56 protein-coding genes (2 of these 56 cut by a window edge) are annotated in these 56,504 nt (G+C 71.0%); 34 read left to right on the top strand and 22 right to left on the bottom strand.

What is annotated here, in order from left to right; all coding sequences use genetic code 11:
• A protein-coding gene (locus ACYVK7_RS10350) for an Ig-like domain-containing protein (RefSeq protein ID WP_460887603.1) crosses the window boundary here: on the top strand, positions 1-600 show its end. It extends 3,144 nt beyond the left edge of the window; only the last 600 of its 3,744 coding nucleotides appear in the window; its start codon lies off the left edge, out of view; its stop codon occupies positions 598-600.
• A gap of 82 nt (positions 601-682) precedes the next feature.
• On the opposite strand, the gene ACYVK7_RS10345 is transcribed toward ACYVK7_RS10350, so the two are convergent.
• The gene (locus ACYVK7_RS10345; RefSeq protein WP_460887602.1) at positions 683-1,381 is read right to left on the bottom strand and encodes a tyrosine-protein phosphatase; all 699 of its coding nucleotides are present in this window, start codon (positions 1,379-1,381) and stop codon (positions 683-685) included.
• A gap of 9 nt (positions 1,382-1,390) precedes the next feature.
• Positions 1,391-3,160: a cation:proton antiporter gene (locus ACYVK7_RS10340; protein ID WP_460887601.1), complete on the bottom strand. Its 1,770-nt coding sequence runs from the start codon at positions 3,158-3,160 to the stop codon at positions 1,391-1,393.
• 258 nt (positions 3,161-3,418) lie between these two features.
• Here ACYVK7_RS10340 and ACYVK7_RS10335 point away from each other — a divergent pair, with 258 nt between their 5' ends.
• The 8 genes from ACYVK7_RS10335 to pdxS all read left to right on the top strand — a co-directional run bounded on the left by ACYVK7_RS10335 (position 3,419) and on the right by pdxS (position 11,025).
• A complete protein-coding gene (locus ACYVK7_RS10335; RefSeq protein WP_460887600.1) occupies positions 3,419-3,874 on the top strand; it encodes a hypothetical protein in 456 nt (151 codons plus the stop codon).
• 82 nt (positions 3,875-3,956) lie between these two features.
• Positions 3,957-5,999 carry a threonine--tRNA ligase gene (thrS, locus tag ACYVK7_RS10330; protein ID WP_460887599.1) on the top strand — a complete coding sequence of 681 codons (2,043 nt, stop codon included), beginning with the start codon at positions 3,957-3,959 and terminating at the stop codon, positions 5,997-5,999.
• A 24-nt stretch (positions 6,000-6,023) separates the two neighbouring features.
• Positions 6,024-6,596, top strand: coding sequence for an HIT family protein (locus ACYVK7_RS10325; RefSeq protein WP_460887598.1), 573 nt, complete (start codon positions 6,024-6,026; stop codon positions 6,594-6,596).
• Positions 6,596-7,228: a phosphatidylinositol phosphate synthase gene (pgsA, locus tag ACYVK7_RS10320; protein ID WP_460887597.1), complete on the top strand. Its 633-nt coding sequence runs from the start codon at positions 6,596-6,598 to the stop codon at positions 7,226-7,228. Before ACYVK7_RS10325 ends, pgsA begins: the two co-directional genes overlap by 1 nt.
• Positions 7,228-8,181: a phosphatidylinositol mannoside acyltransferase gene (locus ACYVK7_RS10315; protein WP_460887596.1), complete on the top strand. Its 954-nt coding sequence runs from the start codon at positions 7,228-7,230 to the stop codon at positions 8,179-8,181. Before pgsA ends, ACYVK7_RS10315 begins: the two co-directional genes overlap by 1 nt.
• A 29-nt stretch (positions 8,182-8,210) precedes the next feature.
• Positions 8,211-9,407, top strand: coding sequence for a glycosyltransferase family 4 protein (locus tag ACYVK7_RS10310; RefSeq protein WP_460887921.1), 1,197 nt, complete (start codon positions 8,211-8,213; stop codon positions 9,405-9,407).
• Positions 9,404-9,991, top strand: coding sequence for a hypothetical protein (locus ACYVK7_RS10305; RefSeq protein WP_460887595.1), 588 nt, complete (start codon positions 9,404-9,406; stop codon positions 9,989-9,991). The genes ACYVK7_RS10310 and ACYVK7_RS10305 overlap by 4 nt, the downstream gene beginning before the upstream one ends.
• A gap of 119 nt (positions 9,992-10,110) precedes the next feature.
• Positions 10,111-11,025 carry a pyridoxal 5'-phosphate synthase lyase subunit PdxS gene (gene pdxS / locus ACYVK7_RS10300; RefSeq protein ID WP_460887594.1) on the top strand — a complete coding sequence of 305 codons (915 nt, stop codon included), beginning with the start codon at positions 10,111-10,113 and terminating at the stop codon, positions 11,023-11,025.
• Between the two features lie 229 nt (positions 11,026-11,254).
• Here pdxS and ACYVK7_RS10295 read toward each other — a convergent pair whose 3' ends face one another.
• From ACYVK7_RS10295 to ACYVK7_RS10280, 4 genes are all read right to left on the bottom strand, one after another.
• Entirely contained in the window at positions 11,255-12,754 is a 1,500-nt protein-coding gene (locus tag ACYVK7_RS10295; protein WP_460887593.1) for an SDR family NAD(P)-dependent oxidoreductase, read from the bottom strand.
• 62 nt (positions 12,755-12,816) lie between these two features.
• On the bottom strand, positions 12,817-13,416 hold the full coding sequence (locus tag ACYVK7_RS10290; RefSeq protein ID WP_460887592.1) for an LURP-one-related/scramblase family protein: 600 nt from the start codon (positions 13,414-13,416) through the stop codon (positions 12,817-12,819).
• Positions 13,413-14,198: a hypothetical protein gene (locus tag ACYVK7_RS10285; protein WP_460887591.1), complete on the bottom strand. Its 786-nt coding sequence runs from the start codon at positions 14,196-14,198 to the stop codon at positions 13,413-13,415. The genes ACYVK7_RS10290 and ACYVK7_RS10285 overlap by 4 nt, the downstream gene beginning before the upstream one ends.
• Positions 14,195-14,905, bottom strand: a complete 711-nt coding sequence (locus ACYVK7_RS10280; protein WP_460887590.1) for an ABC transporter ATP-binding protein — start codon at positions 14,903-14,905, stop codon at positions 14,195-14,197. Before ACYVK7_RS10280 ends, ACYVK7_RS10285 begins: the two co-directional genes overlap by 4 nt.
• Positions 14,906-15,067: 162 nt before the next feature.
• Between ACYVK7_RS10280 and ACYVK7_RS10275 the strand changes: the two genes are divergently transcribed.
• Positions 15,068-16,216 (top strand): sensor histidine kinase, encoded by a 1,149-nt coding sequence (locus tag ACYVK7_RS10275; RefSeq protein ID WP_460887589.1) that lies wholly within the window; start codon positions 15,068-15,070, stop codon positions 16,214-16,216.
• On the top strand, positions 16,198-16,866 hold the full coding sequence (locus tag ACYVK7_RS10270; RefSeq protein ID WP_460887588.1) for a response regulator transcription factor: 669 nt from the start codon (positions 16,198-16,200) through the stop codon (positions 16,864-16,866). The genes ACYVK7_RS10275 and ACYVK7_RS10270 overlap by 19 nt, the downstream gene beginning before the upstream one ends.
• 23 nt (positions 16,867-16,889) lie before the next feature.
• Here the strand turns inward: ACYVK7_RS10270 and ACYVK7_RS10265 are convergent, their stop codons facing one another.
• Complete coding sequence (locus ACYVK7_RS10265; protein WP_460887587.1) at positions 16,890-17,588, bottom strand: hypothetical protein; 699 nt, start codon at positions 17,586-17,588, stop codon at positions 16,890-16,892.
• A complete protein-coding gene (locus tag ACYVK7_RS10260) occupies positions 17,585-18,448 on the bottom strand; it encodes a hypothetical protein (protein WP_460887586.1) in 864 nt (287 codons plus the stop codon). Before ACYVK7_RS10260 ends, ACYVK7_RS10265 begins: the two co-directional genes overlap by 4 nt.
• Before the next feature lie 46 nt (positions 18,449-18,494).
• On the opposite strand from ACYVK7_RS10260, the gene hrpB reads away from it, so the two are divergent.
• From hrpB to ACYVK7_RS10200, 12 genes are all read left to right on the top strand, one after another.
• On the top strand, positions 18,495-21,014 hold the full coding sequence (gene hrpB / locus ACYVK7_RS10255) for an ATP-dependent helicase HrpB (protein WP_460887585.1): 2,520 nt from the start codon (positions 18,495-18,497) through the stop codon (positions 21,012-21,014).
• 214 nt (positions 21,015-21,228) lie between these two features.
• Positions 21,229-21,870: an NUDIX hydrolase gene (locus ACYVK7_RS10250; protein WP_460887584.1), complete on the top strand. Its 642-nt coding sequence runs from the start codon at positions 21,229-21,231 to the stop codon at positions 21,868-21,870.
• A 16-nt stretch (positions 21,871-21,886) separates the two neighbouring features.
• A complete protein-coding gene (gene pdxT / locus ACYVK7_RS10245) occupies positions 21,887-22,552 on the top strand; it encodes a pyridoxal 5'-phosphate synthase glutaminase subunit PdxT (protein ID WP_460887583.1) in 666 nt (221 codons plus the stop codon).
• A 68-nt stretch (positions 22,553-22,620) separates the two neighbouring features.
• Positions 22,621-23,379: a YebC/PmpR family DNA-binding transcriptional regulator gene (locus ACYVK7_RS10240; RefSeq protein WP_460887582.1), complete on the top strand. Its 759-nt coding sequence runs from the start codon at positions 22,621-22,623 to the stop codon at positions 23,377-23,379.
• A gap of 75 nt (positions 23,380-23,454) precedes the next feature.
• Positions 23,455-24,021, top strand: a complete 567-nt coding sequence (gene ruvC, locus ACYVK7_RS10235) for a crossover junction endodeoxyribonuclease RuvC (RefSeq protein ID WP_460887581.1) — start codon at positions 23,455-23,457, stop codon at positions 24,019-24,021.
• Positions 24,022-24,225: 204 nt separating this feature from the next.
• A complete protein-coding gene (gene ruvA, locus ACYVK7_RS10230) occupies positions 24,226-24,855 on the top strand; it encodes a Holliday junction branch migration protein RuvA (RefSeq protein WP_460887580.1) in 630 nt (209 codons plus the stop codon).
• Entirely contained in the window at positions 24,848-25,939 is a 1,092-nt protein-coding gene (ruvB, locus tag ACYVK7_RS10225; protein ID WP_460887579.1) for a Holliday junction branch migration DNA helicase RuvB, read from the top strand. The genes ruvA and ruvB overlap by 8 nt, the downstream gene beginning before the upstream one ends.
• A 140-nt stretch (positions 25,940-26,079) precedes the next feature.
• Positions 26,080-26,523: a preprotein translocase subunit YajC gene (yajC, locus tag ACYVK7_RS10220; protein WP_460887578.1), complete on the top strand. Its 444-nt coding sequence runs from the start codon at positions 26,080-26,082 to the stop codon at positions 26,521-26,523.
• Positions 26,524-26,604: 81 nt separating this feature from the next.
• Positions 26,605-28,503, top strand: coding sequence for a protein translocase subunit SecD (secD, locus tag ACYVK7_RS10215; protein WP_460887577.1), 1,899 nt, complete (start codon positions 26,605-26,607; stop codon positions 28,501-28,503).
• The gene (gene secF, locus ACYVK7_RS10210) at positions 28,503-29,594 is read left to right on the top strand and encodes a protein translocase subunit SecF (protein WP_460887576.1); all 1,092 of its coding nucleotides are present in this window, start codon (positions 28,503-28,505) and stop codon (positions 29,592-29,594) included. Before secD ends, secF begins: the two co-directional genes overlap by 1 nt.
• A gap of 22 nt (positions 29,595-29,616) precedes the next feature.
• Positions 29,617-30,189, top strand: a complete 573-nt coding sequence (locus ACYVK7_RS10205) for an adenine phosphoribosyltransferase (protein ID WP_460887920.1) — start codon at positions 29,617-29,619, stop codon at positions 30,187-30,189.
• Positions 30,190-30,264: 75 nt separating this feature from the next.
• A complete protein-coding gene (locus ACYVK7_RS10200; protein WP_460887575.1) occupies positions 30,265-32,604 on the top strand; it encodes a RelA/SpoT family protein in 2,340 nt (779 codons plus the stop codon).
• A 64-nt stretch (positions 32,605-32,668) separates the two neighbouring features.
• Here the strand turns inward: ACYVK7_RS10200 and ACYVK7_RS10195 are convergent, their stop codons facing one another.
• Positions 32,669-33,829: an ATP-dependent DNA ligase gene (locus tag ACYVK7_RS10195; RefSeq protein WP_460887574.1), complete on the bottom strand. Its 1,161-nt coding sequence runs from the start codon at positions 33,827-33,829 to the stop codon at positions 32,669-32,671.
• A gap of 15 nt (positions 33,830-33,844) precedes the next feature.
• Positions 33,845-34,408 carry a dihydrofolate reductase family protein gene (locus ACYVK7_RS10190; protein ID WP_460887573.1) on the bottom strand — a complete coding sequence of 188 codons (564 nt, stop codon included), beginning with the start codon at positions 34,406-34,408 and terminating at the stop codon, positions 33,845-33,847.
• 129 nt (positions 34,409-34,537) lie between these two features.
• Between ACYVK7_RS10190 and ACYVK7_RS10185 the strand changes: the two genes are divergently transcribed.
• Positions 34,538-34,807 (top strand): DUF7218 family protein, encoded by a 270-nt coding sequence (locus tag ACYVK7_RS10185; RefSeq protein WP_460887572.1) that lies wholly within the window; start codon positions 34,538-34,540, stop codon positions 34,805-34,807.
• Between the two features lie 130 nt (positions 34,808-34,937).
• Here the strand turns inward: ACYVK7_RS10185 and ACYVK7_RS10180 are convergent, their stop codons facing one another.
• The 4 genes from ACYVK7_RS10180 to ACYVK7_RS10165 form a co-directional block, all read right to left on the bottom strand.
• Complete coding sequence (locus ACYVK7_RS10180; RefSeq protein ID WP_460887571.1) at positions 34,938-36,038, bottom strand: DNA polymerase domain-containing protein; 1,101 nt, start codon at positions 36,036-36,038, stop codon at positions 34,938-34,940.
• 10 nt (positions 36,039-36,048) lie between these two features.
• Positions 36,049-36,663, bottom strand: a complete 615-nt coding sequence (locus ACYVK7_RS10175; protein ID WP_460887570.1) for a hypothetical protein — start codon at positions 36,661-36,663, stop codon at positions 36,049-36,051.
• A gap of 71 nt (positions 36,664-36,734) precedes the next feature.
• Positions 36,735-38,699 (bottom strand): DUF349 domain-containing protein, encoded by a 1,965-nt coding sequence (locus ACYVK7_RS10170; protein WP_460887569.1) that lies wholly within the window; start codon positions 38,697-38,699, stop codon positions 36,735-36,737.
• Positions 38,696-39,478: a peptidylprolyl isomerase gene (locus tag ACYVK7_RS10165; RefSeq protein WP_460887568.1), complete on the bottom strand. Its 783-nt coding sequence runs from the start codon at positions 39,476-39,478 to the stop codon at positions 38,696-38,698. Before ACYVK7_RS10165 ends, ACYVK7_RS10170 begins: the two co-directional genes overlap by 4 nt.
• A 203-nt stretch (positions 39,479-39,681) precedes the next feature.
• Here ACYVK7_RS10165 and ACYVK7_RS10160 point away from each other — a divergent pair, with 203 nt between their 5' ends.
• The 3 genes from ACYVK7_RS10160 (at position 39,682) to ACYVK7_RS10150 (ending at position 42,815) form a co-directional block, all read left to right on the top strand.
• A complete protein-coding gene (locus ACYVK7_RS10160) occupies positions 39,682-40,344 on the top strand; it encodes an MBL fold metallo-hydrolase (RefSeq protein ID WP_460887567.1) in 663 nt (220 codons plus the stop codon).
• A 77-nt stretch (positions 40,345-40,421) separates the two neighbouring features.
• Positions 40,422-41,792 carry a histidine--tRNA ligase gene (gene hisS / locus ACYVK7_RS10155; protein WP_460887566.1) on the top strand — a complete coding sequence of 457 codons (1,371 nt, stop codon included), beginning with the start codon at positions 40,422-40,424 and terminating at the stop codon, positions 41,790-41,792.
• Positions 41,793-42,041: 249 nt separating this feature from the next.
• A complete protein-coding gene (locus ACYVK7_RS10150; RefSeq protein ID WP_460887565.1) occupies positions 42,042-42,815 on the top strand; it encodes an SDR family NAD(P)-dependent oxidoreductase in 774 nt (257 codons plus the stop codon).
• Between the two features lie 82 nt (positions 42,816-42,897).
• Here the strand turns inward: ACYVK7_RS10150 and ACYVK7_RS10145 are convergent, their stop codons facing one another.
• Complete coding sequence (locus ACYVK7_RS10145; protein WP_460887564.1) at positions 42,898-43,623, bottom strand: helix-turn-helix domain-containing protein; 726 nt, start codon at positions 43,621-43,623, stop codon at positions 42,898-42,900.
• A gap of 328 nt (positions 43,624-43,951) precedes the next feature.
• On the opposite strand from ACYVK7_RS10145, the gene ACYVK7_RS10140 reads away from it, so the two are divergent.
• Positions 43,952-45,745, top strand: coding sequence for an alpha/beta fold hydrolase (locus tag ACYVK7_RS10140; protein WP_460887563.1), 1,794 nt, complete (start codon positions 43,952-43,954; stop codon positions 45,743-45,745).
• 159 nt (positions 45,746-45,904) lie between these two features.
• Here the strand turns inward: ACYVK7_RS10140 and ACYVK7_RS10135 are convergent, their stop codons facing one another.
• The gene (locus tag ACYVK7_RS10135; RefSeq protein ID WP_460887562.1) at positions 45,905-46,978 is read right to left on the bottom strand and encodes a lysostaphin resistance A-like protein; all 1,074 of its coding nucleotides are present in this window, start codon (positions 46,976-46,978) and stop codon (positions 45,905-45,907) included.
• 142 nt (positions 46,979-47,120) lie between these two features.
• On the opposite strand from ACYVK7_RS10135, the gene ACYVK7_RS10130 reads away from it, so the two are divergent.
• From ACYVK7_RS10130 to ACYVK7_RS10115, 4 genes are all read left to right on the top strand, one after another.
• Positions 47,121-47,702, top strand: a complete 582-nt coding sequence (locus tag ACYVK7_RS10130) for a TetR/AcrR family transcriptional regulator (RefSeq protein WP_460887561.1) — start codon at positions 47,121-47,123, stop codon at positions 47,700-47,702.
• A 333-nt stretch (positions 47,703-48,035) separates the two neighbouring features.
• Entirely contained in the window at positions 48,036-48,776 is a 741-nt protein-coding gene (locus ACYVK7_RS10125) for a GOLPH3/VPS74 family protein (RefSeq protein ID WP_460887560.1), read from the top strand.
• Between the two features lie 53 nt (positions 48,777-48,829).
• On the top strand, positions 48,830-49,129 hold the full coding sequence (locus tag ACYVK7_RS10120; protein WP_460887559.1) for a DUF1330 domain-containing protein: 300 nt from the start codon (positions 48,830-48,832) through the stop codon (positions 49,127-49,129).
• Positions 49,130-49,203: 74 nt separating this feature from the next.
• Positions 49,204-49,599 carry a DUF4260 family protein gene (locus tag ACYVK7_RS10115; protein ID WP_460887558.1) on the top strand — a complete coding sequence of 132 codons (396 nt, stop codon included), beginning with the start codon at positions 49,204-49,206 and terminating at the stop codon, positions 49,597-49,599.
• Positions 49,600-49,675: 76 nt separating this feature from the next.
• On the opposite strand, the gene ACYVK7_RS10110 is transcribed toward ACYVK7_RS10115, so the two are convergent.
• Positions 49,676-51,046 carry a DUF2252 domain-containing protein gene (locus ACYVK7_RS10110; RefSeq protein WP_460887557.1) on the bottom strand — a complete coding sequence of 457 codons (1,371 nt, stop codon included), beginning with the start codon at positions 51,044-51,046 and terminating at the stop codon, positions 49,676-49,678.
• A gap of 351 nt (positions 51,047-51,397) precedes the next feature.
• On the opposite strand from ACYVK7_RS10110, the gene ACYVK7_RS10105 reads away from it, so the two are divergent.
• Complete coding sequence (locus tag ACYVK7_RS10105; protein ID WP_460887556.1) at positions 51,398-52,405, top strand: zinc-dependent alcohol dehydrogenase family protein; 1,008 nt, start codon at positions 51,398-51,400, stop codon at positions 52,403-52,405.
• 27 nt (positions 52,406-52,432) lie between these two features.
• On the opposite strand, the gene ACYVK7_RS10100 is transcribed toward ACYVK7_RS10105, so the two are convergent.
• The 5 genes from ACYVK7_RS10100 to ACYVK7_RS10080 form a co-directional block, all read right to left on the bottom strand.
• The gene (locus ACYVK7_RS10100) at positions 52,433-53,380 is read right to left on the bottom strand and encodes a GlxA family transcriptional regulator (RefSeq protein WP_460887555.1); all 948 of its coding nucleotides are present in this window, start codon (positions 53,378-53,380) and stop codon (positions 52,433-52,435) included.
• A gap of 149 nt (positions 53,381-53,529) precedes the next feature.
• Complete coding sequence (locus ACYVK7_RS10095; protein WP_460887554.1) at positions 53,530-54,735, bottom strand: cation:proton antiporter; 1,206 nt, start codon at positions 54,733-54,735, stop codon at positions 53,530-53,532.
• A gap of 3 nt (positions 54,736-54,738) precedes the next feature.
• The gene (locus tag ACYVK7_RS10090) at positions 54,739-55,224 is read right to left on the bottom strand and encodes a cation:proton antiporter regulatory subunit (protein ID WP_460887553.1); all 486 of its coding nucleotides are present in this window, start codon (positions 55,222-55,224) and stop codon (positions 54,739-54,741) included.
• A gap of 103 nt (positions 55,225-55,327) precedes the next feature.
• On the bottom strand, positions 55,328-55,660 hold the full coding sequence (locus ACYVK7_RS10085; RefSeq protein WP_460887552.1) for a GNAT family N-acetyltransferase: 333 nt from the start codon (positions 55,658-55,660) through the stop codon (positions 55,328-55,330).
• Complete coding sequence (locus ACYVK7_RS10080; protein ID WP_460887551.1) at positions 55,657-56,133, bottom strand: MarR family winged helix-turn-helix transcriptional regulator; 477 nt, start codon at positions 56,131-56,133, stop codon at positions 55,657-55,659. Before ACYVK7_RS10080 ends, ACYVK7_RS10085 begins: the two co-directional genes overlap by 4 nt.
• Positions 56,134-56,251: 118 nt before the next feature.
• Here ACYVK7_RS10080 and ACYVK7_RS10075 point away from each other — a divergent pair, with 118 nt between their 5' ends.
• Positions 56,252-56,504 carry the start of an LLM class flavin-dependent oxidoreductase gene (locus ACYVK7_RS10075; RefSeq protein WP_460887550.1) on the top strand. The gene runs 818 nt beyond the window's last position, so the window shows 253 of its 1,071 coding nt (coding positions 1-253); the start codon lies at positions 56,252-56,254; the stop codon falls past the right edge of the window.

Below are 56,504 nucleotides of genomic sequence, written 5' to 3'. Positions count from 1 at the left end.
GAGGTCCGGGGCACGTACGGCCCGCTGACCGCGACGGCGCACGTCGAGGTGGTGCCGCGCGGGACTGTCGCCTTCGGTGACGTCAACGCGACCAGCGGCGGTTCGCTGGGGTACGACTCACCCGCGCACGGCGCGATCGCGGACCTGGTCGGCGACGACCTCGTCAACGAGGCTCCCGACCAGGTGCGCGACGGCGACGCCGCGTGGGGGCACTGGGGCCAGGACGCGACGGGAGAACGAGCCATCAGCTACAAGGGCGAGGTCGCCGGCGAGTACGACAAGATGACGACAACAGGCACGTACACGGCGAACCAGGTGGGCGCCGAGGTGTCGTACACCTTCACGCTCCCGGCGGGCTCGTACACCGTCGTGGCCGGCTCCCACTCGTGGTGGCCGGGCAACAGCAGGAGCGCCGACGTCCTGCTCGACCACGACGGCGGGAGCCGGACGGTCGGCTCGGTCAGGCTCGACTCGGGCAACCCGAGCGAGGTGCTGAGTCACGACGTCGACCTCGCGGAGCCCGGCCCGGTGACCATCCGCCTCAGGGCGACCAACAACCAGTCGCCCATGCTGTCCTGGGCGGCGGCGGTAACCCGCTAGCCCCCGCCCGTTGAGTGCTGGATCTTCGCCCTCTGATGGCCCTCAGAAGGGCGAAGATCCAGCACTCAACGGAGAGCAGGGGTCAGGTGGTGAGGCGGGCGCGCAGCGCCCGCACGTGGCCCGGGGTGAGGCCGCCGCGGGTCAGGTAGGCCTCGACCGAGCCGTGCCGCGCGCGCAGGTGCTCCAGGGCCTCGACGATCACGTGCCGGGTGGGCGGGATCTCGCGCCCGACGGGGATCTCCCGGTCCTCAGGGAGCTCGGCGTACCGCGGGGCGAGCCGCTCGTTGGTGAGCTCGTAGTCGTCGGCCAGCGCGTCGAGATCGGCGCCGACCAGGCTGAGCGAGAGCGCCACCACCAGGCCGGTGCGGTCCTTGCCCGCTACGCAGTGCACCAGCACCGGACCCTCCGGCGCGTCCGCGACGGCGGCGACGGCGCGCGCGAACAGGTCTGGGCGCCGGTCGAGCAGACCCGTGTAGAGGTGGACCCACGGGCCCTCCTCGGGGTCGTCGGGCTCCTGCACGGGGAGGCTCAGGTAGCCCGGGTGGCTCGCCAGCATGCTCGGCCACTCGTCGTTCTCCCACGGCCGGCGCAGGTCGACGATCCGCGCCAGGCGGTAGGCCGTGGCGGCGACGACGCCGTCGTCGGTCAGAAAGCTGGAGGAATCGGAGCGGACCAGCGCCCGCTCGCGCACGGTGCCGCCGCCGGTGAGCGGGAGTCCGCCCAGGTCACGCACGTTGAGACAGCCGGGCCAGTCGAGGTGGAGCGGTGTGTAATCCGTCACTCGGGGAGGTTAGCGTTCCGGCGCGTCGCCGTGCAGGGGAATCTTTCCCTTGCGCATCTCGACGGCGATCTGCTCGGCGTCCAGCAGGTCCAGGGCGTTCCCGAGCTGGGCGGAGTCGTAGGTGCCGGCCGAGCGCGCGGCGAGCAGCTCCTCGCGCTGGGCGGCGATCGCCGCCAGCCGTAGCTCGCGGTACTGGATGAACCGCTCCTTGGTCAGCACGGCGTCCTCGTCCTGCGACTCGTGCTCCCGGACCATGTCCTTGCGCACCTTGGCGACCACGCTCTCGTCGTACGCCGTACCGTCCGGGCGGCGGGGGGCCGTGAGGAAGGCGCGGGCCGCCTGCTCGGTCTCGCGGCGCAGGGCGGGCAGGTCGTCGGCGGTCTCCTGCCCGACGAGGCCCAGCCGGCGCGCCACCCACGGCAGGGTGCTGCCCTGGACCAACAGGGTGCCGACCGCGACGCCGAACGCGACCAGGATAAGGAAGGACCGGTTCGGTGTCTCCGCCGGCAAGGTCTGGGCGGCGGCGAGCGTCACCACGCCGCGCATGCCCGCCCACACCAGCAGGGTGCCCTCCCGCCAGCCCAGCGGCCTGGCCAGGTCGTAGTCGATGTCGGCCGTGCGCCGCCGCAGGACGCCCTGCATCCGTTCCAGGCGACTGCCGGGAGAGCGGCCCCGACCGCCGTCGGCCTGCCCGGCCGTCCGCGGCGGAGCCGCCGCCGCCCGCTCGTCGATGCGGACCTGGAACTCCGCCAGCGTGCCGCGGACCGCCTCCCCGCGCCGCGCCCTGCGCGCCTGGACCGCGATCAGCGGTGCGACGAACCCGGCCCGCACCACCAGCACCGCCACCCCTGCGACGGCGGCGACGGCGGCGGCTCGCCAGACCGACCCCGTGACCGCCTCCACGTCCTCGACCAGGGCGAAGAGCTCGAGCCCCATCGCGAGGAAGACCGCACCCTCGAGCAGCAGCTCGACGGTGTGCCAGTTGGACCGTTCGGCGATGCGGTCCTGGGGCCGCAGGTGCCGGGCAGAGCCGTTGCCGGTCACCAGGCCCGCCGCCACGACGGCGACCAGGCCGGACGCCCCCAGCTCCTCCGCGGGCAGGTAGGCGGCGAACGGGACGACGAACGACATGGCGGTGCTCAGGGCGGCGTGCCGCAGGCGCCCGCGGATCCGCAGGCCCAGCCAGCCGACGGGCACGCCGATCGCGACCGCGACGCCCGCCGCGAACGCGAAGTCGCCGACGACCTCCCACAGGCTCACCGAAGCGGCCGTCGCCGCGATGGCCGAGCGGAGCAGCACCAGGGCCGACGCGTCGTTGAGCAGGGACTCGCCCTCGAGCATGGTGACGCTGCGCGGCGACGCCCCGAGCCGCTTCACGATCGAGGTGGCCACGGCGTCGGTCGGGCTCACGATCGCGCCCAGCGCGATGGCGGTGGCCAGGTCGATGCCCGGGATCAGCAGCCGGAACAGCAGCCCCATCAGCACGGAGCTGATCACCACGAGCGTGACGGAGAGGCCGCCGATGGCCGTGAAGTCGCGCCGGAAGTCCATCGACGGCAGGCCGACGGCCGCCGAGTACAGGAGGGGAGGCAGCACCCCGCCGAGGATCAGCTCGGGTGGCACCTCGATCGCCGGTACCCACGGCAGGAGGCTCACCCCGGCGCCGAGCACCACCAGCACGAGGGGAGAGGCGACCCCGGCGCGGGGCGCGAGCGCGGTGACCGCGATGATGAGAGCGGCCGCGGCGACGGCGATGGTCAGGTACTCGACGGACTCCACGGGCTGACGTTACGAGACGTGGGAGGCGTCCGCCGAGCAGCGCGGTCGTGATTTCACCCCGGCCGTGGTGCTCGGCCCGGGAGCGTGGAGTGGCTCTTCCACATGCGGTACGCGTGACCCGTGGGTAGTTTCGGCCCCGCGCAGCGTCAGCGCTGCCGTGCGCTCCTCTTCGGGTGCGCGTAGGTTCGAATGGGCGACGGGACCCCGTCGTTCGCAGGGGGCGCACCGTTCGTGTGCCTGTGTCGAGAGGATTTGAACATGGGGCTTTTTGACAAGGCCAAGGAGTTCGCGTCCGACCCGGACAACGTCGCGAAGGCGAAGGAGCAGATGACCGACGAGAACGTCGGCGCTGCCACCGACAAGCTCAAGGAGTTCGCGCCCGACCAGGCAGACGGCGCCATCGACTCGATGGGCGACAAGGCCCGCGAGTGGGGCGGCGCTGAGGAGGCGGCACAGGAGCCGGCCCAGCAGCGCGAGGCGCAGCCGCAGGCGGCGGAGCGTCAGGACAGCCCGCAGCAGGAGCGCGAGGGCGGCCGCGGTGAGGGCCGCGAGGGCCGCGGCGAAGGCCGCGAGGGTGGCCGTGGCGAGGGCCGCGGTGAGGGCCGCGAGGGCCGCGAGGGCCGTGAGGGTGGCCGCGAGGGCCGCGAGGGTGGCCGTGGCGAGGGCCGTGGCCAGGACGGCCCGGGTCGTCACGGTGACGGCGGCCGCGACTGACGGTCGGTACGATCGAGGGGCACTGTCGGCGACGACGGTGCCCCTCGATCAGTTTCCGTGACCTTCCCCTAGGAGCACCGTCGTGTCCGACGTCGCATCGCCGCCCAGCCCCACCGCACTCACCTCGGCTGACACCTCCACGGAGGCGACGACGACCACGGCCACGACGAGCGGCGTCGAGCTGTACGCCGACCGTCGCGACGTCGTCGTGGTGCGGGTGGACGGCGAGCTGTGGGACCTCGACCGCGAGATCCCGGCCGGCCGCACGGTCGAGCCGGTGACCATCGGCGAGCCGGACGGTCTCGCCGTGCTGCGGCACAGCGCGGCCCACGTGCTGGCGCAGGCGGTGCAGCAGGTCAACCCGGACGCGAAGCTGGGCATCGGCCCGCCGGTGACCGACGGCTTCTACTACGACTTCGACGTCGAGACGCCGTTCACGCCCGACGACCTCAAGGCGCTCGACAAGATCATGGGGCGCATCATCAAGGAGGGCCAGACCTTCCGCCGTCGGGTCGTCACCGAGGACGAGGCCCGTGCGGAGCTTGCGAACGAGCCGTACAAGCTCGAGCTGATCGGCCTCAAGGGTTCGTCGGCCGACGCCGGTGAGGGCGCGTCCGTCGAGGTGGGCGCCGGCGAGCTCACCATCTACGAGAACGTCCGGGGCGCCGGCCGCGAGAGCGAGACGGTGGTCTGGAAGGACCTGTGCCGCGGCCCGCACCTGCCCAGCACCCGGCTCATCGGCAACGGCGTGCAGCTCCAGCGCTCGGCCGCCGCCTACTGGCGCGGCAGCGAGAAGAACCCGATGCTGCAGCGCGTGTACGGCACGGCGTGGCCCACCAAGGACGAGCTCAAGGAGTACCTGGAGCGCCTGGCGGAGGCCGAGCGCCGCGACCACCGTCGCCTGGGCTCCGAGATGGACCTCTTCAGCTTCCCGGACGAGATCGGCTCGGGCCTCGCGGTGTTCCACCCCAAGGGCGGGGTGATCCGCAACGCCATGGAGGAGTACTCGCGGCAGAAGCACATCGAGGGCGGCTACGAGTTCGTCTACAGCCCGCACATCACCAAGGAGAAGCTGTACCAGGTCTCCGGGCACCTCGACTGGTACGCGGACGGCATGTACCCGCCGATGCACCTCGACGAGGAGCTCGACGACGACGGCACCGTCCGCAAGCCGGGGCAGAACTACTACCTCAAGCCGATGAACTGCCCGATGCACAACCTGATCTTCGACTCCAGGGGCCGGTCGTACCGCGAGCTGCCGCTGCGGCTGTTCGAGTTCGGCACCGTGTACCGGTACGAGAAGTCCGGCGTCGTGCACGGCATGACGCGCGCCCGCGGCTTCACGCAGGACGACGCGCACATCTACTGCACGCGCGAGCAGATGAAGGACGAGCTCACCGCCACCCTGACCTTCGTGCTGGACCTGCTCAAGGACTACGGCCTGGAGGACTTCTACCTGGAGCTCTCCACGCGTGACCCGGAGAAGTCCGTGGGCTCGGACGAGGTGTGGGACGAGGCGACGAAGACGCTCGAGGAGGTGGCGACCGCGTCGGGCCTCGACCTGGTGCCGGACCCGGAGGGCGCCGCGTTCTACGGCCCGAAGATCTCGGTGCAGGCCAAGGACGCCATCGGCCGGACCTGGCAGATGTCGACGATCCAGCTTGACTTCAACCTGCCCGAGAAGTTCGACCTGCAGTACACGGCGGCCGACGGCTCGCGGCAGCGCCCCGTCATGATCCACCGCGCGCTGTTCGGGTCGATCGAGCGGTTCTTCGCGGTGCTGCTGGAGCACTACGCGGGCGCGTTCCCGGCATGGCTGGCCCCGGTCCAGGTCAAGGCCGTCCCCGTCGCGGACGCGTTCGACGGCTACCTGGCCGACGTCGTCGCCCAGCTCAAGGCACGCGGCATCCGCGCCGAGGCGGACTACAGCGACGACCGGTTCGGCAAGAAGATCCGCAACGCGGCCAAGGAGAAGGTGCCGTTCACCCTCATCGCCGGGGGCGAGGACGTCGAGGCGGGTGCCGTGTCGTTCCGGTTCCGTGACGGGACCCAGGAGAACGGTGTGCCGGTGGCCGACGCCATCGAGCGCATCGTGGCCGCCGTCCGCGATCGCGTCCAGGTCTGACGGGTGACTGATGGTCGTCGTCGGATGAGCACAGAGCCCGTACCGGAGTCGCCGGCGGCGTTCGGGCCGCCGGGCGACGGGCTGCAGCGGCTCTGGACGCCGCACCGACTGGTCTACATCGGCGGGCAGGACCGGCCCACCGACTCGACCGTCGAGACCTGTCCGTTCTGCCGCATCCCGGAGGGCGACGACGAGCTGGGTCTCGTCGTCGCCCGCGGGGAGCTGTGCTACGTGGTGCTGAACCTCTACCCGTACAACTCGGGGCACCTCATGGTGCTCCCGTACCGGCACGTCTCGGACTACACGGACCTGGACGCGGCCGAGACGGCCGAGCTGGCGCAGATGACTCAGCAGGCCATGCGCGTGTCGCGCGCCGTCTACGCGCCGGCAGGCTTCAATCTTGGTATCAACCAGGGCGAGGTCGCGGGCGCGGGCATCGCGGCGCACCTGCACCAGCACGTGGTGCCGCGCTGGCTGGGTGACGCGAACTTCCTGCCCGTCGTGGGTCAGACCAAGGCGTTGCCCGAGCTGCTGGGGGACACGCGCCGCCGACTTGCGGAGGCGTGGGTGACGGCGGGGGGCGGAGAGGAGAACTGATGTTCCGGGGCCTGCGCTCCTTCATGACCACGGTGTTCACGCCCTTGGCCCGGCTGCTGCTGGCGCTGCGGATCTCGCCGGACGCCGTGACCGTCGCCGGAACGGTGGTCGTCACCGCGGTGGCCCTGGCCCTGTTCCCCACGGGACACACGCTCGTGGGCGGCCTCCTCGTCGGCTTCTTCGTCCTCTTCGACTCCCTCGACGGGGTGATGGCACGCCAGGCCGGCCGTTCAGGCCCCTGGGGCGCGTTCCTCGACTCCACCCTCGACCGGGTGTCCGACGGCGCCGTGTTCGCCGGGATCACCCTCTGGTTCGTGCTGCACCCCGACGAGCACCACGGGCTGTGGGGCGTCGGCGCCGCGCTGGCGTGCCTGGTGCTCGGGAGCGTGGTCCCGTACGCCCGCGCCCGGGGCGAGAGCGTCGGGGCGACCGTACAGGTCGGCATCGCCGAGCGCGCCGACCGGCTCGTGCTCGCGCTGGTGCCCTTCACGTTCCTGCAGGTGGGGCTGCCGGTGGTCGTGCTGGAGGTGGTCCTCACGCTGCTGGCGCTCGCGAGCCTCGTCACCGTGCTCCAGCGCATGGCCACCGTGCGGGCCCAGCTCACTCGGCGCGGCGTGGGACAGGGAACCTGATGGACGTCGCGGCGGCGTACACGTTCGCGTGGCGGAACGCCACGAAGATCCCCGAGCCGCTGCTGCGGGGCCTGTTCACCGTGGTGGCCGACGTCACCTGGCTGCGGCACGGCAAGAGCGTGCGCCGCATGGAGGCCAACTACGCGCGGGTCCGGCCGGACCTCGACGCCGCCGCCGTGCGCCGGCTGTCGCGGGCCGGCATGCGCAGCTACATGCGTTACTTCCGCGAGGCGTTCACCCTCCAGGGCGTCACCCCGGAGGGCCTGCGGGCGCGCGTGCGCGTCGAGGGCTACGACGAGCACGTGCGGCCCGTCGTCGCCGACGGGGGAGCGGTCTCGCTCGCGCTCGGCCACCTCGGCAACTGGGACCTGGCGGGCGCGTACGGCTCCCAGTACCTCGCGAGCGTGCTCACGGTCGCCGAACGGCTCAAGCCCGACGAGCTCTTCGACGAGTTCGTGCGGTTCCGCGCCTCGCTCGGCATCGAGGTGCTCGCCCTCGGCAACGGCGACGTGCTGGGCTCGCTCGTGCGCAGCGCCAAGGAGGGCAGCAGGCTCATCCCGCTGCTCAGCGACCGCGACCTCACCTCGACCGGCATCGAGGTGGACCTCGTGGGACACCGCGCACGGGTGGCGGCCGGGCCGGCGCTGCTCGGCCTCGAGGCCGGCGTGCCCGTCCACGCCGTCGGCATCACCTACGAACGGCTGCGCGGCGAGCGCCGCCGGGCGGCCGGGACGCCGTGGGGGATCGTGATCAGGTTCTGCCCGCCGCTGCCCGTCCCCGACGCCGGGCTGCCTCGCGACGAGCAGCTCCGCCTCCTCACCCAGGGCTGGGTGGACCAGCTCTCCCGGACGATCGTCGAGCACACGCACGACTGGCACATGCTGCAGCGCGTGTTCGTCGCCGATCTCGGCCCGGCCCGCCAGCACGGCGCCCGGGAGCGGGGGAGCGGATGAGGGGCGTCCGGCGACGCGGCCACCACGCGCTGCGCGTCGGCCTCGTCTGTCCCTACTCCTTCGACGCCCCCGGCGGTGTGCAGTTCCACGTGCGCGACCTCGCCGAGGCTCTCCAGGCCGCCGGGCACGAGGTGTCGGTGCTCGCCCCGTCGAGCGACGACACCGAGCTGCCCGGCGTCGTCACCGCCGCCGGACGGGCGGTGCCCGTGCCGTACAACGGGTCCGTGGCGCGCCTGACCTTCGGGCCGCTGACCGCCACCCGCGTGCGTCGCTGGCTGGAGGGCGGCATCGGCGGCCACCCCTTCGACATCGTCCACCTGCACGAACCGATGGTCCCCAGCCTCTCGATGCTCGCGCTCTGGCAGGCCACCGAGCCCGTCGTCGCCACCTTCCACACCTCACAGGTGCGCTCGCGGGCGCTCCAGGTCGCCTACCCGCTCGTGCGGCAGTCCCTGGAGAAGATCGCCGCCCGCATCGCCGTGTCCGAGGACGCGCGCCGCACACTGGTGGACCACCTCGGCGGCGACGCCGTCGTCATCCCGAACGGCGTCTACACCCAGGTGTTCGCGAGCAGCCCCCGGCGGCCGCGGTGGACCGGCACCCCCGACGCGCCGACCATCGCGTTCCTCGGCCGGATCGACGAACCCCGCAAGGGCCTCGACGTACTGCTCCGGGCCGTGCCCACCATCCTCGACCGCGTACCCGGCGCCCGGTTCCTGATCGCCGGGCGCGGGGCCGGCGTCGCCGCGGGCACCCGCGAGCTGCTCGGCGAGCAGGCCTCGTCCGTCGAGTTCCTCGGCGGCGTCACCGACGCCGAGAAGGCGGAGCTGCTGGCCTCCGCCGACCTGTACGTAGCACCCCAGACCGGCGGCGAGAGCTTCGGCATCGTGCTCGTCGAGGCCATGAGCGCCGGCTCCGTGGTCGTGGCCAGCGACCTGGGCGCCTTCCAGCGCGTCCTGGACGACGGCGCGGCCGGCGCCCTGTTCCGCACCGGCGACCCCGCCCACCTCGCCTCCACCCTGCTGACTCTGCTGGCCGACCCTGCGCGCAGGGACGCCTACCGGGCCCACGCCGCCGACTGGGTCCAGCGGTACGACTGGTCCGGCGTGACCGAACAGGTGCTCGCCGTGTACGACATGACGCTCGCCGCCGACCACGCCATCGGCGGCGACGTCGTCGGACGCATCATGGGGCTCTTCCCCCGCCACGTCGGAGGTGACGCGTGACCTGGTCCGAGATGGCGCTCGTCGTGCTCGGGGCGCTCGCGGTCGGCCTGCTGCTGGCCTGGCGGGGCGCCTCGCGCCTTGACCGGCTGCACCGCAAGGTCGCCGCGTCCCGGATAGCACTCGACGCGCAGCTCGTGCGACGCGCGTCGGCTGCGGTCGAGCTCGCGGCGTCCGGCGCCCTGGATCCCGCGAGCGCCGTGCTCGTGGCGGACGCCGCGTACACGGCGTCGGACGCCGGGCCGGTGACCTCGCCGGCCGCGGCGCTGAAGATGGACGGGCTGGGGCCGGTCCGGGAGCGCGCCGAGTCGGGTCTCACGGCGACGTTGCGGGAGGCGATGGGCGGCCCGGAGGCGGTCCGCACGCTGCTGGACGGGCCCGCCGGTGAGGTGGTGGCGGCGCTCGGCGCCGCCTGGTACCGGGCGACGCTGGCTCGTCGCTTCCACAACGAGGCGGTGGCGCAGGCCCGCCGGGTGCGCAGGCTCTGGTACGTCCGGTGGTTCCGGCTGGCCGGACGCGCCCCGATGCCGCGGACGGTGGAGCTGGACGACGTGCTGCCGCACGCCCTGGAGCTGGGCGGCGGTTGACCGCACTGCGAGCAGGGGGCAGGGCCTGCCGGAGCCGGACGATAGGATCGAGTTAGGGCGCCGACCGCGCCCGGAACGACCGGCGTCGATCCCACCGGCGAGAACTATGCGAGGTAACCGTGACTGAATCCGTGACCGGCGAGAACACCGTGGGCACGGTTGGCACCGCGCGCGTGAAGCGCGGTATGGCCGAGATGCTCAAGGGCGGCGTCATCATGGACGTCGTCACGCCCGACCAGGCGAAGATCGCCGAGGACGCGGGTGCGGTGGCCGTCATGGCGCTGGAGCGAGTGCCCGCCGACATCCGTGCGCAGGGTGGGGTGTCGCGTATGAGCGACCCCGACATGGTCGACGGCATCATCGAGGCCGTCTCCATCCCGGTGATGGCGAAGGCACGTATCGGGCACTTCGTCGAGGCGCAGGTGCTGCAGTCGCTCGGCGTCGACTACATCGACGAGTCCGAGGTGCTGACCCCTGCGGACTACACCAACCACATCGAGAAGTGGAACTTCACCGTGCCGTTCGTGTGCGGTGCGACCAACCTGGGCGAGGCGCTGCGGCGCATCACCGAGGGTGCGGCGATGATCCGCTCCAAGGGTGAGGCCGGCACGGGCGACGTCTCGAACGCGACGACGCACATGCGCCAGATCCGTCAGCAGATCCGCCGCCTGACGTCGCTTCCCGAGGACGAGCTGTTCGTCGCCGCCAAGGAGCTGCAGGCGCCGTACGAGCTGGTCAAGGAGGTCGCGGCCACCGGCAAGCTGCCGGTCGTGCTGTTCACCGCCGGCGGCATCGCCACCCCGGCGGACGCCGCGATGATGATGCAGCTCGGCGCCGAGGGTGTCTTCGTGGGCTCCGGCATCTTCAAGTCGGGCAACCCGGCGCAGCGCGCGAAGGCGATCGTGCAGGCCACGACGTTCTTCGACGACGCCGACGTGGTCGCCAAGGTCTCGCGCGGTCTGGGTGAGGCGATGGTCGGCATCAACGTCGAGGAGTCGCCCGAGCCGGTTCGGCTGGCGGAGCGCGGTTGGTGACGGTCTGCCCTGAGGGTGGAGATCTGCCCTGATAGGACTGGAGAGGCCCCGTGGACCGCGTGTCCGTGGGGCCTCTCCACGATCATGGCCCGGACCGCGCCGGTCCTGACGAGGGCGACCGGCTAGGCCGTCTCCCGTGACTCGTGTTCAGCAGGCCGGGTGGAGCCGTGACTCGCCCGGCAACGGCCGCCTGGCGCCTGCTGACCACGGTCAGCCGGGGGTGCCGGCTCTACCAGGGCGACGGCTCGTAGTCCTTGAGGAAGCAGCCGTACAGGTCGGTCCCGGCCTCACCCTGGACGATCGGGTCGTAGACGCGGGCGGCGCCGTCGACCAGGTCGAGGGGCGCGTGCCAGCCCTCGGCGGCGATCCGCAGCTTCTCCTGGTGCGGGCGCTCGTCCGTGATCCACCCGGTGTCCACGGCGGTCATCAGGACCCGGTCCTTCTCGAACATCTCCGCCGCGGAGGTGCGGGTCAGCATGTTGAGGGCGGCCTTGGCCATGTTGGTGTGCGGGTGTCCGGCGGACTTGTAGCGGCGGGAGAACTGCCCCTCCATCGCCGAGACGTTGACGACGTACCCGCGTCGCGCCGTGGACGTCGCGGCCCGCATCGCGGGCCGTAGCCGGGAGATGAGCAGGAACGGCGCGATCGCGTTGCAGAGCTGGACCTCCAGGAGCTCCAGCGGGTCCACCTCGTCCACGACCTGGGTCCACGAGTTGGTCGTCTGCAGGTCGGGGAGCAGCCCGCCGGCATCGACGGCCGTGCCAGCCAGGTGGGCGTCCAGGGAGGCCGAGCCCGCCCGGAGCGCCAGTGCCGTCAGGGACGCCGCGGTGTGCATGGCGACGGCGTCGTCCTGCGACTGTCCCTCGCGGTGGGCGACGGACAAGGCGGTCAGCGCCCCCGCGATCGCGGCGGGGTGCGCCTCCGAGACGTGGTCGAACGTGACCATCTCCGGCGGCTGAAGCCCGTAGGGGAGCGGGGCGACCGGCGACGACTCGCCCTCGACGAGCTGCGAGTAGGACCCCGGGGACCGGCGGACCGTCTGGCACGCGTTGTTCACCAGGATGTCGAGCGGGCCCGCCGCGGCGACGTCGTCGGCCAGGGCGATGACCTGGGTGGGATCACGCAGGTCGATCCCGACGATCTTGAGCCGGTGCAGCCAGTCGGCGGCGTCGGGCATCGCCGAGAAGCGGCGCACCGCGTCCTTCGGGAAGCGGGTGGTGATGGTGAGGTGGGCGCCGTCGCGCAGCAGACGCAGCGCGATGTACATGCCGATCTTCGCCCGGCCCCCGGTGAGCAGGGCACGGCGCCCGGTCAGGTCCGTGCGCTGGTCGCGCCGCGTGTGGCTCTTCGCGGCACAGGCCGGGCACAGCCCGTGGTAGAACGAGTCGACCAGGGTGTAGTCCGTCTTGCAGATGTAGCAGCCGCGGGCCGTGCGCAGCTCTCCGGCGAACGCCCCCGGTGCGGTCGAGACCAGGGGGATGCCGGCTGTCTCGTCGTCGATCCGCGCGGCCGACCCGGTCGCGGTCCGCTCGATGACGCTCCGGTCGTGCGCCTGGAGCTCCTCGCGGACCGCGGCCCGCCGGGACTTCTTGAGCAGCTTCCACATGTACCCGGTCGCCCGCTTGACCGTCTGGACGTCGGGATGGTTGGGGTCGAGGTCATGGAGCCGGCCCAGCACGCGAAGGGTGGTGGCTAGCTCGTCCGGGTCGATCCCCGCGTTCGTTGGCACTGCCGTAGGGTAACCGTCGCCGGGCCCGGAGCCCTGCTCGGTCCGGTCGCCGCATCGGGTCGTCACCGCCCCAGCAGCGCGTCGACGCCGACCGCGACCGCGGCGGCGAGCCGGAAGTCCACCCTGGTGTCGGGCACCTCGACGGTGTACCGGTCGCGCAGGCTGAGCTGCCGCTCGCTGGTCAGGACGGGCGCGGTCGTCCCCGTGTCGCGGAACGTGAAGTGGACGGGCAGCGGAAGCTCGGCCACACGTCGCAGCACGGCGACGAGCACGCTGCGCTCCTGGCCGTAGGCCTCCAGCCCAGGGGCTCGCAGGTGAAAGCTGGAGCGGAGCAGGCTCGCGGCGAAGTCCTTCTCGAAGGAGCCGATCGCGGACCCGTCCGCGGCGGTGACGTCGTAGGCCGCCGCGGCGTCGATCACCTGCCGTGCGCGGAAGCCGAACAGCGGCCGGGTCCTCGCCTCGTCCTCGTAGAAGGTCACCTTCTCGCGCATCGCGAGCCGCTTCTGCTGCGCGAAGGCGAGCATCCGGCCCTCCGAGCCGTCGTCGAGCGCCTCGATGATCGTGTAGCGGTTGACCAGCACGGTGAAATGCTGCTTGACGAAGAAGCGAGGCACGTGCCGCACGGCGGAGCCCGTCATGGTCGTCTCGTCCGGGTCGCTCATCGAAGCTCCATCCGGCTCACGCGAAGGAGGCCGAGCAGGAAGGGGCCCACGACCCACAGGCCGATCGAGGCGAGGAGCGGGCCGACCGCGTCGGTGCTCATCACGCCGTCGGCCAGCGGGATGGTCGTGACGTTCAGGTCGAGCCAGCTCGCGAGGGTGCTGCCGAGGTCGCCGGTGAGCCCGACGAATCCCCAGACGGTCGAGGCCACGAGGTAGACGACGATCGCTGCCGCACCGTTCAGCAGCAGGGAGCCGAGGGCGACCCCGCACAGGGTGAACAGGACGTTGACGGCCGTCCAGCCGGCGAGGGTCACCGGGTCGAGCGTGTAGTCCGCCTGCACACCGCGCACTGCGGCCGCGACGGCGGTCGTCGGGAAGGCGACCGCGAGCATCAGGGCGCTGGTGGCGATCGCCACCGCGATCCCGGCGACCGCCTTGGCGACGAGAACGCGCCAGCGGCGCGGTTCGAGGGCGAAGGTCGTGAGCGCGGTGCGCCTGCTCCACTCGCTCGTCACCGAGACGATCCCGACCACCGGGAGGAACAGGCCGAGGGTGAGCGCCGCGCTGGTGGTGACCTCCTGCGCGTCCTCGGTGAAGAAGGAGGCGTTGACCACCATCGCCCCGACGGCTCCGAGCAGGAGCAGCGTCAGGAGCACGATCGCCGTCCGGGTGTCGGCGAGCTTGCGCAGCTCGACGGCGGCCAGCCGCGTGAACGGGACGGCGCGGGCGGGTCCTCGCACCGTGGGTAGCTCGCTGGTCTGGGGCATGGTCGTGCTGCTCATGCTGCGCTCCGATCGTCCGTGGCGGTGAGAGTGAAGTAGCGGTTCTCCAGGTCCTGCGCCGCGCTCGGGTCGATCGCGGCGGCCTCGAGGATGCGGCCGCGGCCGATGATGACGACGCGGTCGGCGAGCTGCGCCACCTCGTGCAGCAGATGGGAGCTCAGCAGCACGGCGCACCCGTCGTCCGCGAGCGCCCGCAGCAGGTCGCGGATGGCGCGGATGCCCTGCGGGTCGAGGCCGTTGGCCGGCTCGTCGAGCACGAGCGCCTTCGGCGCCCCCAGGAGGGCCTGGGCGATCCCGAGGCGCTGGCGCATACCGAGCGAGTAGCCCTTGACGGTGCGCCGGCTCTCGGCGACGGTGAGGCCGACGAGGTCGAGCACCTGTGCGACGCGTCGGCGGTCCACGCCGATCATCGCCGCGGCGAGGCCCAGCGTCTCGGCGCCGGTGCGGCCGGGGTGGACCGCCTGGGCGTCGAGGAGGCCGCCCACTGCTCTCGCGGGGTTGCTGATCGCCGCGTACTGCTGCCCGTCGATCGTCGCCCGGCCGGAGGAGGACCGGGTGTGGCCCAGGAGGATCCGCATCGCGGTGGTCTTGCCGGCGCCGTTGGGTCCGAGGAAGCCGGTGATCGAGCCCGCCGGCACCTCGAACGAGACGTCGTCGAGCGCGAGGGTCGCGCCGTACCGCTTCGTGACGTGGTCGAATGTGATCATGGCTCCAGTCCACCCGCCGCGGGGCGCGGGTGCTACGGACCCTGGGCCATGCCGGGAGCCGCAGGTCGCCCGCGAGCCGGCCGGATCGTCGACCTCGGTCTGTCCACCCGTAGCCCGAGGTCGCTGGGCACCGTCCTCACGGGCTGCCTACGATCGGTCGCGATGACACCCCGCACAGGGATGACACCCCTCACCGGCCGGCAGGAGCGGCTCCGCTATGCCATCGCGTCGGTACCCCTGGTGCTGACCGGGGCCAGCTGGGTGTTCCTCGTCGGGCAGGGCGTCGTCGAGTGGCCGATGGGCGCACTCGACCTGGCCCTCGGCCTGGTCGGCCTGGTCCTGCTGCGCTGGCGCCGCCGGCTGCCGTTCACGGTCGCGGCGGTGACCGGCGTGCTCACGGTCCAGTCCGGCTCGGCGACGGGTGCCGCGTTCGTCGCTCTCGTCTCGCTCGCCGCGCACCGCGACGTCTGGCGTACCGCCGGGGCCTGCGTGGTGCTGTGGCTCGGGCTCGTCGGCATGGTGTTCGTCGACTCCGGGTGGGAGGTGCCCACCCTGGTGGCCGCGATCGGCAGCGTCGTGACGATCGCGTGCCTGGTCGGCTTCGGTCTGTACCTGGGTAGCACGCGGGACCTCGCGCTGTCGGAGGAACGGCGGCGCGAAGGGGAGCGTCGGGACGGGCTGGAGCGCGCACGCGCGGGGGAGCGGGCGAGGATCGCGCGCGAGATGCACGACGTGCTCGCCCACCGGCTGTCGATCCTGTCCCTGCACGCCGGTGCGCTCGCGCACCGCAGTGACCTGACCGCCGACGAGGTCCGCCAGGCGGCGGCGGTCATCCGGGACAACGCGCACGCGTCGCTCGAGGAGCTGCGCGCCACCCTCGGCTCGCTGCGCGAGGAGGACCCGCTGGGTGGTCCGCAGCCGTCCTTCGACGACCTGGACGCCCTGGTCGCCGAGGTGCGGGAGGCGGGGCAGCGCGTCGAGTACCGCGCGTCGCTCGAGCAGGTGGAGCAGCTGCCTCCGCAGGTGGGCAGGCACATCTATCGCATCGTGCAGGAGGCCCTGACCAACGCGCGCAAGCACGCACCGGGCGCCCCCGTGACCGTCGAGCTGAGCGGTGCGTGCGGGACCTCCGTCGAGGTCCGCGTGACGAACGTGGCGGACTCCCCGGGGGAGCTCCCCGTATCGTCCGACGGGCTAGGACTCATCGGGCTCGGCGAGCGAGCGGCCCTGCTCGGCGGCACCCTGACCCACCACAACGACGGCGACCGGTTCGTCGTGGAGGCATCCCTGCCATGGAGCGTGACCCCGTGATCCGCCTCCTGCTCGTCGACGACGACCCGCTCGTACGCCGTGGCCTCAGCCTGATCCTCGGCGGTGAGAGCGACATCGAGATCGTCGGCGAGGCCGCCGACGGGATCGAGGCCGAGGCCGCCACCCGTGAGCTCGCCCCCGACGTGGTGCTCATGGACGTCCGCATGCCGGTCCAGGACGGCGTCACGACGGCGGAGAGCCTGCTCCGGCGGCCCGACCCGCCGGCCATCATCATGCTGACGACGTTCCACGTGGACGACCTGGTGCTGCGTGCCCTCGCCGCGGGCGTCTCGGGCTACGTCCTGAAGGACGCCGCACCCGACAAGGTGATCGCGGCCATCCGGTCCGTGTCCGACGGCGAGCCCGTCATGTCGCCGACCGTCGCCCGCCAGGTGATCACGGCGGCCACCGCCGGCACGGCCGACGGCGCGGCGCGGGAGCGGGCGCGCGCCGAGCTCGACGTCCTGACGCCGCGGGAGCTCGACGTCGCCGTGGAGATCTCCCGCGGCGCCAGCAACGCGGAGATCGCCTCGCGGCTGTTCATCAGCGTCGCCACCGTCAAGGCGACGGTGACCCGCATCTTCCTCAAGCTCGAGACCGACAACCGCGTGACCATCGCCCTGCGGATCCGCGACGCCGGCCTGCTCTGACCCGTTCCGCAGGGCCGGCCCGGTCACCTCGGCGGGACGATGCCCGTGCGACCCTCCCAGGTGCCGTGCTCCGCGAGCGGGCGGAAGCGGAACGTCGCGAACTCACGGTGGAAGTCACGGCGCCGGCGTTCGACCATGGCGTCCGCGTGCCGCCGGTCCGGGTGGTCGGCGGAGCGGCCGTGCACCATCTGCTCCATCTCGCGCACCGTGCGCCACACGGAGAACGTGGAGATCGTGCGCGGCGGGCGGAAGGCGGCCAGGGCCAGCGTGGTGCCGGGGTGGTCGCGCACCTGACGCTCGACGGGCCTGCCCCATCGCAGGAACCGGGGCACCTCCGGCAGGCGCATCCGCGCGACGGTCACGGCGACCACGGGTTCGTCCTGGTCCCAGTCGCCCGTCCGGGCGGGCAGACCGGGCAGGGCCGCCAGCCGGGACCAGCGGCGCAGGTACTCCAGGCGGACGTGCCACCCGGTCGCCAGGTGGCGGCCGAGCGCGTCGTCGGACAGGAAGCGGTCCACGGCGTCCTCGTCGCGCCACTGCGCGAACACCGCGATCCTGCGCAGCTGCAGCCGGTCCAGGGAGACGGCGGGTGCCCCCAGACGCATGAGGGCCAGGCACTCGGCGTGGTCCAGCCCGGGCGCGGTGGTGCCCGACGGCGGTCGCAGCAGCGCGCGTGCCGTCACGGCGGCGGGGAGCTCGGCGAGGTGAAAGGTGTGGATCATCGGGCGCGCTCCATCTTGTAGTGCAGACGCATCATCCAGGTGCGCCACATCCGCAGCTCGTGGTCGGTGCGGAGCACCCCGTACGCGTCGGCGTACAGCCGGAAGGTCTCGTGGAGCGGGATGCGCGCGGCGAAGTCCCGGCCGCCGTCGTGGACGACGACGTACGCGCCGTCCTGCCCGAACCGTCCCGGGGGCGACTCCAGGACGAGCCCGCCCTCGTCGCCGACGACCGGGCGCAGGAAGACCTGGACGTTTCCGTGCTCGAGCGGGAACGCGACATGGACGCTCGGCCGTGCCGAGCCGGGGAGCCGGCGCGCCGAGTAGCAGCCGCTGAACACGTAGCGGCCCGACGGCCGGAGCGTCCGCAGCCAGGCGGCGCCCGCCTGCTCGCCGTCCCGGTCACGGATCACGCGGACCCGGCTGTCCATGCCGTGCGCGACGTCGAGCGGACGCATCGGGAGGGACAGCTGCTCCACCCGGCGGCCGAACACCCGCGCGATCAGCTCTCCGGCCGGCCAGAACAGCGGCGACCACCCGGTCCACACCTCCATGTGCCAGGCGGCGGTGTGCTCGTAGAAGTCGCGGACCCGCGGATCCAGCCGGGCGGCGTCGAAGCCGGGCCCGTCGAGGATCGTCATCGCCGCGAGCAGGCCGGGTGCGGGACCAGCCGAGAGGTCCGTGGTCGCGGCGTCGTCGACCGTGCCACCGTGGTGCTCGGCCTCGGCGGTGAGCCAGCCGTCGCCGACCGTGGAGGAGCGGCTCATCGGTGCGCGCAGCCAGGAGTGCCGCGCGGCGAGATCGACGGGTCTGCCGACCAGCCGCCAGAACTTCCGGGACCCGAGGTCCAGCAGATGGTTCACGAGAACGCATTCTCGCAGGGGTGCGCCGGTCGGTTACCGTCGGGACGTGCTGCTGCCTGAACTGTCGGTGCCGGGGGCGGACCTGCCTGTCCGGGCGGTCCTGCCTGCCACGGTCGACGCGGTGCGGTCGCGCGGTACCGCGGTGCTGGTCGCACCGCCCGGATCGGGGAAGACCTCGCTGCTGCCGCTCGCGCTGGCAGACGCGCTCGGGGGCACGGTCATCGTCGCCGAGCCGCGCAGGATGGCGACCCGCGCCGCCGCGACCCGGCTCGCGGCGCTGGTCGGCGAACCGCTCGGGCAGCGGGTCGGCTACGCGATGCGCGGTGAGCGCAGCGGCGGTACGGGACTCCGCGTCGAGGTGGTGACGACAGGGCTCCTGGTCCGGCGTCTGCAGCAGGACCCGGAGCTGCCGGGCGTGTCCGCGATCGTGATCGACGAGTGCCACGAGCGGCATCTCGACGCCGACCTGCTGCTCGCGCTCTGCGTCGACGTCCGCGCGAACCTGCGGGACGACCTGGCGCTCGTCGCCACCTCGGCCACGGCGGACACGGTCCGGCTGAGCCGAGGGCTGGGCACGGACGTGCCGGCGCCCGTGGTCACCGCGTCCGCCGCCCTGTTCGACGTCGCGGTCGAGTGGGCCCCGCCGCCGGTCGCCGCGCCCCTGCTTCCCGGTGGGCGGGTCGACCCGCGCCTGCTGGACCACGTCGCGGACGTCGTCCGGCGCGCGCTGGCCGAGAACGACGGCGACGTCCTCGTGTTCGTCCCGGGGGAGGCCGAGATCAACGGCGTGACCCGCCGGCTGGCGGGCGAGAACGTCCTGCCCCTGTTCGGCCGCCAGTCACGGGCCGAGCAGGACCGCGCCCTGGCGCCGTCCGCCACGCGCCGGATCGTGGTCACCACGTCGGTCGCGGAGAGCTCGCTGACCGTGCCAGGGGTCAGGGTGGTGGTCGACTCGGGTCTCGCTCGCGAGCCGCGGACCGACCAGTCCCGTGGCCTCGGGGCGCTGGTCACCTGCCGGGTCTCGAGGTCGTCGGCCGACCAGCGGGCGGGCCGCGCCGGGCGGGAGGCGCCCGGCCGGGTCTACCGGTGCTGGTCCGCCACCGACCACGCGCGTCTCGACGAGCATGCCGCGCCGGAGATCGCGATCGCCGACCTGGCGGCCTTCGCCCTCGACCTCGCGGCGTGGGGTGCGCCCGGTGGCGACGGTCTCACCTTGCTCGACGCGCCGCCGGCGCCGGCGATGACCGCGGCCACCGAGCTGCTGCGCCGCATCGACGCCGTGGACGACGACGGCCGCATCACCGAGCGGGGCCGCCGGATGCGGGCGATCGGGGCGCACCCTCGCCTCGCCCGTGCACTGCTCGACGGCGCGCCGCGGGTCGGCGCCGACCGGGCACGAGAGGTCGTCGCTCTGCTCTCCGACGACTCCGGACGCGGCAGCGGCGATGACCTGCCGGCCCGCTGGCGGGCACTTCGCCGTGGCGAGGACCGCGCGGCCACGGCCCGCTGGCGAGAGGAGACGAAGCGCCTCGGCCGGGGCGCCGCGACCGGCGACCGGTCGGGCGGCGCGGCGGGGACGCACGGGGTGCCGGACGATCTCGCGGCGGGGATCGTGGTGGGGCTCGCGTACCCGGACCGGATCGCGCGGGCCCGGGGGAGCGGCTCCACGACCTACCAGATGTCCGGCGGCACGGGCGCCGCGCTGGACCCGCGATCGCCGCTGCGGACCTCGACCTGGCTGGCCGTCGCGGTGGCCGACCGGGCACCGGGCCGTGCCGACGCCAGGATCCGGTCCGCGGCGCCGATCGACGAGCTCACGGCGCGGGACGTCGCGGGTGACCTCGTCACGACCACCGACCAGATCCGCTGGGACGACGGCCTGGTCGTGACCCGGCGCGTCGAGGCGCTCGGCGCGATCCCGCTGACCGACGTCCCGCTGACGAAGCCCGACCCGCTGCTGGTCCAGGCCGCGGTCCGGGACGGCCTCCGGCGCAGCGGCCTGTCCGTGCTGCGCTGGTCGGAGGCCGCCCTCGCCCTGCGGGAACGGCTCGCGTTCTGCCACGCCCACCTGGGCGCGCCCTGGCCGGCGGTCGACGACGACGCGTTGCTGGCCGGTCTCGACGAGTGGCTGGGTACCGAGCTCGCCGCGGTGCGCGGCTCGCGCGACCTCGCCCGCATCGACGTGGCCTCGGCCCTGAGGCGACTGCTGCCGTGGCCCGCGGCGGGCCGGTTCGGCGAGCTCGCGCCGGAACGGCTCAAGGTCCCCTCGGGCTCCGACGTCAGGCTCGCGTACGACGGCGTCGAGCCGCCGGTCCTCGCGGTGAAGCTGCAGGAGGTGTTCGGCTGGACCGCCACCCCGACGGTCGCGGACGGTCGCGTCCCCGTCGTCCTGCACCTGCTGTCGCCCGCGCGCCGCCCGGTCGCGATCACGAGCGATCTCGCCTCCTTCTGGAGGCAGGGCTACCCCCAGGTCCGGGCCGACCTGCGCGCCCGCTACCCCCGCCATCCGTGGCCGGAGGACCCGCTGAGCGCCGTCCCGACCACCCGGGCCAAACCTCGCCGGTGAACCGCGCGGGTCAGGGTGCACGACGCCCGCGGCTCAGGGACGACGCCCTGCGCAACCAGGGCTGAGTCAGGGGGGACGCGCGCGAGCTCGGGTCCTGGCAGCCCGGCACCGCGCAGCGGAGGGAGGACGACCTGCTGGCGTGGCTCAGGGACCTGGGCTTCTGAGGGGCGTCCGGTGCGGGACATTACCCGGGCGCGAACGTATCGTCGTCGGCATGACCTGGCGTAGCGACGGCTCTGATCACCATCGAGGAGAGGACGGCGCCCGGCCGCCCGGCGGGGCACGGCTGGTGACGGCCGCCGTGCAGGCTGACGGCCCCGGCACCACGTCCCTCGGGGACGACTGGGTGCTCGGCCCGGACGGTATGCGCGAGCGCTCGGCGGCGCGCGTCATCCTGGTCGACGACGCCGGGCGGGTGCTCGTGATGCGCGGGCACGACGTGAACCAGCCGGAGCGGTCCTGGTGGTTCACGATCGGCGGCGGGATCGATCCAGGGGAGACCCCGGTCGAGGCCGCGCTGCGCGAGACCCGTGAGGAGGTGGGCATCGCGCTGGACGCCGACGACCTTGTCGGCCCGGTGCTCACGCGGACGGGCATCTTCGAGTTCTACGCCGAGACGTGCCGCCAGTACGAGGTCTTCTACCTCGCCCGGACGCCGGACGCCGTCGAGGTGACGGCCGACGGCTGGACCGCAGCCGAGCGGGAGCTGCTCGACGAGATGGCGTGGCTGACGCCGGCCGAGCTGCGCGAGCAGCCGCTGGAGGTGTTCCCGCCCGAGCTCCCTGACGTCGTCGACCACCTCGTGGCGGGGTGGGACGGCGACGTGCGCCACCTGGGCGAGCAGCTCGACGACTGAGCCGGACGTAGGATGGATGGTTGTGACAACCCCGACCGTCGGAGTCCTCGCCCTGCAGGGCGACGTCCGTGAACACCTGACCGTCCTGGAGTCCGTCGGCGCGCGGGCGGTGACCGTGCGGCGTCCGGCCGAGCTGGCGGCCGTGGACGGGCTCGTGCTCCCCGGCGGGGAGTCCACGACCATCGACAAGCTGCTGCGCATCTTCGAGCTGGGCGACCTGCTGCAGGCCCGGATCAAGGAGGGTCTGCCGGTCTACGGCTCGTGCGCGGGGATGATCCTGCTCGCGGACCGGATCCTGGACGGCACCGCCGACCAGCAGACCGTCGGCGGCATGGACGTGGTCGTGCGGCGCAACGCGTTCGGGCGGCAGGTCGACTCGTTCGAGACCGACCTCGAGTTCGCGGGCCTCTCCGAACCCGGAGGTGCTCCAGCGGCCGCTGGGCAGCCGGGCGGCCCGGTGCGCACCGCTTTCATCCGCGCTCCCTGGATCGAGGAGGCCGGCCGGGACGTCGAGGTGCTGGCGCGCATACCGGCTGTGGATACGCAGGGACGGCCCGTGGCGGCCGCCGGTAGGATCGTCGCAGCACGGCAGGGGCCGTTGCTCGCCACCGCATTTCACCCTGAGATCACGGGGGACACGCGTGTGCACGGGCTGTTCGTCAGCATGGTCGCGGGCGGCTGAGCGGTTTCCCCGCTACCGTTCGACGCCATTGAAGATGCCATCGCAAATGCAAGGAGTCAGGTAGAGGTATGTCAGGTCACTCCAAGTGGGCCACGACCAAGCACAAGAAGGCCGCGATCGATGCCAAGCGCGGCAAGCTCTTCGCGAAGCTGATCAAGAACATCGAGGTCGCGGCACGTACGGGTGGTGGCGACCTCGCCGGTAACCCGACGCTGTTCGACGCGGTGCAGAAGGCGAAGAAGTCGTCGGTCCCGAACGACAACATCGACCGTGCGGTGAAGCGTGGTTCCGGCGAGGGCGCCGACGCCGTCGACTACCAGACGATCATGTACGAGGGCTACGGCACCAACGGCATCGCCGTCCTGGTGGAGTGCCTCACCGACAACAAGAACCGTGCGGCCTCCGAGGTGCGCCTGGCGTTCAGCCGGAACGGCGGCAACCTTGCCGACCCGGGCTCGGTCTCGTACCTGTTCTCCCGCAAGGGCCTGATCGTGGTGCCGAAGGCCGACGGCGTGGGCGAGGACGAGGTCATGCTCGCGGCGCTCGAGGCGGGGGCCGAGGACGTCACCGACCAGGGTGAGGTCATCGAGGTGCTCACCGAGGCGACCGACCTGGTGCCCGTGCGTACGGCCATCCAGGAGGCCGGCATCGAGTACGACTCGGCCGACGTGATCTTCCACCCGTCGATGCAGGTCGAGGTGGACGTCGAGGGCGCCCGCAAGATCATGCGCCTGATCGACTCGCTCGAGGACAGCGACGACGTGCAGAACGTCTACGCGAACTTCGACGCGAGCGACGAGGTCATGGCGGCGCTCGACGACGAGTGACGTCCCGGCGGCGGGTCAGGGCCTCGCTCGTCGAGCCTGTCGGGCCGGGCGCCGGCGACGTGAGAACGTGACGCCATGCGCGTTCTCGGAGTTGACCCTGGCCTGACCCGGTGCGGTGTCGGTGTGGTGGACTCCCTGCCCGGCCGGCGGGCCCGCATGGTCGCAGTCGGCGTGATCCGCTCCGACGCGGACCTGTCCACCGACCTGCGTCTGCTGAAGATCGCCGACGGTCTGGACGCGTGGCTGGAGGAGCACGTACCCGACGTCGTGGCGGTCGAGCGCGTGTTCGCGCAGCACAACGTCGGCACGGTGATGGGGACCGCCCAGGCGGCGGGCCTGGCCATGGTGGCAGCGGCCCGTCGGGGCGTGCCCGTCGCGCTGCACACGCCGTCAGAGGTGAAGGCGGCGGTGACCGGTTCCGGCCGGGCCGACAAGGCCCAGGTGGCGACCATGGTCACCCGCATCCTCGACCTCGACGAGGCGCCCCGCCCCGCCGACGCAGCCGACGCGCTGGCCCTCGCGGTCTGCCACTTGTGGCGGCCGGCCGGTGCCCTGCAGGGCGGGGACCGGCACGAGCTCACCCCGGCGCAGCGGGCCTGGGCGGCCGCGGAACAGGCGGCCAAGCAGCGCACCCGCCGCTAGGGCGTCTGCCGCCGGCTCTCCGCTGGTCCGCCGTCGGGGTTCGCGGCGTGGCCCCCTCGGCGGTGCCATCCGGCTTGTTAGGCTGCTCGCACGAACGTTCGATCGGACCCTGGTGGGTCCAGCGCCTCGAAGAGGCCCAGGGCGTCGACGTTGTCCGGACGCACGGTGACCCACCGTACGAGTGACGCACAGAAGGGGGAGCCCGTGATCGCCTCGCTGACGGGAACCGTTGCCCACGTGGGCCTCGACCGAGCGGTGGTCGACGTCGGCGGCGTCGGCTACCTCGTGCACGCCACGCCCACCACGCTTGCCGGGCTGCGCGTCGGCGAGACGGCCGGGGTGGCGACCAGCATGGTGGTCCGCGAGGACTCGATGACGCTGTACGGGTTCGGCGACCCCGACGAGCGCGACGTGTTCGAGGTGGTGCAGACCGTTTCCGGCGTCGGGCCGCGCCTCGCGCTCGCGATGCTCGCCGTGCACACACCGGACGCGCTGCGCCGCGCCGTCGCCGGCGAGGATCTCGCCGCGCTGACCCGCGTACCCGGCATCGGCAAGAAGGGCGCCCAGCGCATAGTCCTGGAGCTGGCCGACCGGCTGGGACCGCCGTCCGGGGTCCTGCCCGGCACCGCAGAGGCGTCGCCGACGGAGACGGCTGCAGGCGACCACTCCGAGCGCGTGGTGGAAGCCCTCGCCGGCCTGGGCTGGCCCGCCAAGCAGGCCGACGACGCCGTCGCGAAGGTGCTGGCCGAGGCGGGGACCGACGCGGTGGCCGCCGACGAGGTCGCCACCACGCTCCGCTCCGCGCTGCGTCTGCTGGGTGGCCACCGTGGCTGAGGTCTCGACCACCGGCGCGGGCTCCACCGGCGAGCGGGACCGGATCGTCACGCCGAGCGCCGACGAGATCGAGCGCGCCGCAGAGGCCGCCCTGCGCCCCAAGCGGCTCGACGACTTCGTCGGCCAGCGGGTGGTGCGCGACCAGCTCTCCCTCGTGCTGCAGGCTGCCATCGCGCGCGGCAACCCGCCCGACCACGTGCTGCTGTCCGGCCCGCCGGGGCTCGGCAAGACCACCCTGGCCATGATCATCTCCGGCGAGCTGGAGTCGCACATGCGGCTCACCAGCGGCCCGGCCATCCAGCACGCGGGCGACCTGGCCGCCGTCCTGTCCTCCCTGGAGGAGGGTGACGTGCTGTTCATCGACGAGATCCACCGCCTGGCCCGCCCCGCCGAGGAGCTGCTGTACGTCGCGATGGAGGACTTCCGGGTCGACGTCATCGTCGGCAAGGGCGCAGGCGCCTCGGCCATCCCGCTCGCGCTGCCACGGTTCACCGTCGTGGGCGCCACCACCCGCTCCGGCCTGCTGCCCGCCCCGCTGCGGGACCGCTTCGGGTTCACCGGGCACATGGACTACTACTCGCCCGAGGAGCTGGAGCGCGTGATCCTGCGCTCCTCCGGGCTGCTCGGCGTGCACCTGGAGCATGCGGCGGCGCACGAGATCGCAGGCCGTTCGCGCGGTACGCCCCGCATCGCCAACCGGCTCCTGCGGCGTGTGCGCGACTGGGCGCAGGTGCGCGGCGACGGACGCCTCGACCTGCACGCGGCGAGGTCCGCGCTGGAGGTCTACGAGGTCGATCCCATCGGCCTGGACCGCCTCGACCGCGCCGTGCTCACCGCGCTGTGCACCAGGTTCGGCGGCGGTCCCGTCGGTCTCAGCACGCTGGCCATGACGGTGGGCGAGGAGGCGGAGACCGTCGAGACGGTCGCCGAGCCCTACCTGGTGCGCGAGGGGCTGGTCGGCCGCACCCCACGCGGCCGCGTCGCGACCCCCGCCGCCTGGGAGCACCTGGGGCTCACCCCGCCCGCGCAGCCCGCCGGACGCGGCCCCGACATCCCGGACTCGGGAACTTTGCTCGACCCCTGACGTTGTTCCTGTGGTGCCCCTCGGAGGGGGGCGCCCGAGGATTCGACCCCGAGCACTACACTGGGTTGGATCCTCGTCGTACTTGCGCGACGCACGTGAGTGCAGCACATCCGACCCAGCAATCGAACAGGACCATCCCCGTGGACCCCACAATGCTCATCCTCATCGCGATCCTGCTCGCGGTGATGTTCTTCATGTCCTCCCGTACGCGCAAGCAGCAGCGTGAGGCAGCGGAGTTCCGCAACAACATCACCGTCGGGACCAAGGTCATGACCGCCTCGGGCATGATCGGCACCGTGATCGACGTCGACGACGAGACCGACCAGGTGACCATCGAGTCCTTCCCGGGCAGCCCCACCACGTGGCTCCGCGCCGCCATCGCCAAGAAGGTCGAGGAGCCCGTCGCCGCCGACGAGGACACCGACGACGCGGCCGATGAGTCCGACGTCACAGAGAAGGGCGAAACGGCAAGTACGATCAGCCCCGACGCGACGGACGTTCCCGACGACCTGTCAGACCTGGACACCGCCCAGCGCGAGTACCGGGATCAGCAGCGACGGGACGCTGACGCGGACGGCAAGTGACGGCCGCGCCGTCCGGTGAACCCGGGCGGCGCCGAACCCGCGTCGGACGTACCCCGGCGCGCACACGAGAAGAGACAGACGTTGGCGACTGACACCCGGCGCTCGCGGCCGGTTCGCACGATCGTGCTCCTGACGATCCTGACGATCCTGCTGCCCTTCGGCGCCCTCTTGGCTGGTTGGCAGCTCGACGGAAAGTCGAGCGATAATCCTGACGGCGCGAGCCTGGCTCCCGGCCTCGCACTCGACCTGCAGGGCGGCACCCAGATCATCCTGCAGGCCGTCACTTCCGACGGGTCCGAGGTGACTCCGGAGGCCATGGAAGAGGCCATCGGTGTCATCAGGCAGCGAGTGGACGCCAACGGCGTCACCGAGGCCGAGATCGCGAGCCAGGGCAGCAACCAGATCGTGGTCGAGATCCCCGGCGAGGTCGACGACGAGACCATCGCGCTGATCTCGAAGGCCGCGCAGATGAAGTTCCGCCCGGTCCTGACCTATGGCGCCCCGCAGGCGACGGCCCAGCCGTCCGCCGAACCGGAGGGCAACGGCGACGACGCCGGCGCCAAGGGTGACGAGAACGCCAAGGGCGACGAGAACGCCGGGGGCGACGAGGCCACGGGCGGGCAGAGCCGGGAAGAGCTCGAGAAGAAGGCGGTCGAGGAGGCCAAGGACGTCGACCCGACGGACCCGAGCGACCTGGCCCAGATCACGCCGTCGGTCCAGCAGCTCTTCGACCAGCTCGACTGCACCGACCCGAAGAACCTCCAGGGCGGTGGCGGCGACCACCCCGACCGTGTGCTCGTCACGTGCGACCAGACCGGCGCGGCCAAGTACATCCTCGGTCCCGTCGAGGTGGACGGTACGGACCTGACCACGGCCACCTCCGGCCTGGTGCCCGGTGCGAACGGCACCGTCTCGAACGAGTGGGGCGTCACCCTCGACTTCGACTCGGAGGGCACCACGAAGTTCCGGGAGACCACGGAGCGCCTGACGCCGCTGGAGCCCCCGCGCAACCAGTTCGCCATCGTGCTGGACGGCCTGATCGTCTCCGCGCCGAGCAGCAACGTGCCGATCACGAACGGTCAGGCGGTCATCTCCGGCTCCTTCACCCGGGACTCGGCGGCCACGCTGGCCAACCAGCTGAGCTTCGGTTCGCTGCCGCTGACGTTCGACGTGAACGGCCAGAACCAGATCTCGGCCACCCTGGGTTCCGAGCAGCTCCAGCGCGGTCTGTTCGCCGGCCTCATCGGTCTGGCGCTGGTCGTCGTCTACTCGCTGTTCCAGTACCGCTCGCTCGGTCTGCTGACGGTGCTGTCGCTCGTCGTCGCGGGTGCCATGACCTACGTCGTGATCGCCCTGCTGAGCTGGGGCATGGGCTATCGCCTTTCCCTGCCGGGTATCGCGGGTCTGATCGTGGCCATCGGCTTCACGGCCGACTCGTTCATCGTGTACTTCGAACGTATCCGGGACGAGCTGCGTGACGGCCGCTCGCTCCGGCTCGCCGTCCAGCGTGGCTGGCTCCGCGCACGGCGCACCATCTACGCGGCGAAGGCCGTGAACCTGCTGTCGGCGGTGATCCTGTACTTCATGACGGTCGGTGGCGTGCGCGGCTTCGCGTTCACGCTCGGTCTGACCACGATCATCGACGTCATGGTGGTCATCTGGTTCACCCACCCGGTCATGGAGCTCCTGGCCAAGGTCCCGTTCTTCCGCGACGGCCACAAGGCGTCCGGTCTGTCGGCCGACCGCCTCGACGTCGAGCCGCGCTACCGGGGCGCCGGGCAGTTCTCCGGCCCGAAGCCCGTGGCCGCCGGCACCCCCGACGCGGGGACGCCGGGCCGGGAGCGTGAGCTGGTCTCGGCGCAGTCGGTCGCCTCGGCGCCGCGCGTCACCGAGGACGGCCGCAGGATGACTATCGCGGAGCGGCGTGCCGCCGAGCGCAAGGCTGCCGCCGAAGCGGCTCAGAACGAGGAGAAGCACTGATGGCTAGCGGCGGCTTCGCCCAGTGGGGCAACGACCTCTACACGGGGCGCCGGTCCTACCCGATCATCCAGAAGCGGGGCGTCTGGTTCTCGATCGTCGGCCTCTTCTCGGTCGCGTCGATCCTCATTCTCCTGATCCAGGGACTGAACCTCGGCATCGACTTCCGCGGTGGCTCCGAGTTCACCGTCTCGGGCGTGTCCAGCACGGACGAGGACCTCGCGATCGACGCCGTGGCGGAGGTCGCGCCGGGCGAGGAGCCGCTCGTCAGCCAGGTGGGCCAGGACGCCGTCCGCGTCCAGGTCTCCCAGCTCGGCACGGACAGCACCAACCAGGTCCAGGACGCCCTCGCACAGGCCTACGGTGTGCCGGCCACCGAGGTCACGTCCAACTTCATCGGCCCGACGTGGGGCCAGTCCGTGAGCATGCGTGCCCTCTGGGGCACCGTCGCGTTCATCGTCGCGGCGGCGGTCTTCATGGCCGTGTACTTCCGGGCGTGGCGCATGTCGGTGGCCGCGGTCGTCGCGATGCTCGCCGACGTGCTGATCTCGGCCGGCGTGTACGCCGTCATCGGCTGGGAGGTCACGCCGTCGACGATCATCGGCTTCCTGACGATCCTCGGCTTCTCGCTGTACGACAAGATGGTGGTCTTCGACAAGGTCCGGGAGAACACGGTCGCGGTGACCGAGCAGACCCGCAGCACCTACGGGGAGCGGGCGAACCTCGCGGTCAACCAGACCCTGGTCCGGTCCATCAACACCTCCGTGGTGGCGCTGCTGCCGGTCGCGGGCATCCTCTTCGTGGGTGGCTTCCTCCTGGGGGCCGGCACGCTGAAGGACATCTCGCTGTCGCTGTTCGTCGGTATCGCGGCGGGCGCGCTGTCCTCGCTCTTCCTGGCCACGCCGCTGGACGTGGCGCTGCGTCAGCGGGAGCCCAAGATCGCCGCGCACACCAAGAAGGTCATGGACCTGCGGGCCGGCCTGATCGCCGAGGGCGCCTCCGAGGGCGACCTGGCGGCCGCGACGGCCGGTTCGGCACAGCTCGTCCCCGGACATCACCAGGGACACACCGCTCAGCCCAAGCGTCGCCGGTAGGCTCCGCCACGTGGCAGACGACATGACCGACGTCGCCCTCTCCGGCCTGCTGCCGGAGAGGGCGACGCGCGTTCGCGACCTGATCGCGGACGTCCCTGACTTCCCGTCCCCCGGCGTCCTGTTCAAGGACGTCACCCCGCTCCTGGCCGACGCCCAGGGACTGGCCGACGTGACCGAGGCGTTCACCCGCCTCGCCCTCGCGGACGGCGTCGACGTCGTTGCGGGCATGGAGGCACGGGGCTTCCTGTTCGGCGTGCCGGTGGCGCACGCGCTCGGGCTGGGGTTCCTGCCCCTGCGGAAGGCGGGCAAGCTCCCGCCGCCCACGCGGAGTGTGTCGTACGACCTGGAGTACGGCTCGGCGGCCATCGAGCTGCGCGCGGGAACACTCACCCCCGGTGCGCGTGTTCTGATCATTGACGACGTTCTCGCCACGGGTGGTACCGCGGCGGCAGCCGCACAGCTCGTCGAGCAGTGCGGGGGAGTGGTGGCCGGGCTGGCGTTCCTGCTCGAGCTGGAGGCACTCCACGGCCGGGACAGGCTTCAGGGCCACAACGTCGATACTCTCCTGCGGGTAGGCACGCCGTCCGGTGACTGAGCCGGTCGGACGGGGAATAGAGGTCCAGGGATAGACTGGCGACTCCGGGTTCGACCCGGGGAAGGAGGCGCGTACATGGCTGAGAACACGGTGTCACGCGCTCCTGTGCCCGAGAAGAATCCGTCGACGCCGCCCGGTGGCAACCGGATGCGGAACCGGCTGGTGCGCCTCGGTGTGCGCAGCGTGGGCGGCGGTACGCCCGCTGCGATCGAGCCGCTCCTGCAGGCGATCCGGAGCAACCACCCCAAGTCGGACGTTGCGCTGATCGAGCGCGCGTACGTGGTCGCGGAGAAGGCGCACCGCGGGCAGATGCGCAAGAGCGGCGACCCGTACATCACGCACCCCGTCGCCGTCTCCACGATCCTCGCCGAGCTCGGCTTCGAGGGCACGACGATCGCCGCCGCGCTGCTCCACGACACGGTGGAGGACACCGACTACTCGCTGGACACCCTGCGTGGCGAGTTCGGCGACGACGTGGCGCTGCTGGTGGACGGCGTCACCAAGCTGGACAAGGTGAAGTACGGCGACGCGGCGCAGGCCGAGACCGTGCGCAAGATGGTCGTCGCGATGGCCAAGGACATCCGTGTGCTGGTCATCAAGCTGGCCGACCGCCTGCACAACGCCCGCACGTGGAAGTACGTGCCGTCCAAGTCGGCCGAGCGCAAGGCGCGCGAGACGGTCGAGATCTACGCGCCCCTGGCCCACCGGCTGGGCATGAACACGATCAAGTGGGAGCTGGAGGACCTGTCCTTCCAGGCGCTGTACCCCAAGGTCTACGACGAGATCGTGCACCTCGTGGCCGAGCGGGCCCCCGCGCGCGAGGAGTACCTCGGCGTGGTGAAGGGCCAGATCGAGTCGGACCTGCGCAGCTCCAAGATCCGCGCCACCGTGACGGGTCGGCCGAAGCACTACTACTCGATCTACCAGAAGATGATCGTGCGCGGACACGACTTCGCGGAGATCTACGACCTCGTCGGCACCCGTGTCCTCGTGGACACGGTGCGCGACTGCTACGCGGCGCTCGGCGCCATGCACGCGCGGTGGAACCCGGTACCCGGCCGGTTCAAGGACTACATCGCGATGCCGAAGTTCAACATGTACCAGTCGCTGCACACGACGGTGATCGGCCCGGGCGGCAAGCCCGTCGAGATCCAGATCCGCACGCACGACATGCACCGGCGCGCCGAGTACGGTGTCGCGGCGCACTGGAAGTACAAGGAGAAGACTCCTGCCGGCGGGGGCACGGCCGACCCCAAGAACCAGGACATGGCGTGGCTGCGCCAGCTCGTCGACTGGCAGCGCGAGACGGCCGACCCCGCGGAGTTCCTCGACTCGCTGCGATTCGAGATCGGCGGCGACGAGGTCTACGTCTTCACGCCGAAGGGTATGGCGATGGCGCTGCCCGGCGGTGCGACGCCGGTCGACTTCGCCTACGCCGTGCACACCGAGGTGGGTCACCGCACCATGGGCGCCCGCGTGAACGGCCGCCTCGTGCCGCTGGACTCGCCGCTGGAGAACGGCGACGTCATCGACATCCTCACCTCGAAGTCGGAGACCGCGGGGCCCAGCCGCGACTGGCTCGGGTTCGTGAAGTCCCCGCGGGCGCGGAACAAGATCCGCCAGTGGTTCACCAAGGAACGCCGCGAGGAGGCCGTCGAGACCGGCAAGGACTCGATCGCCAAGTCCATGCGCAAGCAGGGCCTGCCGATCCAGCGCCTCATGTCGCACGAGACCCTGGTCGGCGTCGCGAACGAGATGAACTACCAGGACGTGTCCGCGCTGTACGCGGCCGTCGGCGAAGGGCAGATCTCGTCCGCCCACGTGGTGGACAAGCTCGTCAAGGCGCTCGGCGGTGCCGACGGCGCGGAGGAGGACGTCGCCGAGGCGACCCGGCCCGGCGGTCTCACCGCCCGGCGGGTGCGGTCGGGCGACCCGGGCGTCATGCTCAAGGGGGCCGACTCCGCCGACGTGTGGGTCAAGCTCGCCAAGTGCTGTACCCCGGTGCCCGGCGACGACATCGTCGGCTTCGTCACCCGTGGCCAGGGCGTGAGCGTGCACCGCACGGACTGCGTGAACCTGGACGGGCTGCGCAAGCAGCCGGAACGCCTGGTCGAGGTCGAGTGGACCCAGGGCGCCAACACGATGTTCCTGGTACAGATCCAGGTCGAGGCGCTCGACCGGTCCCGCCTGCTGTCGGACGTCACGCGGGTGCTGTCCGAGAACCACGTGAACATCCTGTCGGCGTTCGTCTCGACGTCGGACGACCGGCTTGCGGTCTCGCGGTTCATCTTCGAGATGGCGGAGCCCGCGCACCTCGCGACGGTGCTCACGGCCGTCCGCAAGGTCGAGGGCGTGTTCGACGTGCACCGCATCACGGGCACCAAGCCGGTCGAACGCCCCCAGCTCCCGGTCTAAGCCCTGCCGTTGAGTGCGGGATCTTCGCCCCTCTGGCGCACGAAAGACGGCGAATATCCCGCACTCAACGTTCGGTGCCGGGGGCGCCCGGGAGCAGCTTGGCCAGGTCGTAGCTGACCGGTTCCTCGAGCTGCTCGTACGTGCACGACGCCGGCTCGCGGTCCGGGCGCCAGCGCTTGAACTGGGCGGTGTGCCGGAACCGGGTGCCCTCCATGTGGTCGTAGCCCACCTCGAGCACGCGCTCCGGCCGCAGGGGCGTGAACGACAGGTCCTTGCCGGAGCTCCAGCGTGACTGCGCGCCGGGCAGCCGGTCCCCGGACTCGGCCTTGGTCGGGTCCGTCCACCCCTGCCAGGGATGCTCGTCCGCCGCGGTCGTACCGGGCTCCACGACCAGCGGCGCCAGCTCGGTGACGAGCTCGGCGCGGCGGGTCGCCGAGAACGACGCGGCGACGCCGACGAACTGCAGCCGTGGGCCCTCGTCGGACTCGTCCCACAGTCCCAGCAGCAGCGAGCCCAGCACGGGCTGCTCGGGCGTCGAGGTCTTGTGCAGCCGGTAGCCGGCCAGGACGACGTCGGCCGTGCGGGTGTGCTTGATCTTGAGCATGGCGCGCTTGTTGGGCGCGTACGGGCCGTCCGCCGGCTTGGCGACCACGCCGTCGAGGCCCGCGCCCTCGAACGAGCCGAACCACTCCTCGGCCACGGCGGCGTCGTGCGTGCGCGGCGTGGCGAACACCAGCGGACCGGTCAGCCCCAGACCGTCGAGGGCCTCGAGCCGTTCCGTGAGCGGGCGGTCCATGAGGGACTCGTCGCCCAGCGCGAGGACGTCGAAGACCACCAGCGCGGCGGGCGTGGTCTCCGCGAGCATGTTCACCCGGGACGCCGCCGGGTGGATCCGCTGGGACAGGAGCTCGAAGTTCAGGTGCGCGGGACTGCTGCCCGCCGTCTGCGCGATGACGATCTCGCCGTCGACGACGCACCGCTCGGGGAGCGCCTCGCGGACCGCCGCGACGACGTCGGGGAAGTAGCGGTCCATCGGCTTCGTGTTCCGGGAGTCGATCCGGACCTCGTCGCCGTCCCGGTACACGATGGCGCGGAAGCCGTCCCACTTGGGCTCGTAGACGTAGGAGGGGCCACTGGCGGTGGCCGGCTGGACGGGGACCGCCGCGACGCTCTTGGCGAGCATCGGCCGGACCGGGGGCTGTACGGGCAGGTCGAGTGTGGTCACAGGAACGAGCCTGCCTCAGCGCGGCACATAGTGCAGGTAGACGCACCCGCCGTCGAACGTCCGGCTGTCGGCCAGGCGCAGACTGAGTCGCGCGTCGGCCGGGAGTGCCGCCAGGCCGCCGCCCAGGACCTCCGGGTAGACGAAGAAGCGGAAGTCGTCGACCAGACCGGCCCGGATGGCGTCGGCGGCCACCGTGGGCCCACCGACGGAGACGGCGCCGGGCGCGCAGTCGGTGATCCGGCGCAGCTCGCCGAGCTGCAGGTCGCGCACGATCCTGGTGCGGGCCGACGTGATCGCGTCCTCCGGAAGGGACGACGACGCGACGACCTTCTCCACACCCCGCCAGATCTCCGCGTAGCGCGCGTGCACCGGGCTGGGGTCGTCGCCGGGCTCGTAGGTCTCCCAGAAGACCATCGTCTCGTACATGCGGCGGCCGTGGACGTAGACGGCGACGTCGGACTCGACCTCGTTGATGAAGGCGTGCACCTCGTCGGTGGGTTCGGTCCAGTCGAAACTGCCCTCGGTGTCGACGGTGTACCCGTCCGCGGACATGTTCGCGAAGTAGCGCAGCGTTCCCATGCAGGTCCGACGCCGTGGAGGGGCAGAACTCATCGGTGCGGCCGGTCCGATCGGCCGGTGCGCGTGCGAGCCGCTCAGCGCTGGGCCATCGTGGGGAGTGGACGGTCAGCCCGAGCGGAAGGAGCAGCCATGCCGAAGCGTGACCCAGGTCCGAGCGTCAAGGACAAGGAGCTGTACGAAGAGCTGCGCGACGAAGGCAACTCCAAGGAGAAGTCGGCGCGCATCGCGAACGCGGCGGCGAGCTCGTCCCGCAAGAGCGTCGGTCGCAAGGGCGGCAAGTCGGGCGACTACGACGACTGGACGGTCGGTGACCTGCGCAAGCGGGCGGCCGAGATCGGTATCGAGGGCCGGTCCACGATGCGCAAGGGCGATCTGATCAAGGCGCTGCGTTCCCACTGACGCCGGCCCGGCCCCGCTGGACCGGCTGGGCGGCCGGCGGCACGCCGTTGTCCGCGTGCCACGCCATCCTCCGCGTTAAGACCGGCGTTTCCGCGGAGGATGGCGTGGCCGGTGGATGAGGGTGTGTGCCTCAGCTGCCCTTGTCGCCGCTCCTGTCGCGGTCCTTGTCGCGGCTCGGCTGTACCCGTTTGGGCTCGCCCGGCATCTTCGGGTACTCGGGCGGGTAGGGCAGGTCCTCGAGGCCGTCGGCCTCGTCGCGGGCTGCGAGCTCCAGCGCGGCGTCGAGCGAGCAGTCCAGGCCCGGGTCCCGGTCGGCCCGCAGCGCCGCGAACAGGTCGCCGCGCTCGGCGAACCTCGCCGGAGCGCTCAGGACGTCGAAGTCGTCCGGGTGCACGTCGGCGACCTCGTCCCAGTCCAGCGGCATCGACACCGTCGCCCTGCCGTTGGCCCGGATCGAGTACGCCGAGGCGATCGTGCGGTCCCTGGCCATCTGGTTGTAGTCGACGAAGATGGCCTCGCCGCGCTCCTCCTTCCACCACCGCGTGGTGACCTTGCCGGGCAGCCGACGCTCCAGCTCCCGGCCGATCGCGATGGTCGCCCGCCGTGCCTGCGTGAACGTCCACCGCGGCTCGAGCGGCACGAACACGTGCAGGCCACGCCCGCCGGAGGTCTTCGGGTACCCGCTGAGCTCCAGCTCGCCCAGCAGCTCGCGCAGGTGCGGAGCCACGGCGGCAGCCTCGTCGAAGCTGGTGCCCGGCTGGGGGTCCAGGTCGATGCGGAGCTGGTCCACGGCCTCGACGTCGTCGCGCCGCACCGGCCACGGGTGGAACGTGAGGGTGCCCATGTTGGCGGCCCAGGCCACGACCGCCGGCTCGGTGGGGCACACCTCGTCCGCCGTGCGGCCCGACGGGAACGCGATGGTCGCCGTCTCGACGTAGTCCGGGGCGCCCTTCGGGACGCGCTTCTGGTAGAAGCCGTCACCCTTGGGATCGTCCGGCTTCGGCATGCGCGTGGCGAGGTGCGCGCCCTCGTGCCAGCCCTTGGGCCAGCGCTCCAGCGTCGTGGGGCGGTGCAGCAGGGCGCCGGTGATGCCGTCGGCCACGGCGACGAAGTACTCGACGACCTGCAGCTTGGTGATTCCTCGGGGAAAGACGACGCGGTCGGGACTCGTCACGCGGACCATGCGTCCTGCGACGTCGAGCTCCACCGCTGGTGTCTTGGATCCGGCCATGCCCCCGAACTTAGCCCGTCGACAGCTCCCGCGCCGCCGCGAGCGCCCGGTGTGCCGCGGGTCGGCCGACGACGCGGGCCCGGCGGTCGAGCTGTCGCGCGGCCTGGCGCAGGTCCACGCCACGCTCTGCCAGGGCGACGAGCACGGGCACGGCCGCGTCCGGCGCCGCGGTGCACGCGACGTCGACGGCGGTGCGGGTCATCCCGGTGACGGCCACGCCCACGAGCCGGACCGTGTCCTGGCCGAGGCCGCGCGCGCTCCGCAGGACCTGCCCGGGGCGGGGCGCCGAGTAGTGGGTGGCGGGGGAGTAGGCGAGCTCGACCGGGGCACCGGCCGGCCAGACGGGGGCGACGCCGCCGTCGTACAGACCGGTGTGCACCCAGCCGGCCGTCGAGGCGGCGAGGACGCACCGCGGTGGTACCTCGCGCGCGAGGGCCAGCGCGCGGTGCCGTGGCCCGACGGCCGAGCCCGTGGCGACGGCCGCGCCGTCGTGCAGCTCGGTCAGGGCGCCGGACCGTCGCAGGTCGGACCAGGCCACGGAGCCGCCGACGTGAGCGGGTGTCACGACGAGGGGCGCCGGCGCGGGGCGCGGGTCCAGGAGGGCGGCGAGGGAGGGGAACTGCATGCGCAGAACCTATGCGCAGCGGGCCCGGTCGCGCAGTGCGACCGGGCCCGCTGTGGACAGCGCAGGAGGCGTCAGCCCCGGGAGTCCTCCGCGGCCTTGACGACCTGCTCGAGCCACGAGCGACGGGCGGTGACCGCCGCCTCCAGCTCGGACACCTTGCGCTTGTCGCCCTTGGCCTGGGCCTTGGCCAGGTCCTCCTCGAGACCGGCGATCGCGGCCTCGAGCTGTGCGGCGGCGCCCTCGGCGCGCGCACGCGTCTCGGGGTTGCTCCGCTTCCACTGTGCCTGGTCGGCGTCGCGGATCGCGGTCTCCACCGCCCGGAGGCGGCCCTCGACCCGCTGGATGTCGCCACGCGGGACCTTGCCGGCCTCTTCCCAGCGCTCCTGGATGCCGCGCAGCGCGGCCTTGGCCTTGTTCAGGTCCTTGACCGGGACGAGCGCCTCGGCCTCGGCGAGCAGCTCCTCCTTGACCTTCAGGTTCTCGCCGTACTCCGCGTCGATGACGGCGTTCTCGGCGTCCCTGGCCTGGAAGAACCGGTCCTGGGCGGCCCGGAAGCGGGCCCAGAGGGCGTCGTCGTCCTTGCGGGACGCGCGGCCCGCTGCCTTCCAGCGGGTCATGAGGTCGCGGTACGCACCCGCCGTGTAACCCCAGTCGGTGCTGGTGGACAGCGCCTCGGCCTCGGAGACCAGCTTCTCCTTCTCGACCTTGGCGGCGCTGTTGCGCTGCTCCAGGTCGGCGAAGAAGTGCCGGCGCTCACGGTCGAACGCGGTGCGGGCGTGGCTGAACCGCTTCCAGAGCGCCTCCTCCGTGGGGCGGTCGATGCGCGGGCCGGACCGCTGCGCGTCCTTCCAGCGGTCCAGCAGGGTGCGCAGCTCCTCGCCGGCGGGGCGCCACTGCATCTTGCTCGGGTCGGTCGCCGCGATCTTCTCGGCGGCCTCCACGATCGTGGTGCGGTTGGCGACGGCCTCCGCCTTCGCGGCGGAGCGCGCCTCCTCGAGCGCCGCGCGGCGCTCGGCGGCACGGCCGCGGAGCGCCTCGACCTGGCCGCGCAGGGCGTCCAGGTCGCCGACGGCGGCAGGCTCAGCGGTCTCCTCGCCGAGCTTCTGGAGCGTCTGGTCGATCTCGCGCACCGACAGGTCGGCGCTCTCCAGACGAGCCTCGAACAGGCCGACCTTCGCGGCCAGGTCGAGGTACCGGCGCACGTAGAGCGCCAGCGCCTCCTCGGTGGTGACGCCAGGGAACTGACCGACGATCCGCTCGCCCGCGGACTCGCGGACGTAGACGTTGCCTTCGTCGTCCACGCGGCCGAACCTCTCGGCCTCGGCGTGTGCGGCGGCGTCGGCGGCCACGGGCACGACCGGGGTCGGCGCCGCGGGGGCTGCCTGCGCTGCGGGAGCCGACGGCGCACCCGGCTTGGGCGGACGCGGCCGTGCGAGCGCTGCCGGCGACGGGATCGCCGACGGCTTCGGGGTCGCGGGCTTGGGCGCCGGAGTCGGCGCGGGCGCCTCCACCGTCGGGGTCTCGGTCGCTGGTGCCTCCACCGTCGGGGCGTCGTCCACCGGAGCCTCGGCAGCAGGGGTCTCCTCCGTCGGAGCCCCCGCGGCGGGCGCCTCGTCAGCAGGAGCCTCTGCAGCCCACTGCACGGGGGCCTCCTGCACGGGGGCCTCCTGCGTCGGTGCCTCGGGCGCTTCGGCCTCGGCCGCGGGGGCCTCGGCCGCGGGGGCCTCGGCCTCCGGCGCGGCGGCCTCCGCTGCGGGAGCCTCCTCAGCGGGAGCCTCGGGAGCTGTCTCCGTCGGAGCCTCCTGTGCGGGGGTCTCCTCGGCGACCGGCTCCTGTGCGGGGGCTGCCGGAGCCGCCTCCGCGGCCTCCGGGGCCTCCACCTCAGCTGCCTCGGGCACCTCGGCCGCCTCAGGCGCCTCGGCTGCCTCGCTCACCGCCTCGGCGGGAGATTCGGCTGCGTTCGGAGTCTCGGCCACTGGCTCGGCGGGCGCGTCCTGCTGGACGGGCTCGGACGAGCGAGAAGTGGGTTCGCTCACTGGGTCTCAACTCCTTCGATGGTGACCGGGGTGACGGGCGCACCGTCAGGTGCACCGCCCGCCGCTCCCGCGTCAGCGACTGCCCGGACGAAGTCCAGGCCGGATGTGATCGTGCCGAAGACCGTGTACCCGCCGGCGGCGTCGGAGGGGATGGTCGATTCCTCGTAGACGAGGAAGAACTGGGAGCCCATGGACTCTGCGTCGCCGCCGCGGCGCGCCATCGCGACCGTTCCGGCGGGGTAGACGTCGTTCTTGGGGGCGTTCTCGACGGGGCCGAACGCGTATCCGGGGCTGCCGGAGCCGGTGAACGTCGGGTCGCCGCACTGGAGCACGTGGATGCCCTGCGTGACGAGGCGGTGGCAGCCCGTGTCGTCGAAGTAGCCGCCCTGGGCGAGCGTGACGAAGCTGGCGACGGCCTGCGGGGCGCTCTTGCCGTCGAGCTCGAGGACGATGTCGGCCTCGGTCTCGCCCGAGCACGCGTGCAGGGTGACGGTCCAGGTCCGGTCCTCGGCGACGGACGGGTCGGCGAGCTCGTAGTCGTCCCGCGCCTCCTCGACGCCCGCCGGGCAGGAGCCGGCTCCCGCGGCGTCGTCGGACGTGGAGCCGTCGCCGTCGACCAGGGCCGCGATGACGAACGCACCGACGAGCGCGAGTACCGTGAACAGCGCGATCAGGGTCCAGAGACGCTGCTTGCGGGCGCGCTTGGCTGCCTGCCGCTGTGCCTGCTTCTCCGCCTGCCTGGCCTGCTGCGCGCGCTGCCGCTGCTTGGTGGACGCCACCGCGTTCCCTTTCTCCGTGCTCTCGTGCTCGCCATGACCCGGGCCGTGACCGCACTGGACCGATTCACTACCGGATCCGGGGCGAATCACCCCGTGCGGGGACAGTGTAGGCATCGGATGCCAGGTCATACTGTTCGAGCGGTTTCGCCGACGGGTGAAGATGCCGTCTGCCAGCGCGAACATCTGACGTTAACGTGGGCGCCGTGGAGCTTCGTGTCGTGGTCGCACCGGTGTTCGGGACCAACTGCTGTGTGGTGTCCTCCGGCACCGACTGCGTGGTGATCGACGCCGGTGCGGGAGTGGCCGACGCCGTCGTGCGGCTCGTCGAGTCCGATGGCCTCACCCCACGCGCCGTCCTGGCCACGCACGGTCACGCCGATCACACCTGGGACGCCGGGGAGCTGTGCGCGCGGTACGACGTGCCGATGTGCCTGCACGAGGCAGACGCCTACCGCCTCGCCGACCCGTTCGGCACCCTCAGCCCCGCGCTGGAGGCGGCTCTCGGACTGCACAGGGACGACTACCGCGCACCAGCGGTCGTCGAACCGTTCGCCACCCCCGGCGGTTCGGCGGTGCTGACCTTCGGCCGGGTGACCCTGCGGGCACTGCATGCACCCGGTCACACCGAGGGCTCGACGCTCTACCGCCCCGACGGCGAGGTGGTCCTCACGGGCGACGTCCTGTTCGCCGGCTCGGTGGGCCGCACCGACCTGCACGGCGGCTCGGGCCAGGTGATGGACGCGACGCTGCGCTCCGTGGTGCGCGCACTGGACCCCGGGCTCGCCGTCGTGCCAGGGCACGGACCTGCCACGACCGTGGCCCGTGAGCTGGCGACCAACCCGTTCCTCGCGGGACCGCGCGGGTGAGGGTGTCGGCCGGGCCGTCGTCGCCGGCTGTGGAAAAGCCGGGCTGAGGAGTCCGCGGTCGTGGGAAGATCTGTGGCATGGCAAAGCCCACTCCTCTCTCCGGTTTCCCCGAATGGCTCCCTGACGGTCGCATCGTCGAGCAGCACGTCCTCGACACCCTGCGACACGCCTTCGAGCTGCACGGGTTCGCCGGGATCGAGACGCGGGCCGTCGAGCCGCTGGACCAGCTGCTCCGCAAGGGGGAGACCTCCAAGGAGGTCTACGTGCTGTCGCGGCTCCAGGAGGAGAACAGCCAGATCCCCGACAAGCAGCTCGGCCTGCACTTCGACCTGACCGTGCCGTTCGCCCGCTACGTGCTGGAGAACGCCGGAAAGCTGGCCTTTCCCCTCAAGCGCTACCAGATCCAGAAGGTGTGGCGCGGCGAGCGCCCCCAGGACGGCCGCTTCCGTGAGTTCATCCAGGCGGACATCGACGTGGTGGGTGCGGGCGAGCTGCCGTACCACTTCGAGGTCGAGGCGCCCCTGGTCATGGCCGAGGCGCTCGGCGCGCTCGGGGCGATCGGGCTGCCCCCGGTCCGCATCCTGGTGAACAACCGCAAGGTCGCCGAGGGGTTCTACCGCGGGATCGGCCTGGACGACGTCGAGGGTGTGCTGCGCCAGATCGACAAGCTCGACAAGATCGGTCCCGACAAGGTGTCCGAGCTGCTCATGACCGAGTGCGGCGCCACGGAGGACCAGGCCAAGGCGTGCCTGGCGCTCGCGTCCATCTCCGGGTCGGACGTCGGGGTGGTCGCGGAGGTCCGCGCGCTCGCCGAGTCGTACGGCGCGGTGACCGAGCTGCTGGAGACCGGCCTGGGGGAGCTGGAGGCATTGATCGCGGCGGCCTCCGAGCGCGCCCCGGGTGTGGTCGTGGCGGACCTGAAGATCGCGCGCGGCCTCGACTACTACACCGGCTCCGTCTACGAGACGGTGCTCGTCGGGCACGAGCAGCTCGGTTCCGTCTGCTCCGGCGGCCGCTACGACACGCTCGCCTCGGACGGCAAGAACACGTACCCCGGCGTCGGGCTGTCGATCGGTGTCTCGCGCCTGGTCTCCCGTCTGCTGTCGGCCGAGCTGGTGCGGGCCACGCGGTCGGTGCCGTCCGCAGTGCTGGTGGCCGTGGCGTCCGAGGAGCAGCGTGCCGCCTCCGACGCGGTGGCCACGGCACTGCGGGCCCGCGACATCCCGGTCGAGGTGGCGCCGACCGCCGCGAAGTTCGGCAAGCAGATCAAGTACGCCGACCGCCGTGGCATCCCGTTCGTGTGGTTCCCGGGCTCCGCGGGGGAGGACGGCGTGGTGGGCGCCGACCAGATCAAGGACATCCGTTCCGGCGACCAGGTGGACGCCGACGCCGCGACGTGGGAGCCGTCGGACGAGGACCGCTGGCCGCGGGTGGTCCCGAAGGCCTGACCGCCGGCCCGGCCCTTGGGCACCGCGACTCGACGCAGGTCCCGGACCTCGGGTGGTGCTCGCCACCGCCGCGGTCTACCGTCGATCGAGCAGGGGCGGCAGGGCGACGCGGTGCAGGTAGTGCTGGACCAGGTGGGGTCGGTCAGTGGGTGGGTCATGGCCGGCACCGCCGGCGGTTGACCTCGCACCGACCGCACGGTCGTGGTGTCTGCGCCGGCGGTGGCCACAAGGCAAACGGAAGGTTCCACCATGGCCACGCAGAAAAAGAGAGTCGCCATCGTCACCGGCGCGGGCAGCGATCAGGGAATCGGATTCGCGGCAGCGCGCCTTCTCGGCATCAGCGGAAATGATGTCGTGATCACCTCCACGACGGATCGCATATTCAAGCGGGTCGATGAACTACGTGCCGCCGGTATCCGAGCGGAAGGGGTCGTCGCCGACCTCACTGACCAGGCTGGTGTGGACGCCGTCGTCGCGTGCGCGACAGACGAGTTCGGCGGCGTGGACATCCTCATCAACAACGCCGGGATGACTGCTGTGTCCGACGCGCGGTCTTACGGCGGGAGCGGCAGAACGTTCATCGACCACTGGCATGCCTCGCTCGACCGAAACCTCACCACGACGTTCCTGATGACTCGCGCGGTGACAGCTCCGATGCAGACAGCCGGCTACGGCCGCATCGTCAACGTGTCATCGGTGTCCGGGCCCGTCGCTGCGTACGGCGGCGACGTCGCGTACCACGCGGCGAAGGCCGGCATGGTCGGGCTGACGCGCGCAACGGCGATCGACACGGCCGCGGCGGGCATCACGGTGAACGCGGTCGCTCCGGGCTGGATCGACACCGCATCGGCCTCCCCTCACGAGCGCGTGATGGGCGCGGCCTCACCCGTCGGTCGGTCCGGCACCGCAGACGAGGTGGCACACGTGATCGCGCTTCTCGCCGCTGAGGGCGCGTCGTACATCACGGGTCAGCTCATCACCATCGACGGAGGGAACTCGATCGCCGAAGAGCGCGGCCGCTGAAGCCTTGGGACGCCGCGGTGATCAGGCCGCCCTAGCTTCCCGGGAGCGGTCACCGAACGGCCTCTGGTGCGCGGTGCGGGTGTCACATGTTCGCTCGTGCCCGCGCACGCTCCGTTGCTCGCTCCAGGACGTCCAGCTGTGCGGCGTTGTAGATCGCGCGCATGGTCTCGGCCATGGTCGCGGCAGTCGATGTTGCTGTGTGCTTCAGATGCGGTTCGGGCGAGGTGATCCAGGGATAGTTCACGAAGGCTTTGGCGATCGTCTCCGCAAACTGTTCGACGAGGCGGTCTCGCGTGGCCTGGTCCGCATCGGCGGGCAGCGACTCGAACTCGACCGTGGCGGCGTCGACGTCTGCTTCGAGCATCTCTCGCACGTCGTCCATGACCTTCGGCTCGTACAACTGCGAGTAGACGAGGGTGAGCGATCGTTCGGAGGGTGACAGCCGTGGTGCGATCTTCGCGAAGCCCGTGGGTACTTCAGTGATCGAGCCGTGCCGGATCATCTCGGCGATCTCGGCGCGGGTTCGTTTGCTGCGTTCGATCGTCTCGGCGAGTTCTGCGTCGATAGCTGCCAGCACATCTCGTGAGGTACCAACGCCTGAGTCCAGACGTTCGATCTGTGTGATCGGTACTCCGATGTCGCGAAGTCGCCGGATCTGCAGCAGTCGAACGAGGTGGGAGACGCCGTACTGCTTGTAGCCGTTCGTTCGACGACCAGGTTCCTCGAGCAGGCCCCGTTGGTGGTAGTGCCGGACGGCGTTGACGGTTGTGCCCGCTAGATCGGCGAGTTCGCGGGTACTCCACGTCATTCTTCTGCCTCCATCTGCATACCGGCAAGGAAACCTGACCCCGCGATCTCAGCGTGGTCGGCAGGATCGATGCGCTGAAGGCGACAGGAGCGCCGTCCGAGCGGTCATGCACGGCTGCCGCGGCCAAGGACTATCCTCCATCCTCCCCAGGCCCTCCGCGCGGCGGAACGGGGTGAACGCGCCGAGCGAGGCTCAGGGTCGGCAGTGGGCGGTATCTGACCACTGTTTGACCTTGTGGTGGGAACAGGGAGTCGACTTCTTCGTAGCCGCAGGCTTCGCGCCCGCCGGCCGCTGCAGAACTGCAGACCGAGAAGAGCGGAGAAGGCAGATGTATGACCTCGAGCCCGGTTCATCCGACCTCAGGCGTCGGCGGAGAAGAAAAGGCGCGGTCATCGGCGCCGCTCTCTCGGTTGTGGCCGTTTCCGTCGCAGCGACACTCGTGATCGCGTCGGGGACTGATTCGACTGGCGGAGGCACCCCTGGTTCGCAGGACCGGGAGACCCCGGACGTGGCTTTCTTGGCAGGACCGCTCGCTGATCAGGAGGTGGTCTGGGAAACGTGTGAGTTCAACGACGACGGGCCGCCGATCCCTGGTGCGGATGTGTCGAATGTCGAGTGCGCGACGATCGAGGTGCCGCGCGACTGGACAGATCCTGATCCCGAGCTCACGTGGGACGTGCGCATCTCTCACGCTCGGAACATCGAACCCACGGACCCGGACTACAGCACCACGATCATGGCCCACCCGGGTGGACCGTACAGTTCTGGCCTCTCGTTCAGCACCGCGGTGCAGCTCTACACTCCGGAGCTCCGGCCCACGACGAACTACGTCAGCTTCGATCAGCGCGGCCTCGGACAGTCGAGCCGGGCGGAGTGTGAGTACGAGTACGACCCGGCCGGCGGACCATCGGCCGCCGCGCGGGCAATCGGTGAGGCCTGCTCGAACCACCCGGACGTGGCGACCATGACCACCGAGCAGGCTGCCTACGACATGGACTTCATCCGTCACCTCCTGGGGCTCGAGACGGTGACCTACATGGGCTACTCCTACGGCACGTGGCTCGGGACCTGGTACGGCAGCCTCTTCTTCGACAACATCGAGCGGATGATTCTGGACTCGTCGACCGACCCGACGCGGGAATCGATCCAGCACAACTACAACGCGGCGCACGACGCTCGTGACCGTCAGTTCCGTCTGCACATGATGAACTGGATCGCCCGGAATGACGCAACGGTCGGGCTGGGTACGGACCCGGAGGAGATCTGGGAGCGGTACTTTGCCGCCACCAAGAGCCCGGGTACGTCGCTGGCTGCGCAGCATGCCTGGAACGTGGTGAACGGCCCGGCTGCCTTCTCCGGTCCGGTGCTGTATCCCGCGGCAGGAAGTCTGATCGCGAACATCATCGATCAGGCCGAGGCGGCAGATGAGACGGCCGATCCGGTGGAGCTCGCTACTCGTATCGTCAACGGAACGGAGTTGCCCGACGCCCTGCGGGCGATCGCGGACGAGCGGCTCGCGCAGCTCTCAGCGCCTCCCACGACCGAGCCAGGCGAGACGGTCCGAGCGACGCACGACTACGTCATCGAGTTCACCGCCTGTACGGACGGCCAGTGGACGCAGGGGCTGGAGTTCTGGGACGAGTTCCACGAGAAGACCGCCGAGACTGCACCGTTGTCGGCACAGTTCGGCCTGCTCATCACACCTACGTGCGCGTTCTGGCCGACCGACTCGAAGATGCCGCCACCGGACGACAGCTTCCCGGAGAGCATCGTCCTGCAAAGCGAGCTCGATTCGATGACGCCGTACGAGCAGGGCTGGGCAGCCGGCACCGGGTTGCCGAACACGAGCCTGATCGTCGTCGACAACGAGAGTATTCACGGAGTCTTCCCCTATGGCACGGAGGAAGTGGACCAGCCGGTGGTGGACTTCCTGCTCGGTGGGGACCGGCCGGCGCACACGATCGTGGCTCCCGGTAAGCCGCTGCCCCTTGAGCACACGACGTACGAGTCGTGGACGCCGCTCGACCAGAACGGCGAACATTCGGGAGACCCGCAGTTCACCGATCCGATGATCCCGGCGGAGACGGCCACGCTGAAGGACACCGCGGTCGGTTCCGGATAGCCGCGGATCCCCATCCTCAGCGGGCACCCGGTGCGGCCGCGCGACGTTGTTCGGTGATCACCGCCGACAGTCGGCCGAGCACGGGAGGGCCCCGGTGCTCGACGTGGGTTCCACGACGTGCACCGGAGCCCTGCTGCGGCGGCGTTCAGGTGCTCGCCGTCAGGATGCCCGGGTGACCTCAGACACCTCGGACGTGGCCGGGGTCCTGGCGGGGCCAGTGCGCCGGGTGCGGATCCACACCATGACGGCGATGGCGATCATGGCGAGCGCGCTGGGGACGATCAAGGTCGCGCTGACAGCACCCGCCGAACGGTCGAACCTGTCGGCGAGGTCGGCGTTCACGATGAACCAGTACGTGAAGATCAGGACGTTGTAGACGGCGTGCATGACGACCGCGTACTCGACCCCACCGGTACGCCACGTCATGAAGGAAGCTGAGAGGGAGAACACGAGGTAGAACACGTTCCACCACGGGTCAGCGGCGACGTGGATCATCGCGAAGACCGCGCTGGAGACGACGGTTCCCAGGATGAGAGACGTCCACCGACCCTGCACCCAGCTTCCGGCGATACGGAACACCAACCCACGCAGGCCGTACTCCTCGCCCGCTGACTGCAAGGGCACCAGCAGCACCACCACCACGAAGAGTCCGACGATGTCTGCGTGCGACCACGAGATGGTCGCCCGCGGTTCCAGGTACTCGGTGATGCCGATGGCGATGACGAACAAGGGCACCATCGCCATCATCGCGCGCCCGAAGAGGTCGAACCGAAAACGGGAGACGACGGAGTGGAGCGACGGGCCCGGCACACCGTAGAGCCACCGCTGAATGAGCATGCTCCACGGAGTGAGCAACGCAGTGGCTGCCAGGCCCGACCCGAGCGTCAGCGGCGAGTACGCCCCTTGTTCGGAGCCGAGAAGGCCTTCGACCCAGACGGCCAGGAGGTAGGTCAGCTGGATCGCAGCAAACAGGCCACCCACGAGCAGAATGATGGCGAGCACTCCACGGCCGATTCGCCGTTTCTCCCCTGCGAGCACTCGGTGGTATTCCACACCCGAAGCGATCGGTTCTCGGCTTCGGGCGATCTCTGTTCCAGAGGACATCGATTCGTCTCCCATTCCAAGGTCTTGACGGACGCGAACCCACACACCATGACGAAGCTCGGAGATGCGTCGGTCGGACGTCGACGAGGTGCGGCGGAGTTCGCCGGTACCGTGCGAGTAGTATGGCACAACAGACCAGAAAGTCGGTAGTGCAGCGCGGTCGAGGCGGTCGCAACGGCTACGCTCGGCCCTCGGCGTCGCCGGGCGGCCCGACGGGTGTCGTAGTATCGACCATCTGGTCAGTTCTATCGACGTGAGGTGGTCGGGACTCATGGTGGCGGAGCGGCAGACCCGTAACACGGAACGGACGCGGCGTGCGGTCCTGGACGCCGCCACGCAACTGATCCTCGAGAAGGGCGCTGCTGTCACGTTGGCTGAGGTCGCTTCGGTCGCCGGGGTCTCCAAGAGCGGTCTCATCCACCACTTCGGGAGCCGGGACCGGCTGGTGACCGCTGTCGTCGAGGACATGTTCGAACAGTTTCGGTCGGCGGTACTGGCCCACCTCGACCTGTCGGAGAACTACCCCGGCAAGATGCTCCGCGCCTATGTTCGCGCGATCTTCGCCAGCAGTGCCGAAACCGTGATCGCGCGTGACTTCACGGCCGCGTCGAGCTGGAACGGTCTGCATGCGGCCCCTGGGGTTGCCGCGGTCATCGACGAGCACAACGCGTGGTGGAGCGAACAGCTCGCAGCGGACGGTCTCGGTCCCGACTTGATTCAGATCGTTCGTCGGGCTGCTGAGGGTGTCGCGGTTGCCGCGCTTCAAGGGGATGAGGATGAGACGAGCATCGGGGCGGCACGTCGTCACCTGCTCGATCTCGCTACCCATGGCACCTTCAGCGCGCCGCTCTGACACCCGATAGCGCCTCCTCGGCACAGCGTCGTGTCGCGCGGAGGTGATGTCTCCTCGGTGCCGAGCGCACGTGCGGGCAGCGGCGCAGACCGGCGCGCCACGAACAGCTGTTGATGACTGACGTCTGCTCGCTCGTCCTCGCGGGCCTGTCCTCGTCCGCGCCAACGCGCTCGCGCGTGAACAGCCGGCGTCGGACCGGACCAGGTGAAGTAGCCAACCCAGGGGTTGACTGTGTTCCAACAACAGGATCTTCAATGGAGCCAGGTGTCGCGGGGCTCGTCGTGATCGACGACGCCAGTCGAAACCGATGACGCATGAGGAAGGGACCGAGCAATGACTGAGCAACAGCGACCCGATCACAGAAGTGACACCACTGACCCTGCCTCGCTCCAGAGCCCAACGCTGGCGGAGGACCTCCTTCTGCTCCTCTTCCAACCGAACCCCAAGGGGGGCGCAGGAAACATCGCCGGCGAGACCACGCTCTACTGGGTGCTCGCCGGCGCAGTCCTCGCAGACCTCGGTCTCAGCGGCCACGTGCAGACGGGCACAACGCGGTTCGGGACGATGACGGTAGAGGCCGTGGCCGCCAACCCGCCAACCGACCAGCTTCTCCGTGCGAGCTGGGAGTACGTCGCCGACAAACCACGAAGCGCGCAGACGGTTCTCGCTGCGACAGGTCCCGGTCTGCGAGAACCTCTGCTGGACAGACTTGTGGAACGGGGAGACCTCCACCGGCACACGCGCAAGGCACTCGGCCTCTTCCAGACGTCAGTGCTCCGCGAGGGGGCGACAACGCGGCGTGCTCACCTGCTCGCCGAGGTCCGCACCGTGCTCGTCGACGGCGCTATGCCCACAGAACGCACTGCGGCGCTCGCGGCACTGCTCTACGGAAGCGGGACCCTGCCGCAGTTCGACGGTGATATCCCGTGGACCTCTGCGGTCATCGCTCGTGCCGAGGAACTGAAGGACGGTAACTGGGGAGCCGGCGCAGCGGCAAAGGCCGTGACGCGCACCATCACCGCCACGATCGTCACCAACGTGATCGTCGCCGCCGCAGCACAACCTCGGGGCTAGCGGGCCGTATTCACCTACGAGTCAGTCGATCGATCACACGACGGAGGACCACCATGACCGCGTACATCGTGTTCCAGCGGGACACCACCAACGATCAGCAGGCTCTCGATCGCTACTCGGAACGAGCCGATGGCACGTTCACCGGCCACGATGTGCAGGTCCTCGTCGACTACGGCGCGTACGAGGTGCTCGAAGGGCCCCCGATCGAGGGCGTCGTCGTCCTGCAGTTCCCCGATGCTGCTGCGGCGAGGGCGTGGTATCGCGGCGAGCAGTACCAGGAAGTGGCACGGGAGCGCTTCCGGGGTGCGTCCTACCGGGCGGTGCTCGTCGACGGTGTGGACGCGGCAGCGTGAACGGCCTGACGGGTCGGGCTCTTGGTCTGAGAGTCGAAGCTGTGCAAACAGGAATCGAGCGTCCGGAGAATGATATGAGATCGGTCCATGCCGTCCAACGCATCGAGTCCGCGGCGATCGCGCTTGTTGCCGTCGTCACTGTGGTGGCCTTGTACCCCCAGTGGTGGTGGGTCCTTCTGGCGGCGTTCCTGTTGTTCGACCTGTCGATGGTGGGCTACGCCCGATCAGCAGCGGCGGGCGCGACCTCTTACAACGTCGTGCACAACTACGCCTGGCCGGCGGTCGCCGCGGCCTTGGCCCTGGCGACGTCGGGATCTGCGCCGACGTTCTCGACCTGGGCCGGGGTGGTCGCCTGCGCGTGGGCCTTCCACGTCGGTGTGGACCGAGCGCTCGGCTACGGTCTCAAGCTGCCGGACGCGTTCACTCACACCCATCTCGGCCGGATCGGCAAGGACCGCGCACCGAACTAGTCTGGTCGTCGCGATCCGTCCGACCGCCCATCTGCCGGACGATGCCTCTTTGGTGAGCGTCGTCCGCCGGCGTCGTTCAGGCGGGAACCCGCCCTGCGCGCACCGCTTCCTGCAGCGCGGCGTAGTCGCTCTCCGCCAGGTCGGCGTAGGCAGCGGCCCAGTCGGCCAACGCGTCCACGGCATTGTCACCGCGCCCGAGGTAGGCGGCGATCGCGTCGCCGTTCGGTGACTGGCCGTGCGCGCGGGCCAGGAGCGACGCGCACAGCGACCCGTAGGCGACGAACTCCTTCTGGTTCAGGTCAGAGGGCTCCACCGAGCCCTTCATGTCACGGAACTGGCGCCAGTAGTAGTCCACCCGGTGCTTGTCCGCGGTCTCACCGGCCCAGCCGGTGATCCACCCGAGGAAAGGGTCGGAATTGGCCTGAAGGATGCGCTGCGCCGCGACGACGCGCTGCCCCTCGGTGGGGTCCGCTCCCTCTCCGCTGCCCGGGATCGTCGCCGCCTGGCCGCCGTGCGTGCTCAGCACGGTCTCCTGGGCCTCTTTCGCCTGCAGGAAGAGCACGTCTCCGGTGGGCCCCTGCAACGCGAGCAGGTAGCAGCGCGTGCCGACGCTGCCGACACCGACGACGCGCAGCACGAAGTCGACGAGCCGGTACTGGGACAGCAGGTAGGCGACATCCTCCCGGACCGTCGAACGGTACTGGGCGAACAGGTCCTCGATCTCGTCGAGGGTCGCGTGGTCCACGTGCTGGACCACTGGCGGCTGGTCGATGATGCGCACCGTCCCGTCGTCGCTCCGGGTCGTCAGCTTGCGGAGCACCTGCTCGGAGGTGCGCCGGCGAGCCTTCGCCGTGGCTCTCTCGACCGCGCTCCGGCCTGCCGTCCCGAAGTGTGCCGCGGCCTGTGAGGTGTCCACCCGGGCGAAGTACCGGTCCGTCGCCGACAGCGAGCAGAACTCTCGCAGGGTGCCCTGGTAGCTGCGGACCGCTGCCTGCGAGGAGGCCCGGCAGGCCTGCTCCGGGAGACCGTTCGCCCGACCGGCGATATGGATGCTCGAGGCGAGCCGCCGGACGTCCCACTCCCAGGGGGCGAACCCGCCCTCGTCGAAGTCGTTCAGGTCGAAGACCAGCTCTCGCTCCGGTGACGCATAGAAGCCGAAGTTGGAGATGTGGGCGTCACCGCACGCCACCACGCCCAGTCCCGTCGTGGGCCCGGCGGCGAGGTCGGCGGCCATGACGGCCGCGCTGCCCCGGTAGAAGGCGAACGGTGATTCCAGCATCCTGTTCACCCGCACCGGAACGAGCTCCTGCAGTCGCGACGTGTGCTGGTACTCCAGGATGCCCACCGGGTCGCGGTCGGCGGACACGTGCAGCGATGCGAGTGCTCGGCGGGGCAGGCGGCGCCGGGCCTCCGCACCGCGCGAGGCGGCGATGGTCATGTGTGCCATGTTGCGTCCTTTACGGGCGATCGCTGGTCAGGGAACGGACGGGGCCGGCATGGATCGGTCAGCTCTGCCTCCGGTTCATCCGGGCCGGAACCCCGAGCCCTGGGGAGCGTGCGGAAAGGTGCCCCGAGATCCCGGATCGGACCAGCGTCGCGGGGCCGCGTGCGTAGCGGTCGACGGGCCCAGGTTACTGCCGCCTCACCGGCCCGTGCCCGGGGCCGCACAGCCGGCCTGTCATTTTCCTCGCGGATAGTGGCACTGCTGCCACTAGAGATCGTGGATCGTGCCGCCGACACTGGGAGACCACCCAGCAGCTCGGCGATCCCGAGCCCGGAACCACGATGAGGAACCCAGATGACTGAGACCATGAAGGCCGTCGTGCTCGCTCGTTTCGGAGGGCCCGAGGTGTTCGAGCTGCGCGACGTCCCTGTCTCGCAGGTCGGACCACGCCAGGTGCGGGTGCGCGTCCACGCGACCGCTGTCAACCCGCTCGACTTCCAGATTCGCCGCGGGGACTACGCCGAGCACGTGCCACTGCCCGCGATCACCGGGCATGACATCTCCGGTGTGATCGAGGAGGTCGGGTCGCACGTGACCGAGTTCCGCGTCGGCGACGAGGTGTACTACACACCCCAGATCTTTGGTGGGCCCGGTTCGTACGCCGAGCAGCATGTCGCCGACGTCGACCTCGTCGGCCACAAGCCGCAGAACATCACTCACCTGGAGGCGGCGAGCCTGACTCTCGTCGGCGGGACGGTCTGGGAGGGCCTGGTGACGCGGGCACGGCTCACCGTGGGGGAGACGATCCTCGTCCATGGGGGCGCAGGAGGTGTCGGCACGATCGCGATCCAGGTCGCCAAGGCCATGGGCGCCCGAGTGATCACCACGGCCAGGGCCGGCGAGCACGAGTTCGTGCGCTCTCTCGGGGCGGATGCGGCGATCGACTACACCTCGACCGACTACGTCGATGCCGTCGCCGAGCTGACCCGAGGCAAGGGGGTCGACGTCGTCCTGGACACCGTGGGTGGCGACACGCTCACCAGGAGCCCACTGGCGCTGGCCGACGCGGGACGCGTCGTGAGCATCGTCGACATCGCCCAGCCGCAGAACCTCATCGAGGCATGGGGCAGGAACGCCGCGTACCACTTCGTCTTCACCCGCCAGAACCGAGGAAAGCTGGACGCGCTCACCGCTCTGGTCGAACGCGGTCTGCTGAGGCCGGTCATCGGCGCGACGCTTCCGCTGGCGCGCATGGGTGAGGCTCACGAGCTCCTGGAGAACAGGCGCTCGTACGCACTGCACGGCAAGGTCGCGATCGACGTGGCGGGCGAGACCGTCGCGCTTCCTCCTCGCATCGCGTAGCGAAACGCTCGCGACGTCGGCCGGGGGTCAGCCTCGGCCGGCGAAGGTGGCCCGGTACTCCGAGGGAGACACGTCCAGGAGCCGGCGGAAGTGCAGCCGGAGGTTCGATCCGGTACCCAGGCCGACCTCTTCCGCGATGCGGTCGATCGGCAGCCTCGTGTTCTCCATCAGCTCGCGGGCGGCGTCGACCCGCGCGCGGAGGATCCACTGCATCGGGGTGGTGCCGGTCTCCTCGGCAAATCGGCGCAGGAACGTGCGGGGCGCCAGGCGCGCGTGTGCGGCAAGTGCCGCGACCGTGATCGGTCGGTGGAGCCGCGCCATGGCCCATTCCCGCGTCGCGGCAAGGTTCTCGCCCTGGGCTGCCGGGCTGGTACTCGGCAGGTACTGGGCCTGGCCGCCGGTCCGGTAGGGCGCGGTCACGAGTGCTCGCGCGATCTCGTTCGCCGGGCTCACACCGAGGTCGCGGCGCACGATGTGCAGGCACAGGTCCAGTCCGGCGGCGGCGCCCGCCGAGGTCAGGACGGATCCCTCGTCGACGAAGAGCACGTTCGGCTCGACGGTCACCTGCGGATGCCGCTGCGCGAGCTTCTCCGCGGCGTCCCAGTGCGTCGTGGCGCGCAGGCCGTCGAGCAGCCCGGCGTCCGCGAGGGCGAACGCGCCGTAGCAGATGGACGCGATGCGCGTCCCGCGGGATGCGGCGCTCCGGAGCGCCTCGCCCACCTCGGCCGGCAGCGGCCGACCGACCGGGACGTACCCCGGGACGATGATCGTGTCGGCGTCCGTCAGCGCGTCCAGGCCCCGCGGGACCGTGAAGCTGAACTCGCCGTGGGAGGGCACCGTTCCGGCGGTGACACCGCAGGCCGACACCTCGTAGGGGAACCCCGTCTCCGGGTGGAACACCTCCGCCGGGATCCCGACGTCCAGCGGGCGCGCCCCGTCGAGCACGAGGACCATCACCCGGTGCGGTCGCTGCATCACCCGACTCCGATCCGGTCGGCGTGCGCCGCCCATGTCATCATCCTTGCACAGGTGTGCATTGCTGCCAGCCGTCTCGAGCGGGCCGCCAGGGCTGAAGTTCATCAAGCCGCACTGCCCCTTGCCGACCTGGCTCAGGCCCTGGGGACTCACACCACGTGTTCGGCATCCGTTGCGGACTCCAGCCGGCGGGCGCGGAGCTTCTTGCGGTGCCTGGTCGAGATCGGGTCGGCGAGCCGCGGTGCGAGTGGTCCGAGTGCGGCCAGGATCAGCACGTAGGCGGCGGCCGTCGAGCCCAGCTGTGGATCGAGCCCGGCCGATACCCCGAGGCCGGCGATGACGATAGAGAACTCTCCGCGTGGAAGGAGCAGGCACCCGGCCCGCAACCGGCCGGTGAAGGCCGAGCCGGCCTGACGGGCCGCCCACCAGCCGGTGGCGAACTTCGTGCCGACCGTGACCACGGCGAGACCTGCCGCCACAGCCAGCACAGGCGGCAGGGACTGCGGATCGGTATGGAGGCCGAAGTTGACGAAGAAGATGGCCGCGAACAAGTTCTTGAGCGGATTCAGGATGCGCTCAGCCTGGTGGGAGACCTCACCGGACAAGGCGATGCCGACGAAGAAGGCGCCGACGGCCGCCGAGACGTGGACCTGCTCGGCAAGCCCGGCGACGACGAGGATGATGCCGAGGACCTTGAGCATGAGGATCTCGTCGCTGGGCGAGTCGAGGAACCGCGAGAGCACGCTGCCCCCGCGGGAGGCGACCAGGAAGGCCGCGCCGACGGCGAGCAGCGCCAGCGCGAGGCCCCATGCGGCCTGCGCGAACGCGAGCCCGGCAAGGATGGTTGTGACGATCGGCAGATAGATCGCCATGACGAGGTCCTCGGCCACGAGCAGCGAGAGCACGGTCGGCGCCTCGCGGTTACCGAGCCAGCCCAGATCGGTCATGACCTTGGCGATGATGCCCGAGGAGGAGATGTAGGTGACACCACCGAACACGACCGCGGCCAGAGGCCCCCACCCGAGCAGCAGTGCGCAGACCACACCGGGTGTGGCGTTCAGGACCAGGTCGACGATCGCGCCGCGCCAGGAGGTGCGCATGGTGCCGACCAGTTCGCGTGGTGTGTACTCCAGGCCGATCGTGAACAGGAGCAGGACGATGCCGATCTCGGCCCCGATGTCCAGGAACTCGGTGATCTCCCCGAGATCGTGGATGCCTCCGACTCCGAACGCCAGCCCTCCGAGCAGGTAGAGAGGGATGGCTGAGATGCCGAAGCGACCGGCGACCGCACCCAGGACGCCCAGGCCGAGGATGACCAGCCCGAGCTGCAGAAAGATCTCGACGAGATGGTGCAAGGTCTACTCGAGTCCGCGCAGGATGCGGCCGACCTTGGTGACTGCTTCCTCGGTACCGATCGTCACCAGGCGGTCGCCGATGTGCAGGATCGCAGTCGGCGAGGGCCCGGTCTCGACGCCCGAGTCGCGGATGATCGCCACGACGGAGGCGCCGGTGCGGGTGCGCGCCCGGGTATCACCGAGTGGCCGGTCCGCATAGGGGCTGGTCGCTTCGACCAGGAGCTGCCGTGACACGAGGTTGTCGATCTCGTGATGCAGCCGGTTGAGCTTCTCGATGACGCGGGCGCCACCGAGCAGCTCGCCCATGGCCCCGGACTCGTCAGCTTCGAGGTTGATGCACTCGAGGGCGGAGTCGGGGTCGTCGGGGTCGTAGAGGATGAAGTCGCGGCGGCCGTCGCGGTGGGCGACGACGCCCAGGCGTACTCCCCGTTTGGTCTCGAACTCGAACCGGACACCGATCCCGGGTAGCTCTGTACGCTCAACGTCCACGGTCAATCCCTTCACTCGTCCTTGCGTCGGGCGAACCGTAGTGCATCAGCGGTTCCCCTCGGCGGTCAGTGGAACCTGGCCCCGGTGCGTCGTCGTGCACGGTTCAGCGCAGGGCGCGGAGGTGCTCCCGCCCCAGGGGGTCGATGGCGCCGTCGAAGTCGTGGTGCGTCGAGAGCCATTTCTTCACGTAGGGGCAGACGGCCACGATGCGATGTCCCGCCTGAACGCTGGTGCTCAGTGCGCTCCGAGTGAGGGTGCTGGCGAGACCTTGGCCCTGGAACGTATCGAAGACCACCGTGTGGTAGAAGATGCGCTGGTCCTCGCCGAAGTCCTTGTAGGCGGAGAACCCGGCCTGGGTGTCGTCGACGAGCACGTCGAAGCGGCTCTCGTCCGGGTTGTCACGGACGGTCACTTCTTGCTGGTTCTGCTCGTTCATCGCTGAGGTCCTCTCATGACAGGTGCGGGCGGATCGAGGCCGAGGTGTCGGCGCAGGGCCCCGGTGACGTCGTCGACGTGCGCCAGCTGCTCCGGGGTGAGCGCGTCGACGAAGAGCTCGTGCACGTCACGCAGGTGGGGCACCGAGCCGTGCCGGAACGAATCCGCGCCGAGGTCGGTGAGTCGTACGTCGATGCCGTGGATGTCGTCGGGGCACGGGGACCGGTGGACGAGCCCGCGTTTCTCCATCCGCCCCAGATGGTGGGACAGGCGGCTGCGTTGCCAGCCGAGCAGCTCGGCCAGCTCGGACGAGCGCAGCGTCCGCCGGTCCGCCTCGCTCAGCGTGAGCAGTACCCGGTAGTCGGCGGAGGACAGGGACGACTCGCTCTGCAGGCGACCCTCCAGGAGGGTGCGCAAAGTTTCGGTGGTCTCGATGTAGCCGCGCCAGATGCGTAGCTCCTCACGCGTGGGCATCGCGCGACGCTCGTCCTGAGCCATGACACCTCCGGGGAATTGACACGTCAACTCTGCATGTTACAGGGGTTGACACGTCAATCCGGGTGGACCCCGGGATCTCACAAGGAGCGCACCCATGACTGACAGCGCCACCATCCAGTTCGGCATCGACAGCTTCGGCGACCTGCCTCGTGACGATCAGGGCAACGTGGTCTCCCATGCCCGGGCGATCCGCGCCGTCGTGGAGGAGGCGGTGCTCGCCGACCAGGCAGGCGTCGACGTCATCGCCCTCGGCGAGCACCACCGCCCCGAGTACTCGATCTCCACCCCCGAGACGGTGCTGGCCGGCATCGCCACCCGGACCGAGCGCATCCACCTCGCCTCGGGCG

It is taken from the genome of Promicromonospora xylanilytica, from assembly GCF_054782895.1.
This window is presented reverse-complemented; position numbering and strand designations above follow the sequence as displayed.

Coding starts and splice junctions, on each gene's coding strand:
- ACYVK7_RS10335 (WP_460887600.1), top strand. CDS start 3,419: ATGGGGCTTTTTGACAAGGCCAAGGAGTTCGCGTCCGACCCGGACAAC.
- ACYVK7_RS10325 (WP_460887598.1), top strand. CDS start 6,024: ATGAGCACAGAGCCCGTACCGGAGTCGCCGGCGGCGTTCGGGCCGCCG.
- pgsA (WP_460887597.1), top strand. CDS start 6,596: ATGTTCCGGGGCCTGCGCTCCTTCATGACCACGGTGTTCACGCCCTTG.
- ACYVK7_RS10315 (WP_460887596.1), top strand. CDS start 7,228: ATGGACGTCGCGGCGGCGTACACGTTCGCGTGGCGGAACGCCACGAAG.
- ACYVK7_RS10290 (WP_460887592.1), bottom strand. CDS start 13,416: ATGAGCGACCCGGACGAGACGACCATGACGGGCTCCGCCGTGCGGCAC.
- ACYVK7_RS10285 (WP_460887591.1), bottom strand. CDS start 14,198: ATGAGCAGCACGACCATGCCCCAGACCAGCGAGCTACCCACGGTGCGA.
- ACYVK7_RS10280 (WP_460887590.1), bottom strand. CDS start 14,905: ATGATCACATTCGACCACGTCACGAAGCGGTACGGCGCGACCCTCGCG.
- ACYVK7_RS10275 (WP_460887589.1), top strand. CDS start 15,068: ATGACACCCCGCACAGGGATGACACCCCTCACCGGCCGGCAGGAGCGG.
- ACYVK7_RS10270 (WP_460887588.1), top strand. CDS start 16,198: ATGGAGCGTGACCCCGTGATCCGCCTCCTGCTCGTCGACGACGACCCG.
- ACYVK7_RS10265 (WP_460887587.1), bottom strand. CDS start 17,588: ATGATCCACACCTTTCACCTCGCCGAGCTCCCCGCCGCCGTGACGGCA.
- ACYVK7_RS10250 (WP_460887584.1), top strand. CDS start 21,229: ATGACCTGGCGTAGCGACGGCTCTGATCACCATCGAGGAGAGGACGGC.
- pdxT (WP_460887583.1), top strand. CDS start 21,887: ATGGTTGTGACAACCCCGACCGTCGGAGTCCTCGCCCTGCAGGGCGAC.
- ACYVK7_RS10240 (WP_460887582.1), top strand. CDS start 22,621: ATGTCAGGTCACTCCAAGTGGGCCACGACCAAGCACAAGAAGGCCGCG.
- ruvC (WP_460887581.1), top strand. CDS start 23,455: ATGCGCGTTCTCGGAGTTGACCCTGGCCTGACCCGGTGCGGTGTCGGT.
- secF (WP_460887576.1), top strand. CDS start 28,503: ATGGCTAGCGGCGGCTTCGCCCAGTGGGGCAACGACCTCTACACGGGG.
- ACYVK7_RS10205 (WP_460887920.1), top strand. CDS start 29,617: ATGACCGACGTCGCCCTCTCCGGCCTGCTGCCGGAGAGGGCGACGCGC.
- ACYVK7_RS10200 (WP_460887575.1), top strand. CDS start 30,265: ATGGCTGAGAACACGGTGTCACGCGCTCCTGTGCCCGAGAAGAATCCG.
- ACYVK7_RS10190 (WP_460887573.1), bottom strand. CDS start 34,408: ATGGGAACGCTGCGCTACTTCGCGAACATGTCCGCGGACGGGTACACC.
- ACYVK7_RS10185 (WP_460887572.1), top strand. CDS start 34,538: ATGCCGAAGCGTGACCCAGGTCCGAGCGTCAAGGACAAGGAGCTGTAC.
- ACYVK7_RS10180 (WP_460887571.1), bottom strand. CDS start 36,038: ATGGCCGGATCCAAGACACCAGCGGTGGAGCTCGACGTCGCAGGACGC.
- ACYVK7_RS10175 (WP_460887570.1), bottom strand. CDS start 36,663: ATGCAGTTCCCCTCCCTCGCCGCCCTCCTGGACCCGCGCCCCGCGCCG.
- hisS (WP_460887566.1), top strand. CDS start 40,422: ATGGCAAAGCCCACTCCTCTCTCCGGTTTCCCCGAATGGCTCCCTGAC.
- ACYVK7_RS10150 (WP_460887565.1), top strand. CDS start 42,042: ATGGCCACGCAGAAAAAGAGAGTCGCCATCGTCACCGGCGCGGGCAGC.
- ACYVK7_RS10145 (WP_460887564.1), bottom strand. CDS start 43,623: ATGACGTGGAGTACCCGCGAACTCGCCGATCTAGCGGGCACAACCGTC.
- ACYVK7_RS10140 (WP_460887563.1), top strand. CDS start 43,952: ATGTATGACCTCGAGCCCGGTTCATCCGACCTCAGGCGTCGGCGGAGA.
- ACYVK7_RS10130 (WP_460887561.1), top strand. CDS start 47,121: ATGGTGGCGGAGCGGCAGACCCGTAACACGGAACGGACGCGGCGTGCG.
- ACYVK7_RS10125 (WP_460887560.1), top strand. CDS start 48,036: ATGACTGAGCAACAGCGACCCGATCACAGAAGTGACACCACTGACCCT.
- ACYVK7_RS10120 (WP_460887559.1), top strand. CDS start 48,830: ATGACCGCGTACATCGTGTTCCAGCGGGACACCACCAACGATCAGCAG.
- ACYVK7_RS10115 (WP_460887558.1), top strand. CDS start 49,204: ATGAGATCGGTCCATGCCGTCCAACGCATCGAGTCCGCGGCGATCGCG.
- ACYVK7_RS10110 (WP_460887557.1), bottom strand. CDS start 51,046: ATGGCACACATGACCATCGCCGCCTCGCGCGGTGCGGAGGCCCGGCGC.
- ACYVK7_RS10105 (WP_460887556.1), top strand. CDS start 51,398: ATGACTGAGACCATGAAGGCCGTCGTGCTCGCTCGTTTCGGAGGGCCC.
- ACYVK7_RS10100 (WP_460887555.1), bottom strand. CDS start 53,380: ATGCAGCGACCGCACCGGGTGATGGTCCTCGTGCTCGACGGGGCGCGC.
- ACYVK7_RS10085 (WP_460887552.1), bottom strand. CDS start 55,660: ATGAACGAGCAGAACCAGCAAGAAGTGACCGTCCGTGACAACCCGGAC.
- ACYVK7_RS10080 (WP_460887551.1), bottom strand. CDS start 56,133: ATGCCCACGCGTGAGGAGCTACGCATCTGGCGCGGCTACATCGAGACC.